Raw genomic sequence first — 54,888 nt, 5'->3', positions numbered from 1 at the left:
AGGACCAGCTGTTCTACCTGATGAGCCGCGGCCTCAACGAGGACGAGGCGATGGCGATGATCGTGCGCGGCTTCGTCGAGCCGATCGCCCGCGAGCTCCCCATGGAGTACGCGCTGGAGCTCAACCGGCTCATCGAGCTGCAGATGGAAGGAGCGGTCGGCTGATGGGGCTGGAACAGAAGCCTCTCTCGACCTTGCACGAGAAGGGCTCCTACGAGGTCGGCGACTTCGAGGTCCCCACGGGCCGCGAGGAGGAGTGGCGGTTCACCCCGCTGCGCCGGCTGCGCGGCCTGCACAACGGCACCGCCGAGGCGCACGGCAAGGTCCTGCTGGAGATCGAGGCCGCGCCCGAGGTGACGGTCGAGAGCGTCGGGCGCGACGACGCCCGGCTCGGCAGGGCGTACGTGCCGGCCGACCGGGTCAGCGCGCAGGCGTGGACCTCGTTCACCGAGGCCACCGTCGTCACCGTGCCGAAGGAGACCGTCGCCTCGCGGCCGACGATCCTGCGGCGGCGCGGCGAGGACGCCGGCGCCGCCGCCTACGGGCACACCACCGTGATCCTGGAGCCGTTCGCCGAGGCCACCGTGGTGCTGTCGCACCGCGGCTCGGCCACGTTCGCCGACAACGTCGAGTTCGTCGTCGGCGACGGCGCCCGGCTGTCGGTGATCAGCCTCCAGGACTGGGCCGACGACAGCGTGCACGTGTCGCACCAGCACGCGCGGCTGGGCCGCGACGCCCGCTTCGTGTCGCACAACGTGACGCTCGGCGGCGACCTGGTGCGGGTGTCCCCGTCGGTCGCGTACGCCCAGCCCGGCGGCGACGCCGAGCTGTACGGCGTGTACTTCGTGGACGGCGGCCAGCACCTGGAGCACCGGCTCCTGGTCGACCACAGCGTCCCGAACTGCCGCAGCCGGGTCGACTACCGCGGCGCCCTGCAGGACCGGGACGCGCACGCCGTCTGGATCGGCGACGTGATCATCCGGGCCGAGGCCGAGGGCACCGACACCTACGAGCTCAACCGCAACCTGGTGCTGACCGACGGCACCCGGGTCGACTCGGTGCCCAACCTGGAGATCCTCACCGGCGAGGTGGCCGGCGCGGGGCACGCGTCGGCGTCCGGCCGGCTGGACGACGAGCACCTGTTCTACCTCCAGGCCCGCGGCATCCCGTTCGACGACGCCCGGCGCATGGTGGTGCGGGGCTTCCTCGGCCAGCTGATCGAGCGCATCGAGGTGGACGAGGTGCGCGAGAAGGTGTCCGAGGCGATCGAGGCCGAGCTGGACCAGGGAGCCCGCGCGCGATGACTTTCGTGAAGGTCTGCTCGCTGCAGGAGATCCCGGCCGACGGCGCCCTGGGCGTCGAGGTCGACGACACGCCCGTCGCGCTGGTGCGCACCGGCGAGGGCGTGTTCGCGGTCAACGACATCTGCTCGCACGCCGAGGTGTCGCTGTCCGAGGGCGAGGTCTACGACGGCACGATCGAGTGCTGGCTGCACGGGTCCTGCTTCGACCTGCGCAGCGGCAAGCCCACCAACCCGCCGGCGACCCAGCCGGTCGCCACGTACAAGGTGAAGGTCGAGGACGGCGACGTGTACGTCTCGCTCGGCTCCCAAGACTGAGAGAACAAGGACTATGGCCACCCTAGAGATCCGCGACCTCCACGTCTCCGTCGCCGACGGCGCGGACGGGACCAAGGAGATCCTGCGCGGGGTCGACCTGACCGTGAAGGCCGGCGAGACCCACGCCATCATGGGCCCCAACGGCTCCGGCAAGTCGACGCTGGCGTACGCCATCGCGGGCCACCCCAAGTACGAGGTCACCTCCGGCACCGTCACCCTGGACGGCGAGGACGTCCTGGAGATGAGCGTCGACGAGCGCGCCCGCGCCGGGCTGTTCCTGGCGATGCAGTACCCCGTCGAGGTGCCGGGCGTGTCGGTGTCGAACTTCCTGCGCTCGGCGGTCACCGCCGTCCGCGGCGAGGCGCCGAAGCTGCGCGAGTTCACCAAGGAGACCAAGAAGGCGATGGACGCGCTGTCCATCGACCCGTCCTTCGCCCAGCGCTCGCTGAACGAGGGTTTCTCCGGCGGTGAGAAGAAGCGGCACGAGATCCTCCAGCTGGAGCTGCTCAAGCCGAAGGTGGCCGTGCTCGACGAGACCGACTCCGGCCTCGACGTGGACGCCCTCAAGGTCGTCTCCGAGGGCGTCAACCGGTTCGGCGAGGGCGGCGAGACCGGCGTCCTGCTGATCACCCACTACACCCGCATCCTGCGGTACGTGAAGCCCGACTTCGTGCACGTGTTCGCCGGCGGCCGCGTCGTCGCCGAGGGCGGGCCCGAGCTGGCCGACGAGCTGGAGAACGAGGGCTACGAGAAGTACGTGAAGGCGGGCGCGTCCTCATGAGCCTCCTGCCGGAGGAGCTCAAGAAGGACTTCCCGCTGCTGTCGCGGACGGTGCGGGGCGGCCGCGAGCTGGTCTACCTCGACTCGGGGGCGACCTCGCAGAAGCCGCTGCGCGTGCTGGACGCCGAGCGGGAGTTCTACGAGCGCCACAACGCCGCGCCGCACCGGGGCGCCCACCTGCTGGCCGAGGAGGCCACCGCCGAGTACGAGGACGCCCGCGCCAAGATCGCCTCGTTCATCGGCGGGGTCCCCGGCGAGATCGTGTTCACCAAGAACGCGACCGAGGGCATCAACCTGGTCGCCTACGCGATGAGCAACGCCGAGACCGCCGGCCCCGAGGCCGAGCGGTTCCGGGTGGGCCCCGGCGACGAGATCGTGGTCTCGGAGATGGAGCACCACGCCAACCTCGTCCCGTGGCAGCAGCTGTGCCGGCGGACCGGGGCGACGCTGCGCTGGTTCGGGCTGACCGACGAGGGCCGGCTCGACCTGGAGCACCTGGACTCGATCGTGAACGAGCGCACGAAGCTGGTGGCGCTGACCCACCAGTCGAACGTGCTCGGGACCGTTCCGCCGATCGACCTGATCACCGCCCGCGCCCGCGAGGTCGGCGCGCTCGTCCTGCTGGACGCGGCGCAGTCGGTCCCGCACCAGCCGGTGGACGTCTCCACGCTGGGCGCCGACTTCCTGGTCTTCTCCGGGCACAAGATGCTCGGCCCGACCGGGATCGGCGTGCTGTGGGGCCGCCGCGAGCTGCTGGAGGTGATGCCCCCGTTCATCACCGGCGGGTCGATGATCGAGGTGGTGCGGATGGAGGAGTCGACCTTCATGCCGCCGCCGCAGCGGTTCGAGGCCGGGGTGCCGATGACCGCGCAGGCGATCGGGCTCGGCGCGGCCTGCGACTACCTGTCCGAGCTGGGCATGGACCGGGTGCACGCGCACGAGGAGGCGCTGATCGCCTACTCGCTGGAGCGGCTCGGCGAGATCGCCGGCGTGCGGGTGATCGGCCCGCTGAGCACCGACGCGCGCGGCGGCGCGGTGTCGTTCACCGTGGACGACATCCACCCGCACGACGTCGGGCAGGTGCTGGACGAGCTGGGCGTGGCGATCCGGGTCGGGCACCACTGCGCGTGGCCGATCTGCCGCCGGTTCGGCATCCCGGCCACCACGCGGGCGACGTTCTACCTCTACAACACGCTGGCCGATGTGGACGCGCTGGCCGACGGGGTACGGCACGCGCAGAAGTTCTTCGGCACGCACTGAGCGGTGCGGAACAGCCCGCGCCGCGCGGGGGTTGTAGCCGGAAGAGCCGTAGTGGAAAGCGGGAAAAGGACGACATGCAGCTTGAGGCGATGTACCAGGAGGTCATCCTGGATCATTACCGCAACCCTCTCCACAAGGGGTTGCGGGAGCCGTACGAGGGCGAGGCGCACCACGTCAACCCCACCTGCGGCGACGAGGTGACGCTGCGCGTGCACCTCGACGGCGACGGGGAGGAAGCGACGGTCGCCGACGTTTCGTACGACGCCATGGGCTGCTCGATCAGCCAGGCGAGCGCGTCGGTGATGAGCGACCTCATCATCGGCAAGTCCGTCAAGGAGGCGATGGCGGTCGGCGACGAGTTCCTCGCCCTGATGCAGTCGCGCGGCCAGGGCGAGCCGGACGAGGACGTCCTGGAGGACGCCATCGCCTTCGCCGGGGTCTCCCAGTACCCCGCCAGGATCAAGTGCGCCCTGCTCGCCTGGATGGCGTGGAAGGACGCGACCGCCCGAGCACTCGGAGAGGCATCATGAGCGAGACCGACACCACGGAGACCACCGAAGAGGCGGCGGCCGCGGTCGCCGGCACCGAGGCCGAGGAGGAGATCCTCGAGGCGCTCCGCGACGTGGTCGACCCCGAGCTGGGGATCAACGTCGTGGACCTGGGCCTGGTCTACGGCGTCAACCTGGCCGACGAGGTCGCCACTCTGGACATGACGCTGACCAGCGCCGCCTGCCCGCTCACCGACGTGATCGAGGACCAGGCCAACAGCGCGCTGGAGGGCCTGGCCAAGGAAGTCAAGATCAACTGGGTCTGGCTCCCGCCGTGGGGCCCCGACAAGATCACCGAGGACGGCCGCGAGCAGCTCCGCGCCCTCGGCTTCAACGTCTGACCCGTACACCCGGAAGGGCCCGCCTTCGTGACGGAGGCGGGCCCTTCGCGCGCTCAGCGGCGGGCGGCGGATTCGGCCTCGGAGCCGATGATCTCCTGGCCGGGCTTGGGCTTGGCGGGCCAGAAGGTGTGGCTGATGGGCCAGATGGACCAGATCGCCAGGACCATGCCGAGGCGGGCGGTCCAGCCCAGGAGCGCCCGGGTGCGGTCCGGGTCGTCCACCACGGCGATCATCGTCAGCAGGACGCCGCAGCCGATGGCGGTGGCGAGGGCGGCCTTGCCGAACTCGCGCCACTCGTAGCGGACGCGGGCGGAGCCGTACTTCGGCTTGCCCTTCGGGGGCGGGCCGCCGGCGAAGCGGTGCGCGAAGCGCTCGTCGGCCCAGCGGACCATGCTGCGGCCGAACGCCACCGAGTAGCCGAGGTAGGCCGCCGACAGGCCGTGGGTGAAGTTCGCGGTGGCGCCGCCGCGCAGATCGATCACGGTCGCGGTCAGCAGCACCACGTCCAGCAGCGGCACGCACACCAGCAGGACGGTGCCCAGCCGGGGCCGGCGCAGCAGGTAGCGGGCCGAGAGCCCGGCCCCCAGCACCAGCCAGAAGCCGATCTCGCAGGCGGCGATCAGCGCGAGCAGCATCGGTGTCCCTCCGTCTCGGTCTCCCTTCGATGATCGGGGGCGAGGGCGGCCCGGCGCGTCGTCGGGCGTGCGGATAAGGGGGTCGTCCGAACGATGTACGGCGGGCCGTCGCGGAGGGGGAGACGGGCAGTGCGCCGGAGGTGCTGGAATAGAGGCGTGCCGCCCAACCTGCGCCGCCTCGTCACGCGGACCGACCTGCTGATCGCCGTGGCCGCGCTGGCCGGCGGGACCCTGATGATCACGGTCGGCGGGTACGCGACGTGGTCGAAGCACTGGGATCCGGGGGCCTGGTGGCGGATGGTGCCGCTGGTCGGGCAGTGCGCGGCGATCCCGTTCCGGCGGACGGCGCCGCGGACGGCGCTGCTGGCGGCCACGCCGTTCAACGCCGCGGACGTGATCATCGGACCCAACTTCGCGTCCATGATGATCTACGGGGACCTGCTGTACGCGGCGGCGCTCTACGGGCGGCGCCGGACCGCCGAGCGGCTGCTGGGCGTGACGTCCGTGGCCACGGCGCTGGTGCTCGGGAGCGTCGCGCTCTGGCTGCACTCCTACAGCGCGGCCGTGATCGCCGCGGCGGTGGCGGCGGTGACGTGGGCGTTCCCGGTGATGACGGCGATGGCCGTGCGGGAGCACCGGTTCACCGCGCAGGCGGAGCGGCAGCGCGCCGAGCAGCTCGCGCGGCTCGCCGAGCTGGACCGGCGCAGCGCGGTCCACGCCGAGCGGGCCCGGATGGCGCGCGAGCTGCACGACGTGGTCGCCAACCACCTGAGCGCGGTGGCGCTGCACTCCTCGGCCATCCTGCGGGTGCCGGACCTGGACCGGGCGGGCGTCGAGCGGGCGATGGAGGTCATCCGGGAGAACAGCGTGCAGGGGCTGGCCGAGATGCGCCGGATGATCGGCCTGCTGCGCGCGGAGGAGGCGGCCGACCCGCCGGACGCGCCCCGGCTGGACGAGCTGGAGCGGCTGGTCGGCCGGTCGGCGCGCACCGACCTGACCGCGGCGCTGGAGGTGGAGGGCGAGCGGCCGGAGCTGCCCGCGGCGGTCGAGCTGGCGGCGTACCGGATCGTCCAGGAGTCGCTCACCAACGCGCTCAAGCACGGCGGGCCGGGCCGGGCCCGGGTGCGGCTGCGCTACACGCGCGAGCGGGTCCTGATCGACGTGCGCAGCCCGCTGGGGGCCGGCGCCCCGCGGCTGCCGGGGTCGGGCGCCGGGCTGATCGGGATGCGCGAGCGCGCCGCGATGCTGGACGGGTCGTTCGACGCCGGGCCCGAGGACGGGAGCTGGCTGGTGCGGGCGGCGCTGCCCGTCGCGGTGGAGAGGGACGGCATGGACAGGGACGGCATGCACAGGGACGGCGTCAGCGGGGAACACGCGTGATCAGGGTGCTGGTGGCCGACGACCAGGCGGCGGTGCGGGCGGGGCTGGTGCTGATCCTGGGCGCCGCGCCCGGCATCGAGGTCGCCGGCGAGGCCGCCGACGGCGAGCGGGCGGTGGAGCTGGCCCGGGAGCTGCGCCCGGACGTGGTCCTGATGGACATCCGGATGCCGCGGCTGGACGGCGTGTCGGCGACCCGGGAGATCGCCGGGATCGCCGACGTGCTGGTGCTGACGACGTTCGACGTGGACGAGTACGTGTTCGGCGCGCTGCGGGCGGGCGCGGCCGGGTTCCTGCTGAAGGACGTCGACGCCGACCGGCTGGTGGACGCGGTCCGCACGGTGGCGGCGGGGGACGGCGTCATCGCCCCGCGGGTGACCCGGCGGCTGATCGGCGCGTTCGCGTCGCGGCCCGCGCCGGCTGCGGCCGCGCCCCGGCTGGACGAGCTCACGCCGCGCGAGCGGGAGGTGTTCGCCTGCCTGGGGGAGGGGCTCACGAACGGGCAGATCGCCGAGCGCCTGGACATGGCCGAGACCACGACCAAGACCCATGTCAGCCGGATCCTGGCGAAGCTGGATCTGCGCAGCCGCGTGCAGGCCGCGATCCTGGCCCAGGAGACGCTCGGGTCAGGGTGACAGCCCCCGGATCAGGTCGGCGACCCGGACGATGCCCAGGCAGCGCCCGACCTCGTCGGTGACGACCAGGTCGTCGTACACCCGGTCGTCCTCGCGGCCCGCGGCGCGCAGCGCGGCCACGGCCGGGACGGTGTGCGGCACCAGGCGGGGCGCGTCGGCGAGGTTGGCGGCGGGCTTGTGCGCGTACAGGGCGTGCCCGTACGCGCCCGACAGCCGCAGCAGGAAGCGGGTGCGGTCCACGGTCGCCCAGGGCCGCTGCCGGTCGTCGGTGAGCACCACGCTGGTGGTGCCGGTCTCGGCGTTGAGGACGTCGAGGACCTCGTCGGCGGTCGCGGTGTGCGGCATGGTGAGGGCGGGCAGCGTGAACTCCGCGACGCGCGGCCCCAGCGTGCTCTCCGGCCGCTCCCGGCGCGGCTCGTCGCGGGCGGCGACCGGGACGGTGACGCGCATGCCGGGGCGCCACTCGGGCGGTGCGAGCGCGGATCCCTGGACGAGCCGTACGCCCAGCTCCCGCTGGTGCAGGACCTGCTCCTCGGTGGCCAGGCCGGGCGCCAGCACGTGCGTGCCGAGCCGGTGCGCCAGCTCGACCAGCGCGGTGACCAGCGCGGCTCGGCGCGGGTCGGTCCCCGTCCGGCGGGCCAGCTCCGGGTCGATCTTGACGAGGTACGGGGATGCGTCCACGAGCAGGTCCAGCGGGACGTGCGCCGCGCCGACGCCGGCCAGCCCGATCAGGTAGCCGGTGCGGCGGAGCCGGGCGAGCGCGGCCTGCACGGCGGGCCGCTGGGCCGGCGGGAAGCCGCCGCCGACGCACAGGATGACCTCGTGCGGGCGGCGCCCGGCGGCGCCCAGGCCGCGGTGCAGCTCGGCCAGGAACTCCTCGCCCTGCGCGGCCAGCGTCTCGGCGCGCAGCCCGATCTGCAGCGGGAGCTGGGTGCCGAGGTCGGCGGTGGCGCGGGCGGCGGCGACGGCGCGGCGGACGTCCTCGGCGGCGGGGTCGGCCCGCATGGCGAAGTGGCCGGTCTCGGGGGCGTGGGCCGCGGCCCCGGGGAAGGGTTCGGCGCGGGCCACCGCGCTGGGCGCCGGCGGCCCCGCATGCGTCTCGACGGCGACGACATGGCCGGTGTCGAGATCGATCACCGGCTGGAACACCGCCCGGGCGGGAAGCAGGACATCAACGGCTGGCACAGCCGCATCATGCCGCTTGAAATCGGGATAAATCGGACTCTTCAGAAGATGTTTACGCAGTATTCTCCGGAGACGTCCCAGGTCACACGCGTCGCGGTGCGATGATCTTGACGCTCGCGCGCGGGCGGGGGCGCGGCCGGGGGAGCGAAGCGCTCAGCCGGCCGCACGGCGCACTGAGGCGGCCTCAGAGGGCCCGGGCCGCGGCCAGCGCCGACAGCACGTACGTGCCGCCCGCCAGCGCCGCCAGCCACGCGTACGGCATGATGTCGGCGCCGCGCAGCCCCTGCACCACCACCGCCGCCACCAGCGCGCCGGTCACGACGTCGCCGGTCATGGCGGCGGCCCGCAGATGCGCGCGGGCGCGGTGCCCGCTGCCGAACCCCTCGCTGATCGTCAGGGCCGGCTCGTTGCGCCGGTAGGCCAGGGCCGCCGCGTAGCCGGCCAGTACCGCCAGCGCGACGAGCCCCGTACCGCCCCGGCCGTCGGCGGCCAGCACGCCGGCGACCACCGCGCCGGCACAGAGCACGATCGCGGGCACGACCCAGCGGCCTGCGCCGCGGTTCTCGGGGGCGATCCACATGCCCGCCATCTTCCCCGATCCGGGGCGGCCAGACCTGGCAACGCGCCGGGCGGCGGCCGCGCCGATCTTCCGCGCGCGATCTCCGCGGCGAGGTCCGTGCCGGTATGTTGTGGCGGCGTGGCGCAATTTCGATTGAACGGCTCAAGGATGCTGGCCGTCGATCTGGCGGGGGAGTCGATCCGGGCCCTGAACGGGTCCATGGTCGCCTACGAGGGCCAGATGGCGTTCAAGCGGCAGGGCATGTCCGGCGGCGAGGGGCTGCGCGGCGCGCTCAAGCGCCGCATCGCCGGCGAGAGCATGACCCTCATGGAGATCAGCGGTCAGGGCACCGTGTACCTGGCCAGCGAGGCGACCGAGGTGACGCTGGTGCCGCTCGCCGGCGACACGCTGTACGTGGAGTCGGAGAGCCTGCTGGCACTGGAGGGCGGCCTCCAGACCGGCGTGCACTTCGTCGGGCTGCGCGGCATGGGCACCGGCCAGGGCCTGGCCACCACCAAGGTGGACGGGCACGGCACGGTCGCGATCCTGTCCGACGGGCCCGCGATCGCGCTGGAGGTGACGCCGCAGATGCCGCTGTGCGTCGACCCGCACGCCTACGTCGCCCACCACGGGCAGCTCCAGCAGGACGTCGTCACCGACGTCAACTGGCGCACCGTGCTCGGCCAGGGGTCGGGGGAGAGCGTGCAGTTCCGGTACCAGGGGCACGGGCTGGTGTACGTCCAGCCGGCCGAACGCGGCGGGATTCTGGAGATCTGATGCCGGGATACGAGTCGATCAACTCCAAGATGCTCCAGGTCGCCGTCGGGCCCGGCCGGGAGGTCTACAGCCGGCGCGGCGCGATGCTGGCGTACACGGGGCGCGTGAACTTCGCGCCCAGCGCCACCGGGGGGCAGGGCATCGGCGGCGCCCTCGGCCGCGCGGTCGCCGGCGAGCGGACCGTGATGATGCACGTGACCGGGCAGGGCACCGCGATGTTCGGCCACGCCGGGCTGCACGTCAACGTTGTGGAGCTGACCGGCGGCGACACCCTGGTGGTGGAGGCCGACCGGCTGCTGGTCCACGACGCGTCCCTCCAGGTCGGCACCATGTTCATGGGGGAGCAGGGCGGCATCGGCGGCGTCGTGCGGGGCGCGGTCAGCGGCCAGGGGCTCTTCACCACCACGCTCGCCGGCCAGGGCTCGTGCGCCCTGCTGTCGCACGGCGGCGTCATGGAGATGCCGATCACGCCGCAGCGGCCGGTGCACGTGGACCCGCAGGCGTACGTGGCGCACCGCGGCCAGGTGCAGAACAGGCTCACCACCGCGGTCGGGCTGCGCGACCTGATCGGCCGCGGCTCGGGCGAGGGCTTCCAGCTGGAGCTGAGCGGTTCCGGCGTCGTCTACGTCCAGGCCAGCGAGAGGAAGATCTGACCGTGGCGATCCCGACGTTCAACGCGATGACGCTGCCGTCCAACGACAACGTCAACCCCTATGCCTTCAGCGTGGACCTCAACGGCCAGTGGTTCGCGCAGAAGGGCAAGATGATCGCCTACTACGGGCAGGTCAGGTTCGAGGCGCTGTCGGCCGGCCCGCTGGACGCGCTGGTCGCGTCCTCGTTCCACTCGCCGCTCTACGCCCACGACTGGATCGTCGCGCAGGGCCAGGGCAAGCTCGTGCTCGCCGACCGGGGCTTCGACGTCAACTCCTTCGACCTGGACCAGGGCAACCTGACGATCCGGGCCGGCAACCTGCTGGCGTTCGAGCCCGGCCTGGAGCTCAAGCAGTCGATCATCCCGGGGTTCCTGACGCTGATCGGCACCGGCCGGTTCGTGGCCGCCTCGAACGGGCCCGTCCACTTCGTCGAGCCGCCGATCCGGGTCGACCCGCAGGCGCTGCTCGGCTGGGCCGACTGCCCCTCGCCCTGCCACCACTACGACCACTCGTACGTGCGCGGCGTTCTCGGCGCCGCCCGGAGCGTGTTCGGGATCGGCGGCACGTCCGGCGAGGAGCACCAGTTCGACTTCACCGGGCAGGGCACGGTGCTCATGCAGTCCTCGGAGGCCGTCGCCAACGAGGACACGCTGCTGCGCGACCTGGAGGGCCAGGTCGGCATGCTCGGCACCGGCGGCCTCCAGCGGCTGCACCACACCATCGGCCAGCGGCTGGCCGCCGAGCGCGACAACTGACGCGTTCCCGGCCCCGCGCGCGTGCGGGGCCGGGAACGGGCCGGGCTAGGCGGGAGCGGGACGCATCAGCCGGAACTCGGCCCCGAACGGGTCGCGGACGAACGCGATCCGGCCGTACGGGGTGTCCTCGGGCTCGGCGACGACCTCGCCGCCGCCCTCGCGGACGGCCCGGGCCGCCGCGTCGGGGTCCTCGACCTCGAAGTAGGTCGCCCAGCCGGAGGCGGAGTTCTCCGGGCCGTCCATGATCCCGGCGATGCCCTGGCCGTCGGCCCGGTTGAGGACGGTGTAGCCCATGTCGCCGGGCATCTCCTCGGGCGTGTGGTCGAACACCGCCGCGTAGAACTCCGACGCGAGCCGCCGGTCGGCGGTGGACAGCTCGTTCCAGACGAACGAGCCCGGCTCGTTCACGATCGCCGAGCCGATGTGCTCGCGCCCCTGCCACAGGCCGAACTGGGCGCCCACCGTGTCGGTGAGGATCGCCATGCGGCCCTTGTCCATCACGTCCATGGGCGGGTTCACCACGCTCCCGCCGGCGTCCGTCACGCGCTTGACGGTGCCGTCGATGTCGTCGGTGGCGAAATAGAGGCCCCACCAATATTCGCCGCCGGGATCGGGATTCTGCATCATTCCGGCGACGGGCTCGCCCCGCAACAGGCACCCGTGGTAATGCCCGGCCTCCGGGCCGTAGTCCACGAATTCCCAGCCGAATAGGCCCCGGTAGAACTCTTTGGCCCGTTCCATATCGGGGATTCCGAGATCCAGCCAATTGGGCGTGCCGGCCGGGGCGTTGCTCGTGAGACGGGTCATGGGACGCACTCCTTCGTGCTGGCCGATTTCGCGGTACGCGGGCGTGCCCGGATCCTCCGCCCGGCGGGCCGCCTCGCGCGCCCGTTCGAGCGGGACGGGCATGGCCGGGACCGGCCGCCCGCGTCACGTACACTGATCGGATGGTTTCGTTCCCGAGCTGACAGGCCCTCAAGCGCGTCGCGGTCACGGACCGTGACGCGCTGTTTCGCGTCCGCCTGGTCTCCGCCCCCCGCCCGCGCGAGGGCGCCGCCTGTCCGTCCGAGTCTCCGTCAGGGAAGCCCGTCACCGTGATCATTGCCAATGACATCGAGCTGCGCGCCGGATCCCGGCTGCTCATCGAGGCCGCCGCCTTCCGGGTCAACCCCGGCGACCGGGTGGGCCTCGTCGGGCGCAACGGCGCCGGCAAGACCACCCTCACCAAGGTCCTGGCCGGCGAGGCGCAGCCCGCGCAGGGCGGCGTCACCCGCTCCGGCACGGTCGGCTACCTGCCGCAGGACCCCCGCGGGGTCGACCTGGAGGAGCTGGCCCGCGACCGCATCCTGTCGGCCCGCGGCCTGGACGAGGTGATCCGGAAGCTGCGCGCCGCCGAGGAGGCGATGGCGACGACGACGGGCACCGAGCGTGACAAGGCCGTCCGCCGGTACGGCCGGCTGGAGGAGCGCCTGCACGTGCTCGGCGGCTACTCCGCCGAGGCCGAGGCGGCCTCCATCGCCTCCAGCCTGGGCCTGCCGGACCGGGTCATGACCCAGCCCCTCGGCACGCTGTCCGGCGGCCAGCGGCGCCGCGTGGAGCTGGCCAGGATCCTGTTCTCCGGCGCCGACACGCTGCTGCTGGACGAGCCCACCAACCACCTGGACGCCGACTCGATCGTCTGGCTGCGCGACTTCCTCAAGGGCCACCAGGGCGGCCTGGTGGTGATCAGCCACGATGTGGAGCTGCTGGACGCGGTGGTCAACCGGGTGTTCCACCTGGACGCCAACCGCAGCGTGATCGACATCTACAACGTCGGCTGGAAGAAGTACCTGGACCAGCGCGAGACCGACGAGCGGCGGCGCAAGCGCGAGTCGGCCAACGCCCACCGGCAGGCCGCCGCGCTGCTGTCGCAGGCCGACAAGATGCGGGCCAAGGCCACCAAGGCCAAGGCGGCCCAGCAGATGGACCGGCGCGCCCGGCAGCTGCTGGCCGGCGTCGAGGGTGAGCGGCAGGCCGACAAGGTCGCCAAGATCCGCTTCCCGGACCCGGCGCCGTGCGGCAAGACCCCGCTGACCGCCGAGGGGCTGTCCAAGTCGTACGGCTCGCTGGAGATCTTCACCGACGTCGACCTGGCGATCGACCGGGGCAGCCGGGTCGTGGTGCTGGGCCTCAACGGCGCCGGCAAGACGACCCTGCTGCGGATGCTGGCCGGGGTCGACAAGCCCGACACCGGCCAGGTGGTGGCCGGGCACGGCCTGCGCATCGGCTACTACGCCCAGGAGCACGAGCAGCTGGAGGTGGAGCGCTCGGTGCTGGAGAACATGCAGTCGGCGGCGCCCGGCCTCGCGCCGGTCGAGGTCCGCAAGATCCTCGGCTCGTTCCTGTTCTCCGGCGACGACGTCGAGAAGCCCGCGGGCGTGCTGTCCGGCGGCGAGAAGACCCGGCTGGCCCTGGCCATGCTGGTCGTCTCCAGCGCCAACGTGCTCCTCCTCGACGAGCCCACCAACAACCTCGACCCGGCCAGCCGGGCCGAGATCCTCGGCGCGCTCCGCACGTTCAAGGGGGCCATCGTGATGGTGACCCACGATGAGGGCGCGGTGGACGCGCTCAGCCCGGAAAGAGTGATTTTGCTGCCGGATGGTGTGGAAGACATCTGGAGTGATGAGTTTGCCGATCTGGTGGCACTTGCGTGACCTGCACCATGGCCCAGACAGATCTTTTCTGGCGGAGTGGGTAGCCGAACGAGCGGGAATGACTGATCATGGCGGGGGATAACGCAGCGGTCACCACATCACTACGGGAGGTACTCGTGGCCGAGACCCTCAAGAAGGGCACCCGCGTGACCGGTGCCGAGCGCGACAAGCTGGCGACGGAACTCAAGAAGAGGTACGACTCCGGCGAGAGCATCCGCGCCCTGGCAGCCGCCACCGGCCGCTCGTACGGTTTCATCCACCGGATTCTCACCGAATCCGGCGTCAACCTGCGCGGTCGCGGCGGCGCGACCCGCGGCAAGAAGTCCTGAACGGACGTCGACCCCCGGTAGAGCGCACCGCCTGACCCGCCGCCCGGCCGGCCGAGTAAGGTTCGGTCGCGGCGGCGGGCGGGCCGCGGGGAGGACCCCGTCCGCTCCGCCGCGCGGCCGGTGCGGGAACCGCACCGGCACGGAACGCGCGGAAGGGGAACGCGAATGGCGGACGTGAGGGCCGAGGAGCCGCGGCCGGAACCGGTCACGGCGCCGGGCTCGGGGCCGGCCGGGGAGGGGCCGGCCCTCGACCCGGCCGTGCCCGGCCTGGCGGAGGCGGGGCTGCGGCTGGACATCGACGGCGCGGTCGCGACCGTCACGCTGGACCGGCCGGAGCGCCGCAACGCCATGACGTTCGCGATGTGGCGGGGGCTGGCGGCCATCGGCCGGGGCCTGCCCGCGGACGTGCGCGTGGTCGTGCTGCGCGGGGCGGGCCCCTCGTTCTCGGCCGGCATCGACCTGAGCATGTTCTCCGGCGGCGCCGAGTCCTTCGGCGACGGCTCCGACGCCGCCGAGTCCGACCGCTTCATCGCCGAGCTGCAGGAGGGCTACACCTGGCTGCGCCGGCCCGACATCGTGACGGTCGCGGCCGTCCACGGGCACGCCATCGGCGGCGGGTTCCAGCTGGCGCTGGCCTGCGACATGCGGGTGATCGCCGACGACACGAAGTTCTGCATGAAGGAGCCCGCGCTGGGCCTGGTCCCGGACCTGACCGGCACCAAGCCGCTGGTCGAGGCCGTCGGCCTCCCGCGGGCCCTGGAGCTGTGCCTGACGGCCCGGACGGTCGGGGCCGAGGAGGCCGCCCGGCTCGGCCTGGCGGAGATCGTGGTGCCGCGCGAGGGCCTGGACGAGGCCGTCCGCGGCCTGGTCGAGGCCCTGCTGGCCGTCAACCCCGGCGCGGCCGCCGCGACCAAGCGGCTGCTGATGCAGGCCCCCGGCAACACGCTGGAGGAGCAGTGCGCGGCCGAGCGGCGGGAGCAGATCGGCCGGCTCCGCGAGATGTTCGCCGCGGGCTCCTGAGACAGCCTGTGACGGCCTGAGGTGAACGCAGAGCGCCCGCCGCCCTTGAGCGGGGCGGCGGGCGCCTGCGCGTCCGTACGGGATCAGCCGAGGGCCTCCCGGCCGTCCGCGCCCGCGAGCGGCAGCCACACCTTGCTGGTGCCGGGCTGGAGGGACAGCTTCGTCCCCGCCGGGTAGCGGAGCGTGTAGTCGTAGTCGGTGGACAGGACGATCACGCCGAGCCGGTGGCCGGGCTTGACGACGTAGTCGGTGGGCTCGAAGTCCCACCGGAAGTCGTACATCTTCCCGGCCTTGATCGGCTCGGTCCGGCTCGGGCTGTGCCGGTTGCGGGCGTCCAGCCAGCCGCGCGTGATGATCTTGTACGGGGCGGTCTCGGTCCGGTGCGCCTGCCGGGTCGTGCACCCGTCGTCGCCCGGCACGCCCTGGCCGTAGCAGACCCGCTCGCCGGTGTCGTAGCGGGCGCCGGTGGGCCGGGTGTCGGTGCCGTAGTCGACCAGCAGCGCGGTCAGGTACGGCGAGCGCCCGTCAAGCGAGGCGCGGACCGCGGCCTTCGGGATCCCGTTCACCCGGACGGCCTTCTTCAGCGCCGGGGTCAGGTAGGCCAGCCGGCCCGGATCGGCCTGGTCCTCGTTCACCAGGAGCTGCTCGGCGGTCCGGGTGCGCCCGGCGTCGGTCAGCGACTGGACGGGGCCGCGGCGGGGGAGGAGCGACAGCGAGCCGGGCTGGCTCCCGCCCGCTCCGGCGTTCAGGCTCAGCGGCACGTGCCGCGTCGCGGGAACCGGCCAGTCGCGCGCGGTCTCCCACCGCCCCGGTGCGCGCTCGACGTCGACCCGCGGCTCCTTGGTGATGCCGTTGTCGATGCCGTACAGCCAGTGGTCGAACCAGTGGTGGGTCTGCCGCAGCCACTCCTCCAGCCGCCAGCGGAACGGCGTCGCGTGGCTGGCCTGGTGCAGCCACAGCTTGCGCGGCACGCCCGCCTTCTTCAGGGCGTTCCACCACTGGACGGAGTTCTTGACCTTGACGTTCCAGTCGTTGAGGCCGTGCACGACCATCACCGCGGCCCTGACCTTGCGGGCGTCCCCGACGTAGTCGCGCTCGGCCCAGATCCTGCTGTAGTCGCCGGTCACGCGGTCCTGGACGGCCGTGATGTCGTCGATCACCTGCTTGCAGACCTCGGGGTTCTGCCGGGTCAGGACGACCTTGGCCAGGATGTCGAGGTCCTCGCCCTGGAAGCCGCCGGGCGCCACGACGCCGCCGTTGGCGCGGTAGTAGTCGTACCAGCTGGAGATCGCCGCGACCGGCACGATCGCCTTGAGGCCCTCGACGCCGCTGGCGGCCGCCATGTTGGGCAGCGTGCCGTTGTACGACTGCCCGATCATGCCGACGTTCCCGGTGGACCAGTCCGCCCTGACCGGCGTGCCGTCGGGCGCCCAGCCGCGGGCGCGGCCGTTCAGCCAGTCGACGGCGGCCTTCGTCCCGGCCTGCTCGTCGCGGTCGCCGGACGTCGGGCAGCCGGTGGAGCCGCCGGTGCCGATGCTGTCGAGGTTGGCGATGGCGTACCCGCGGGGCAGGAAGTAGTTGTCGTAGTAGCCGGGGAAGATGTCGGCCAGGTTCCGCTGGACGGCGCCCTGCCCGCGGGTCTGGGCGCCGTCGACGTCGACGGGGTAGAGCGGGATGTCGTGCGTTCCCGCCCAGTACGGGCTGGGCTCCAGGATGGTGGGCACCTTGAGGCCCCGGTCCGTCTCCTTCGGCCGCATGATCCGCATCTGGACGCGGTCGCGGACCCCGTCGCGGTCGCTGTCGGCCGTAGTCTCGATCATGACGGTCTGGGTGACGGCGTCCGCGCGGGAGAAGACCGGCTGGGTCTCGCCGTTCTCGACCCTGATCCCGGCGGGGGACGGGGCGGCGGGCGGGGCGTGCGGTGCCGCGCCGGCCGGGAGTGCGGTGGTGGCGAGCAGCGCGGCGGCGAGGGTGATCGCGCCGGCGCCGCCTCGGGTGAGTCTTCGGATCACGAGGGGCTCCCGATGGTGACGAGCCTGACGATGTTGATCACTTGTACCCCCGTACCGCGGGGCCGTCCAGGCGATCGCCCGGAACCGGCCTCGGGCCGGGCGGTTACGCCGTGAGCGGACCGGGGAAGCGGGCGGCGGCCGGGAGCGTTCCAGCGGGCGGACACTGAGATGCTTACTTGATTACGGGTGAGACGGGACGACACGGAGGCCGCAGTGGGGATGCCGGGAACGCCGGGCAACGGCTGGCAGGTGATGGCCTCGTTCCGCCGGGACGGGTCGGTCACGCAGCAGAAGCTCAAGCCGGGAACGGTGCGGCGGATCGCGGGCTACGCCCGCCCCTACGTGCGCGAGCTGGTGCTGTTCCTGGCGCTGAACTCGCTCGCCGCGGTGATCGTCGTGGCCAACCCGCTGCTGCTGAAGGCGATCATCGACCGCGGCATCGTGCCGGAGCGGCACGACCTGGTGGTCTGGCTGGCCGTCGCGGTGGCGGGGCTGGCGCTGGTGGAGGCCGTCCTCGGCCTGGCCCAGCGGTGGTACTCGGCCCGGGTCGGCGAGGGGCTGATCTACGACCTGCGGACGCAGGTGTTCGGGCACGTGCAGCGCCAGCCGGTCGCGTTCTTCATGCGGGCGCAGACGGGCTCGCTGGTGAGCCGCCTCAACAACGACGTGATCGGGGCGCAGCGCGCGCTGACCACCACGCTGTCCTCGGTGGTCTCCAACGTGATCAGCCTGGTGCTGGTGCTGGTCACGATGATGGTCCTGTCGTGGCAGGTGACGCTGATCGCGCTGCTGCTCCTGCCGGTGTTCATCCTCCCGGCCAAGTGGGTCGGCAAGCGGCTGTCGCGGATCAGCCGCGAGCAGATGCAGCTGGACGCCGAGATGAGCTCGCTGATGACCGAGCGCTTCAACGTCGCCGGCGCGATGCTCGCCAAGCTGTACGGGCGGCCCGCCGAGGAGGAGGAGAACTTCTCCCAGCGCGCCGCCCGCGTCCGCGACATCGGCGTCATCGCGGCGATGTACGGCCGGATCTTCTTCACCGCGCTGACCCTGGTCGCGGCGCTGGCCACGGCCATGGTGTACGGCGTGGGCGGCTTCCTGGTCGTCGACGGCAACTTCCAGCTCGGCACCCTGGTCGCGCTGGCGACGCTGCTCACCCGGATGTACGGGCCGCTGACCGCGCTGTCCAACGTCCACGTGGACGTCATGACCGCGCTGGTGAGCTTCGACCGGGTCTTCGAGGTGCTGGACCTCAAGCCCCTCATCGACGACAAGGACGGTGCCGAGCGCCTCGGCACGGCCGCGGCCGCGGGCGCGGGCGTCGCGCTGGAGAAGAAGAGCGCCCCGGCTGTGGAGTTCGACGACGTCCACTTCGCCTACCCGTCGGCGGAGGAGGTCTCGCTGGCCTCGCTGGAGTCGATCGCCCGCCCCGACACCGCGCCCGGCCGCGAGGTGCTGCACGGGATCTCGTTCACCGCGGCGCCCGGCTCGCTGGTCGCGCTGGTGGGGCCGTCCGGGGCGGGCAAGTCCACGATCACCCACCTGGTCTCGCGGCTGTACGACGTGTCCGGCGGTGCCGTCCGGATCGGCGGGCAGGACGTCCGGGACGTCACGCTGGAGTCGCTGCGCGACCAGGTCGGCGTGGTGAGCCAGGACGCCCACCTGTTCCACGACACGATCCGCGTCAACATGCGCTACGCCCGCCCGGACGCCACCGACGAGGAGATCCAGGCCGCGCTGGAGGCCGCGCAGATCGGCGGGCTGGTGGAGGACATGCCCGAGGGCCTGGACACGGTCGTGGGCGACCGCGGCTACCGGCTGTCGGGCGGCGAGAAGCAGCGGCTGGCGATCGCCCGGCTGCTGCTCAAGGCCCCCTCGGTGGTGGTCCTGGACGAGGCGACCGCGCATCTGGACTCCGAGTCCGAGGCGGCCGTCCAGCGGGCGCTGCGCACGGCGCTGGCGGGCCGCACCTCGCTGGTGATCGCGCACCGGCTGTCGACGATCCGGGAGGCCGACCAGATCCTGGTGATCGAGGACGGCCGGGTGGCCGAGCGCGGCCGCCACGAGGAGCTGCTGCTCCAGGGCGGGCTGTACGCCGAGCTCTACCGGACCCAGTTCGCCCGGCAGGACGGCGACCCGGTCGCCGAGCGCCAGCTGAACTGATCGCCGGTTTCCGCCGGAATCGGCCGTCCTCCGGGGGCCGGATGCGGTTTCCTTGTCCTTTCTCCGCGCGCGGGGGGCCGGCCACCCGCCCGCCACCCCCCCGCGTCACAGTGAGTGGAGGGCGTCATCGGAGGAGAGGGAGCCAGGGTGCGTGCGACGATCACCCCCGTGCCCCAGGCGGCACGGGCGGCACGGGTGGCAAGGGACGGCGTGGCGAGGACCGGGGCGGGCGCCGGCGCCGTCCGGCGCGGGATCGTGAGCAGCGGGCCGGCCCGCTACACGGTGCTGCTGGTGGGGCTCGGCGCCGCCGGGCTGGCCATCGGCTGGCTCGGGCCGGAGGTCGCGGCGTCGTCGGCGGCGGTCATCCGGCGCCGCTGAGCCGGTAGCCGAGCCGCTCCAGCTCGGTGCCGGCGATCCGCTCGACCTGCTCCAGCTGGCGCGTCGTGAGGCGCCCGCCGGGCCGCGGCGCGTCGCCGTCCCGCTCGTTCCGGCGGGAGTCGCCCTTGCGCAGGTCGGGCAGCCGCAGGTCGGGGATCAGCCGCTCGGGGAGCCGCAGCTCCGGCCGGCGCGGCTCCCCGCGCGGCTCGCCGGCGGCCTCGCGGACCAGGCTGGCCAGCGCCAGCTTGGAGATCTGCGAGCCGAGGTACTCCGACACCTCGTCGGCGATCGGGCCCGGCCGCCGGACCAGGTCCTCGTACCGGACGGTCATCAGCTGCTCCTCGGGCGTCTGCGCGCGCAGCCGGGCGCTGAGCCGGACCGACCCGCGCCAGCGCAGCGCGCACTTGACCGCGGCCGCCGCGCGCGGCCAGCGGGCCCGCTCGACGACCTCCTCGACGCCGAGGAACGGGTTGGGGAACACCTCGTCCAGGTTGGTGAGGCCGGGCTTGAACCAGGCCAGGCAGCGCTCGTCGTCCAGCATGTCGGCGACCACGTCCCGGCCGTCCCTGATCACCTGCAGCAGCTGGGCGTCGGGGAAGGCGTCCAGCAGCACGTCGGCGCTGTAGATCAGGTCGGGGGAGGCGTCGCCGAAGCGGTCGACGCCGCGCGGCTCCACGCAGCTGGCGTCCCCGGCCTCCGGCGGCCGGAGCCCGGCCGCCTCCCAGCACTCGGCGCGGCATCCGGCGCAGCCGGCGCCGGACATCTGCCAGGCTTCGGCGTAGGCGTCGCGGAGCACCCGGGCGGCGCCGCGGCCGCGCTCGGTGGCGATCGAGGGCCGCTGGGCGAACGCGTAGACCATCTGGAGCACCCCCGGCCGCCCGATGGTCAGGTGGAACCCGGCGGAGCGCTTCACGGCGCGGGCGAGCAGGTCCGCGCCGGAGTGCGGGGAGCCCAGGACGAAGACCGGCCTGCGGACCTTCGTCCCGTTGATCACCAGGATGTGCGGCGTTGCCTTCATACCAGCGCCCAGTCTCTCACTTCAGTGCCGGTGAGCGTTCCCTGTCACCGCCCACTCCCACCAGGTTAATCGGAGCAGACTAGGGCGTTCCGGTCTTAGCCTGGGACCATGACCGCGACGACACTGGCCGCGCTGCTTCCCGAAGTGGGGACGTTCACCGTGCTGACCGGCGCCGGGATCAGCACCGACAGCGGGATCCCCGACTTCCGCGGCCCGCAGGGCGTGTGGACCAAGGACCCCGCCGCCGAGGCGATGTCCACGATCGGGTCATATCTCGCCGATCCCGAGGTCAGGCGGCGCGCCTGGCGGTCCCGCCTCGACCACGCCGCCTGGGACGCCGAGCCGAACGCCGCGCACGCCGCGCTGGTGGAGCTGGAGCGGGCCGGCCGGCTGCGCGGCCTGATCACCCAGAACATCGACGGGCTGCACCAGAAGGCCGGTTCCGGCGCCGGGCTGGTGATCGAGATCCACGGCACCATGCGCGACGCCGAGTGCCTGGCCTGCGGCCTGATCACCCCGATGCCCGAGGTGCTGGCCCGGGTGGACGCCGGCGAGGAGGACCCGCCGTGCGCCGAGTGCGGCGGCCTGCAGAAGTCGGCGACGATCTCGTTCGGGCAGGCGCTCAAGGAGGACGTCCTGGACGCGGCGGTGGACGCCGCCCGGTCCTGCGACCTGTTCCTGGCCGTGGGCACCTCGCTGACCGTCCAGCCCGCCGCCGGGCTCTGCCTGGAGGCGGTCGAGGCCGGCGCCCGGCTGGTGATCATCAATGCCCAGCCGACCCCGTACGATGAGCTGGCCGACGCGGTGCTGCGCACGCCCATCGGGGAGGCGCTGCCCCGGCTGGTCGGGCTGGCGCTCGGCACCCGGCGGTGAGCCCGCCGGGGTCGCCCGGGAGTGGCGGAGGCCACGGTCCGTCCTCGGGTCGTGACCGGCGCCCCCTTCCGTTGCGGCCGCAATCCTGACAAGCTCTATCCGTTGCGGTGCGAGGAGGGATCGGGTTGGTGAGCGGGGTCGCCCGCGCGGGGGCAGAGGACGACCGCCGGAGCGTGTCCGACCGGCCACTTGACCGTACGCCCGGAAGCCTGTCCGAGGCCCGGCCGGACCCGGTCGCGGGCCCGGACGCGGCGCCGCGCCGGTTCGCCCGGCTGCGCCCGGGGGACCGGGTGGCGGTGATCGCGCCCAGCGGGCCGGTGGATCCGGTCCGCCTCAAGGCCGGCTGCGATGTCCTGCGCGACCTGGGGCTGGAGGTGACCGTCGGCGAGCACGCGCTCGACCGCGTCCCGCTGGGCCCGCCAGGGGTCACTGAGGGCAGCGAGGGCACTGAGGGCGCGGGCTGGCAGCGGCTCGCGGGCGAGGACGCCGACCGGGCCGCCGACCTGGTGGCCGCCTGGTGCGATCCGGAGGTCCGCGCGGTGCTGTGCGCGCGCGGCGGGTACGGCGCCACCCGGCTGCTCGGGCTGATCGACTGGGACAAGATCATCGAAGCCGGGCGCGGGACCGCTCCAAAGATCCTGCACGGATCCAGCGACGTCACGGCCCTGCACGCGGCCTTCGCGAGGCGGCTCGGGATCACCACCTCGTTCGGCCCGATGACGGTCGGCGAGCTGCTCGCCGAGGGCGCGGGTGAGCGGGAGCAGGCGCTCCGGCACCTCCGCGCGGTCCTGTTCGGCCCGGAGGCGGGCGAGGACGGGACCGGCGCCACCGACTTGACGGGCGACCGCGTCCTGCGCGCCGGGCGCGCCGAGGGCCTCCTGACGGGCGGCACGCTCGCCCTGCTGGCGGCGCTGCTCGGCACCCCGGACGCGCCGCCGCCCGCCGCGGGCCGCATCGTCTTCCTGGAGGACGTCGGCGAGGCCCCGTACCGCATCGACCGCATGCTCACCCAGCTGCTGCGGGCGGGCTGGTTCGACGGGGCGGCCGGGATCGTCCTCGGGCCCTGGCACGACTGCGGCGACCCCGCCGAGCTGGACGCCGTCGTCGCCGGGCGGCTCGGGCCGCTCGGCGTGCCGATCCTGGCCGGCGTCCCGGCCGGGCACGGGCCCCGCCAGCTCACGCTGGAACTGGGCGCCCCGTACCGGCTCGACACCGGGACGCTGACGCTGGCCGGGCCGCCACCGCCCGGGTCCGACAGGGCGGACGGGCCCAGGGGAGGTCTGCGATGAGCGGGCGGCACGCGCGCCGGGACGACGTCGACGACGGCAGCCTCGACTCGCTGCTGGTGCTGGTGGCCGAGAGCCTCGGCTACGCCTCGCGGCGGGTCCCCGGCGACGTCATGCTGCTGGAGGGCGCCAACCGGCTGCACGTGAGCATGCGCAACCTGCGCCAGCTGGCCCGGCTGGTGCCGCGCGACGACTGGCCCGCGCTGGTCTCCGACCACGTCACCACGATCGTCACCGCGATCGAGGAGCCCCTCGACCTCAGCGACTTCGACCTCGCCCAGCACCTGCTGCGCACCCGCATCTACCCGGCCGAGGCCGACAACGGCATCCTCGCCGCGCGCCCGTTCGCGCCCGGCCTGATCGAGGTCGTGGTGGTCGACACGCCCACCACCGTGCGGACCGTCACCACCGACGAGATGGAGGGCTGGCCGGTCTCCGGCGACGCCCTGTTCATGCTCGGCCGCGCCAACGTCCGCGCCGACGGGCCGCTCCAGCTCGACGAGCAGGACCTGGGCGGCGTGCGGATGGCCGTGCTGCACGGCTGGACGTTCTACGCCGTCACCCACCTGGCCTGGCTGGACGAGTACCTGCCGATCGGGCCGTACGGCGCGCTGGTGATCGCGCCCAACCGCAGCCTGATCGTGGCGCACCCGATCCAGCCGGTGGAGGGCGGCCCGCGGGCCCGCTACCGCGCCGCGGCCGCCGCCGCGCGGGAGCTCCAGGGGCAGGCCCACCACGCCTACGAGGACGGCCCCGGCTCGCTGAGCCCGTACCTGTACTGGTGGCGCGCGGGCGAGCTGTCCCTGTTGGAGACGCGGTACGAGGGCGACACGCTCGTCCTGCCGCCGGAACTGACCTCGGTCCTGACCACGCTCACCGCCGAGCCCTGACATGGAGCCGGTCCGGACGACCCGCCTCGTCGTCGCGCCCGACTCGTTCAAGGGCTGCCTCGGCGCCGTCGAGGTGTGCGCCGCCGTGGAGGAGGGCGCGCTGCGGGCCCTGCCGGGGGCCGATGTCGTCGCGGTGCCGCTGGGCGACGGCGGCGAGGGGACGCTCGACTGCTTTTTGGCCGCGCTCGGCGGCCAGGAGATGGTGCTGACGGCCGCCGACCCGCTGGGCCGCCCGGTGCGGGCCCGCTACGGCCTGTCCGCGGACGCCCGCTCGGCGGTGGTGGAGCTGGCGTCGGCGTCCGGCCTGCCGCTGGTCGCCGACGTCGAGGACACCGTTGACGCCGCGGGCACCGCGTCCGCCGCCTCCGCCTCTTCCTCCACGCCGCTGCGTGCGAGCACGGGCGGCACCGGGGAGCTGATCGCCGACGCGGTCGGCCGCGGCGCCCGCGAGGTCCTGGTCTGCGTCGGCGGCAGCGCCGCCACCGACGGCGGCACCGGCCTGCTGCGCGCCCTGGGCGTGCGCTTCCTGGACGCCGCCGGCAAGGAGCTGCCGCCCGGCGGCGGCGCGCTGGCGGCGCTGGCCGCGATCGACGACTCGGACGTCCCGGCGGCCGTCCGGGAGACCCGCTTCCGGGTCGCCTGCGACGTGACCGCGCCCCTGGTGGGCCCGGCGGGCGCGGCCGCGGTCCTCGGGCCGCAGGCGGGCGCCTCCCCCGGCCAGGTCGCCGAGCTGGACGCCGCCCTGGGCCGGTACGCCGACGTCCTGGCCGCGCACACCGGGGTCCGGGTGCACGACCTGCCGGGCGCCGGCGCGGCCGGGGGCGCCTGCGGCGGCCTGGTGGCGCTGCTCGGCGCCGAGCCGGCGAGCGGCGCCGAGCTGGTCGCCGGCACCGTCGGGCTGGCGGCCGCGCTGGAGGGCGCCGCGCTCGTCCTCACCGGCGAGGGCCGGCTGGACGGCCGGAGCGCCGGCGGCAGGGTCGTCTCGGTCGTGGCCGCGCTGGCCCGCGAGCGCGGCGTCCCGGCGGTCGCGCTGGCCGGCGGGATCGCCGGCCCTCCGGACACCCTGCACGCCCTGCACGCTTCGGGCCTGACCGCCGCCTTCAGCATCGCCGACGGCGCCCGCACCCTGGACGAGCTGACCGGGTCGGCCGCGCCGATGCTGGCGGACCTGGCCGAGCAGGTCGTCCGCCTCCGCTTCGGCTGACGTCAGGTCGCGGCGGGCTCCGGCTCGGGTGCCGGGGACGCCTCGGGCGCGGCCTCGGGCTCGGGCTCGGGCTTCTTGATCTCCAGCATCGGCAGGAAGACGTGGGCGAGCGGGCCGATCGCCAGCGCGTACAGCACGGTGCCGACGCCGACCGTGCCGCCCAGCAGCCAGCCGACCGCGAGGACGGCCAGCTCGATCCCGGTCCGCACGACGCGGATCGAGTGGCCGCGCGCCGCCAGCCCGGTCATCAGCCCGTCGCGGGGGCCGGGCCCCAGCCCGGCGCCGATGTAGCAGCCGGTGGCGATGCCGCCCGCGAGGACGGCCGTCACGAGGTAGGCCCAGCGGACGCCGGTGGAGCCGGGATCGGGCAGCAGCCACAGGAACAGGTCGGCGAACGCGCCGACGAGCAGCACGTTGCTGATCGTCCCGAGGCCGGGACGCTGCCGCAGCGGGATCCAGGCCAGCATGACCACGGCCCCGGCGATGATGATCCACAACCCGATGGAGAGGCCGAAGCGCCGCGCCAGCCCCTCGTGGAACACGTCCCAGGGGTCGTTGCCGAGCGTCGAGGACACCTGCAGTGCGATGCCGAGACCGTAGAGGGCCAATCCCGCGTACAGCTGGAAAAGCCTGCGAGCCATCAGGGCCATTTATGTTCTTCCTTCAGCGTCATCTGGCAAGACGTGACCAGTCTGGCTCGCGGTGGTCTGGTCGTTGTAGGGCCAATTATGAGAAAGTGGCCTTTATGAGTACGCGTTACGTGAGCGGCGCGCAGCTGGCCCGGCTGCTCGGCGACGTCCCGCAGGAGCGCCCGTACAACGCCGCCCTCGCGCGGGCGGTGCGCTCGCTCGTCCTGGACGGCCGGCTGGCGCTGCGCACGCGGCTGCCCGCCGAACGCGATCTGGCGGCCGCCCTCGGGGTCAGCCGCACGACGGTGACCGCCGCCTACGACCGGCTCCGCGACGAGGGCTACATCGCCAGCCGGCGGGGCGCCGGGAGCTGGACGGCTCTGCCGCGGACCAGCATGTCGCGCCCCCCGGCCGCGCCCCGCGCCGGGACGGCCGGGGCCCGGTTCGGGATGGCGCACGCGCCCGGCGACGCGCGGTTCATCGACCTGGGCTGCGCGACCCCGGGCGCGCCCTCGATGTTCGAGCAGGCGGTGGCCGCGGCGGTCGCCGAGCTGCCGCGGCACAGCGCAGGGCCGGGGTACGAGCCCGCCGGGGTGGCCGAGCTGCGGGAGACGATCGCCGACCGGTACGCCGAGCGCGGCGTGCCGACCCGGCCCGACCAGATCGTCGTGACGACCGGCGCGCAGCAGGCGTTCACGCTGCTGACCCAGACCATGGTGGAGCCGGGCGCGCCGGTGCTGGTCGAGCGGCCCACCTACCCGCACGCGCTCGGCGCGCTGCGCCGCACCGGCGCGCGGCTCGTCCCCGCCGGGGTGAACGAGGGGTGGGACGTCGAGCTGATCGCCGGGAGCATGCGGCAGACCGCGGTACGGCTCGCCTACACCGTCGCCGACTTCCACAACCCGACGGGCGCGCTGATGGGCGAGGACGACCGCGCGGCGCTGGTGGACGCGGCCCGCCGCGCCGACGCGCTGCTGGTGGCCGACGAGACGTTCGCCGAGCTGGCGCACGACCCGGCCGCGCCGCTTCCCGCGCCGATGGCCGCGTTCGACACCGGCGGCCGGGTGATCAGCATCGGCTCGGCGTCGAAGCTGCTGTGGGGCGGCCTGCGGATCGGCTGGATCCGCGCCACGGCCCCGCTGGCCCGCCGCCTGATCGTGGCGCGCGAGCCGCTGGACATGGCGAGCCCGGTGCTGGACCAGCTGATCGTGCGGGAGCTGCTGCTGCGCGTGGAGGAGGTGCGCGCGGAACGGGCCGCCGCCCTGCTGCGCGGCCGGGACGCGCTCGCCGCGGCGCTGCGGGAGCTGCTCCCCGGCTGGGACTTCACGCTGCCCGAGGGCGGCATGTCCCTGTGGGTGCGGCTGGGCGCCCCGGTGGCGACGCTGCTGACCGAGGCGGCCGAGCGGCACGGCGTGCGCGTGGTGCCCGGGCCGGTGTTCGGCGCCGACGGCGTGCTGGAGGACTACGTGCGGCTGCCGTACGTGCTGCCGCCCGAGACGCTGCGCGACGCCGTCGCCAGGCTGGCCCTGGCCTACCGGGAGGTGGAGTCGGCCCCGCTCTCCCGGCCGCTGCCCGCGTACGTGTAGGGGAGGTCAGGGGGCGCGCTGGATGTAGTCGACGAGGTACTCGCGCTCGCTCTCCAGCTCGTCGATGGTGCTCTTGACGACGTCGCCGATGCTCACGATGCCGGCCAGCCGGCCGGCCTCGACGACGGGCAGGTGCCGGATGCGGTGCTCGGTCATGGTGCGGCGCAGGTCGTCGACGTCGGCGCCCGGCTCGCAGGTGCGGACCTCGGCGGTCATGATCTCCGCGACGGGCCGGCCGAGGAGCCCGGCGCCGTGCTCGTGCAGCTTGCGGACCACGTCGCGCTCGGACGCGATCCCGGCGATGGCCGCGCCGTCGGGGGAGACGACGACGGCGCCGACGTTGTGCTCGGACAGGGTGGCCAGCAGGTCCCGTACGGTCGAGTCGGGACGCACGGTGGCCACCGCCGTCCCTTTCCTACGCAGGATGTCGCGGATCCTCATGTGCTCACGCTCCCGGTGCCGGTTCGGAGGCCGCCCGGGAAGGGCCGCGGTGGGCCGTGCGCCGGGCTCTTGCTGCCAAGGTCGCATGTTCCGGCGGGCGGGGGAAGCCCCGGAGGCGAACGTCCCGCCGTTCAGCCGATGTCGAGGCGCGCGAGCAGCCGCATCAGCCGGGGGGACAGCCGCGAGCCCGCGTAGCCGAGGGCGGCCTCCGGCGTGACGGGGACCAGCGCCCGGTCCCTGCGGACGGCGGTCACGATCCGCTCGGCGACGCCCTCGGGTTCGAACCCGCGCAGCGCGTACGCCCGCGCCGCCCGCCGCCGGCTATCCTCCTGCCCCTCCGCGCCCGTGCCGACGAACGTCGACGCGCGCGTGATGCCGGTGTTCACCACGCCCGGGCAGATCGCGCTGACGCCGATGCCCTTGCCGGCCAGGTCGGCGCGCAGGCACTCGGTGAGCATCAGCACGGCCGCCTTGCTGGTGGCGTACGCGGGCAGGGCGCGCGAGGGCGTGAACGCGGCGGCCGAGGCGGTGTTGACGATGTGGCCGCCCTGGCCGTGCTCGGCCATCTGCGCCGCGAACAGCCGGGAGCCGTGGATGACGCCCCAGAGGTTGACGTCCAGGGCGCGCTTCCAGTCCTCGGCCGAGTGCTCCAGGAACGGCCCGGCCATGCCGATGCCGGCGTTGTTGACGACGATCTCGGGGACGCCGTGCTCGTGCAGGACGGACTTGGCGAAGTCCTCCATCGCGTCCGCGTCGGCGACGTCCACCCGGAACGCGTGCCCGGCGGGGCCGACCAGCCCGGCCAGGTCCGCGGTGCGCTGCGCGGCCGCCGGGTCGATGTCGGCGGCGACGACCTCCGCGCCGCGCTCGGCGAACGCCAGCGCCGTCGCGCGGCCGATGCCGCCGCCCGCGCCGGTGACCACGACGAGCGAGCCCTCGAACGGGCGCCGGTCCCGGGCGGCGCGGGCGCGGCGCAGCGCGCGGGACTCGGCCGCGGTGAGGGTGCCGCCGTCGGCGGCGGTGGCGTGCTCGGCGATCCAGCGGGCGACCACGTCCGGGTGGCTGCGCGGCACCCAGTGCCCGGCCCTGATCGGCCGCAGCGACAGGTTCGGGACCCGGTCCGCCAGCCCGCCGACCAGGTGCGGCGAGACGAACGGGTCCCGGGTCGGGACGATCACCTGGGTCGGGACGTCCGTGCGCCGGTCGCGCGGCCGCCGCAGCCGTTCCAGCATGTTGGCGCGGTACAGGCCGACCCCGGCCGCGCCGTCGCGGCCCAGCGTGCGCGCGGGGTGGCCGGGGCGGGGCCGCACGCCCTCGCCGAGCTCCAGGGCGCGGGCGAACGGCCGGGCCAGCCCGGCCCGCCACAGCGTCTCCGGCAGCAGCGGCGTCTGGAAGAAGTAGATGTACCAGGAGCGCGCGCCCTGCCCGGCCGCGCGCCTGAGGTTGCGGGGCGTCGGCCGGGTCAGGCCGCGCCGGGTCCACCGCGCCACGTGGTCCAGGCAGGGGCCCGAGATCGAGGTGAACGAGGCGAACCGCTCCGGCATCGTGCAAGCCGCCTCCCACGCCTGGATGGAGCCCCAGTCGTGCCCGACGAGATGCACCCGGCGGCCGGGCGCGGTGGCGTCGAGGACGGCCCGCATGTCGGCCATCAGCCGGTCGAAGCCGTACTCCCGGCGCCCGTACGGCCTTGAGGAGGCCCCCGCGCCCCTCACGTCGTACCGCACCACGTGGAAGCGCGCCTCCAGCCGCTCGGCGACCTCGTCCCACACCGCGTGGGTGTCGGGATAGCCGTGGACGAGCAGCACCGTGGGGCGTGCCGTGCCCGTTCCCGCCTCGTCCCGCCCCGGGGCCCCCTGCTCGTAGACGGCCAGGTCCACGCCGTCGCCCCTGACCCGCCGCGCCGCGCCGCTCATGCCCGGTGCTCCCCTCGCTCGTGTGCCGCCCGTGCCCGTCCCGCCCGGGCCTTCACTTCCGCCCGCTCCAGCGCCGCACGTGGGGCAGGTCGTCGTCGAGCCAGTACGCGTCGTCCTCGGTCACCACGAGGATCTCCTCGAACTTCACGCCCACGCCGCGGAAGGCGATGTGCGGCTCGACGGCCCACAGCCCCGGCGTCGGGGGATGGGCGGACTGCTTCGCGCCGTTCCACAGCGGGGAGCGGCCCTCGAGCCGCTCCTTCACCAGCTCGCGGCCTATCGTCTGCAGGAACCGGACGCCGAACGGGAAGCCGACGCCCTTGGGCAGCGGCCCGCCGATGATCCCGACCTGGTGGCCGATGACGCGGCCCGGGTACTTGCGGTGCCGGTTGTCGTACCCCTGCCGCTCGATGAGCGCGTCCACCTCGGCGTAGATCGCGGCGAACGTCCGCCGCTCGCGCACCAGGTCCAGGATGAGCGTCCGGTACGCGGCGAGATCGGCGTCGACCCGGTCCCAGACGCGGTTCTCGCCCAGGACGCCGCCGTACCCGATGTCGGCGGAGTGGCCGCGCTTCACGGGCGCCATGTCGAGGATGTACGGCATGCCCTCTTCCAGTCGCCGGTGGCTCGGCAGGAACTGGGTGGGCACCCGGAAGCCGCGGAAGGCGGTACGGTCGCCGAACCAGGCGAACGGCGTGTGCAGCCAGTCGTCCACGCCCCGGCCGCGCAGCCACCGGCGCATGCGGCGGCACGCCTCGCGCTCGGTCACCCCGGGTTCGAGCCCGGCGGCGACGTCGGCGGCGCACTCGTAGCTCAGGCGCTGGACCTCGCGGAACCGGTCGAGTTCGGCGGGATCGCCGGTCCGGGCGAGCGTGACGTTATTGGACACGGTGTTAATTAAGCGCCTGCGGCCCGTCCTGGTCAAGTCGCGCCGAAGGTGACGCTCACCACGCGCACACGGTCCGACCGTACTCGGACGGCGTGCGCCTCTAGTACGGGTCGTACCCGGCGGCCCGCGCGGCGGGAGAGCGCGTCAGGTACTCCAGGGCGCGCGCCGTCGAGCAGATCTGCGAGGGGTGGTGCGAGGGGCGCAGGTACACCGGGGCCTCGCCGAGCAGCAGCCGGAAGATCCCCGGGACGTGGCCCTCGCGCACCGAGCGGCGGTACGCGCGCACGACGCGGTACAGCGTGATCCGCTTCCCGATCGACGGGTCCTGCTTGAGCAGGAAGAGCGAGCCGCCGATCAGCGCCCAGTACAGGAAGAACAGCGAGACGACCCAGGCCAGCACGCGGGTGGGGTAGCGGCCGCCCATCGCGCGGTAGACGTCGAAGACGACCGACCGGTGCTCGACCTCCTCGGCGCCGTGCCAGCGCAGCAGGTCGAGCATGGTGGGGTCGGCGCCGGCCGCGTCCAGCCGGTCGTTGTCCATGATCCACTGGCCGAGCACGGCGGTGTAGTGCTCGATGGCGGCCACCGCCGCCAGCTCGAAGCGCAGCCGCCGGCGCCACCTGCGCGGCGAGCGCTCCTTGAGCGCGGCCATCCGCGCCGGCCGCTCGGCGTTGCCCCGCCCGGCCGGGCCGGTGATCGCGGTGACGTCGATGCCCGCGGCCTCCAGCAGCCGGTCCAGGACGCCCTGGTGGGAGCGGGCGTGCACCATCTCCTGGCCGATGAAGCCCTTGATCTCCCGCAGCAGCCGGGCGTCCCGGATGTGGGGGCGGGCGTCCTTGACGCACTGGATGAACCACTTCTCGCCCTCGGGCAGGACGATGTGGAAGCTGTTGATGATGTGGGTGGCGACGGGGTCGCCCGGGATCCAGTGCAGCGGCGTCTGCGCCCAGTCGAAGGAGACCCGGCGCGTCCTGATCGGCGGATGCCGCTCGTCCACGTCCGGGCCGGTCCGGTGCTGAGCGGCGGGGGGCCTCGCCATTCCGATCCTCTCGTCCGTCCGAAGCCGGGGCGTCCCGATCCGGGCGGAGAGTGATCATGTCCGCGCGGCCGGTGTCCGGGACAGTGAACCCGCGCGCGTGCGGCTTTTCTTGAGAGGCGGCCGACAAGGGGGCCGCGCCGTTTTCGTCACGAGGTGAGCATCCGCCCCGATCGCGCCGGTCAGGAGGGGGTCACGATCCGGTGGGCGCCGGTGTAGACGTTCATCGTCTCCCCGCGCAGGAAGCCGACCAGCGTCATCCCGGCGTCCTCGGCCAGCTCGGCGGCCAGCGAGGACGGCGCCGAGACCGCGGCGAGCACCGGTATCCCCGCCTGCATCGCCTTCTGGGTCAGCTCGAACGACGCGCGCCCGCTGACCATGAGGACATGGCCGGCCAGCGGCGGCAGCCCCTTGTTCAGCGCCCATCCGACGACCTTGTCGACGGCGTTGTGGCGGCCGACGTCCTCGCGCAGCACCAGCAGCTCGCCGTTCCCGTCGAAGAGCCCGGCCGCGTGCAGGCCGCCGGTCCGGTCGAAGACGCGCTGCGCCGCGCGCAGCCGCTCCGGGAGCGCGGCGAGCGTCGCGGCGCTCAGCCGCAGGCCGTCCGCGGCGATGTCGTACGGGCGGCTCACCCGGAGCGCTTCGATGCTGGACTTGCCGCACACGCCGCACGCGCTGGTGGTGGTGAACGCGCGCGCCATCAGGTCGCCGGGGAGCTCGACGCCCTCGGCCAGCGCCACGTCCAGCGTGTTCTGCTCGGCGGTGTCGGCGCAGTAGCGCATGGCGACCACGTCGTCGGAGCGGCCGATGATCCCCTCGGCGGCCAGGAACCCGGCGACCAGGTCGAAGTCGTCGCCCGGGGTGCGCATGGTGATCGTCAGCGGCCGGCCGGCGACCCGGATCTCCAGCGGCTCCTCGACGGCGAGGGTGTCGGGCCTGCGTCCCCGCACGCCGGTCGTGCTCAGCCGCAGGACCGGCCTGCGCACGGTGACTCGCCCCATGCCATGACCGTACCCCGTTTCGCGCGGGACCGGCTCACCCGTCGGCGGGCGAGGCGCCGTGCCGCTCGTCGCGGCGGCGCGGGGTCCGCCAGCCGTACCGCATCGCCAGCGCCCGCAGCCCGAACGCCAGCACCGCCCCGGCCACCACGACCGGGCCGTGCGGCCAGTACGGGTACGCGACCGCGACCACCGCCGCGCCGAGCAGCGCGGGCAGCGCGTACAGCTGCCGGTCCGACAGCACGGCCGGGATCTCGCCGCTCAGGACGTCGCGCACGATGCCGCCGCCGATCGCGGTCACGACGCCCAGCACCGCCGAGTGCAGCGGCGACAGGCCGTGGTCCAGCGCCTTGACCGTCCCGGTCGCGCAGAACAGCCCGAGGCCGGCCGCGTCGAACAGCATCACCCCGGGCAGCAGCCGCGCCACCTGCGGATGCCAGAAGAACACCAGCATGGCCGCGATGAGCGGGGTCAGCACGTACCCCAGGCTGGTGAACGCGGCCGGCGGGCCGTCGTCGATGACCAGGTCGCGCAGGATCCCCCCGCCCAGCCCGGTGATCTCGGCCAGCACCACCATGCCGACCACGTCCAGCCGCTTGCGCGCCGCCGCCAGCGCGCCCGAGATCGCGAACACGAAGATCCCCGCCAGGTCCAGCAGCCCGGCGACCTCCATGCCGCTCATGATCCAAGCGTACGCGCGGCGCCCGGACCGGCGGCGGAGCGGGGCGGGGAGGCGCGTGGCGGAGGCGTGCGGGAATCGAACCCGCCGTCCCGAGATGCTCGGGACCCTCGGTGTTGAAGACCGGGAAGGCCACCAGGCGCTCTCCCGCCTCCGCCGCGAGCCTAGGGCATGGAGATCATGCGCTGTAGAGGGTGTCGATCGCGTCGTTGTACTTGGTGTGGACGATCCGGCGCTTCAGCTTGAGCGTGGGGGTCAGCTCCTCGCTCTCGGCGGTCCACTCGGCGGGCAGCAGCCGCCACTTCTTGACCTGCTGGACGCGGGCGAGGCGGGCGTTGGCGTCCTCGACGGCCTTGCCGACCTCCTCCAGGACCAGCGGGTGCTCGGCCAGTGCCGCCAGGTCGGTGGTGTCGATCCCGTGCGCGGCGGCCCAGACCGGCGCGACCTCGCCGTCCAGGGTGATCAGCGCGACCACGTAGGGGCGGCGGTCGCCGTAGGCCAGCGCCTGGCCGATCAGCGGGTGCTCCTTGAGGTGGTTCTCGATCAGCGACGGGGCGATGTTCTCGCCGCCGGCGGTGATGATCAGCTCCTTCTTGCGGTCGACGACGCGCAGGAAGCCGTCCTCGTCGAGCACGCCGATGTCGCCGGTGCGCACCCAGCCGTCGGAGTCGATCAGGTCGGCGGTCGCGTCCGGCCGGTTGAGGTAGCCGGGCGTGCAGGTGGCGCCGCGCACCATGATCTCGCCGTCCTCGCCCAGCTTCAGCTCGACGCCGGGGAACGCCCGGCCGACGGTGCCGAGCTTGAACGAGTCGGCGAGGTTGGCGGTGATCGCGCCGGTGGTCTCGGTCATCCCGTACGCGTCGAAGATCTTCAGGCCGAGCCCTGCGAAGAAGCGGGCCACCTCCTCCGGCAGCGGCGCGGCGGCGCTGGACGCCTGCTGCACGCGGTCGAGGCCGAGCAGCGCCCGCATCGGCGTCAGCACGGCCGCGTCCATCCGCGCGAACTCCTCGGCCAGCTCGGGCGGGGTGGCGTTGCCGTACTCCTGGCTGGTCACGTACCGGCGGCCGACGTCCAGCGCGTGCGCGACCGCGGCCTTCTTCGCCTCGTCCTGCTCGCCGGCCAGCACCGCCTGGATGCCCGCCATGATCTTCTCCCAGACCCGCGGCACGCCGAAGAACGAGTGCGGCCGCACGGCGGCGAGCGCGGCGGTCAGCTGCGCGGGGTCGGGGCAGAAGTGGACGTGCGAGGCCAGCCGGATGGGCAGGTAGTAGCTCAGCACGCGGTCGGCGATGTGCGCGAACGGCAGGTAGGACACGCCGCTGGGGTGGTCGGGGAGGACCGAGCTGCGCTTCACCAGCGCGGCCTCGTGCAGCACCATCGAGTGGGTGATCCGCACGCCCTTGGGGTTGCCGGTCGTCCCCGAGGTGTAGAGCAGCGTGACGGTGTCGTCGGGGGAGATCGCCTCGGTGCGGCGGTCGATCTCGGCGGCGCCGGCCGCGTCGGCCAGCCGCTCGCGGCCGAGCTCGGTGAACGCGTCCCAGCTCAGGAAGCGGTCGTCGCCGGCGGGGACGGCCGCGGCGTCCACCACGATGATCTTGCGCAGCTCGGGCAGCCGGTCCAGCGCGGGCAGCCAGCGGTCGAGCTGGTCGCGGCCGTCCAGCACCGCGTACCGGGCGGCGCAGTCGGCGGCGACGAAAGCGATCTGGTCGGCGGCCAGCGTGGCGTACACCGTGGTCGGGACGCCGCCGGCGTGCACGGCGCCGAGGTCGGCCAGCACGTGCTCGGAGCGGTTGGGCATCATCAGCGCCACGAAGTCGCCGGGGGCCAGCCCCAGCGCCGCGAACCCGGCGGCCGTCTCGCGCGCCCGCCGGCGCACGTCCGCCCAGGTCAGCGTGTTCCACTCGGTGCCCGCCCGGTCGGAGTAGGCCGGCCGGCCGCCGTGCTCCGCCACGGTGGCGGCCAGCGCGCCGGGGATCGTCAGTCCCGCCAGCTCGCGCGCCAGCTCCGCCCGGACCTGCTGAATCTCCGCCTCGCCCATTCGCGCCCCTATCCGTTCCGGTTCCGGTACGTCGCGCACCCATGAGAAGTAAGTGCGCACTTGCGTGAGGGGTATCGCACCATGTCCGGGCGCGGCCCGGCAAGCCCCCGGCGTGGATCACCGAAGGTTTCCGCCGCGGGTGCGAGCATCGGGGGCATGATGTGGCCACGGGGTAATCGGATCGTCGCGGACGGCGCATTGATCGCCGGGGGGCGATCTGGGATAGATTTTCCAAGGTGACCCGCTTGCCCGGTTTGTCCTCTCAGTCGGCCAAGTCGGCCGCGCCTTCCATGTCCTCCGCGGCTTCCGCGCCGTCCGGGGTGCGGCTCACCCAGTACGCGCACGGCGGCGGCTGCGCCTGCAAGATCCCGCCGGGCGAGCTGGAGCGCGTGGTGGCCGGGCTGGCCGGCCCCGCCGGCACCGGGGACCTGGTCGTCGGCGGCGAGGACGGCGACGACGCGGCGGTGCTGCGCATCGGCGACGGCCGCGCGATCGTGTCGACCGCCGACTTCTTCACCCCGGTCGTCGACGACCCGTACGACTGGGGCCGGATCGCCGCGGCCAACGCGCTCTCCGACGTCTACGCGGTCGGCGGCGAGCCGGTGATGGCCCTGAACCTGCTGGGCTGGCCGCGCGACGCGCTGCCCGCCGAGCTGGCCCGCGAGGTGCTGCGCGGCGGCCGCGACGTGGCCGCCGCCGCGGGCTGCCCGATCGCCGGCGGGCACAGCATCGACGACCCCGAGCCCAAGTACGGGCTGGCGGTCACCGGCACCGCCGACCCGGACCGGCTGCTGCGGCTGGACGCCGCCGAGCCCGGCCTGCCGCTGTCGCTGACCAAGCCGCTGGGGATCGGCGTCCTCAACGCCCGGCACAAGGCCACCGGCGAGGTGTTCGGCGAGGCGGTCGCGACGATGACCGAGCTGAACGCCGCCGCCGCCCGGCGCGCCCTGGACTGCGGCGTCCGCTGCGCCACCGACGTGACCGGCTTCGGGCTGCTCGGCCACCTGTACAAGCTGGCCCGCGCGGGCGGCGTCACCGCGGCCGTCGACGCCGCCGCCGTCCCGTACCTGGACGGCGCCCGGCAGGCCGTCCGGGACGGCTTCGTGCCCGGCGGGACGCGCCGCAACCTGTCCTGGGTCGCACCGCACACCGGCTTCGGCCGGATCGCCGAGGAGGAGCGGCTGCTGCTGGCCGACGCGCAGACGTCCGGCGGGCTGCTGATCGCGGGCGAGATCCCCGGCGGGACGGTCATCGGCGAGCTGCTGCCGCGCGGCCGGCACGCCCTCGTCGTACGCTGACATTCCCGGTACATCACCGCACGTCGTGTCATTGATCCCCACGCTGGGTATTGCCACCGTGACGGAACCGCGGGGAGCGCGGGACCGCCATCCTCATGACCGAAGGAGCGGACATGACCATCGGGGGAATCATCACCGCGATCATCTTCGGCGCGATCATCGGTGCGCTGGGGCGGCTGATCGTGCCCGGCAAGCAGAACATGTCGATCTGGCTCACCGTGCTGGTCGGCATCGTCGCCGCCTTCGCCGGGACCGGACTGGCCCACCTGTTCGGGCTGAAGACCGAAGGCTGGAACTTCTGGGAGACGATCTTCCAGGTCGCGGCGGCGGTGATCGGGGTGTGGCTGGTCGCCGCGCTGTGGCCGAAGAAGACCGGAACCCACTAGGCGCCTAGGGCGCGGGTGCGCGCAGGATCGGGCGCAGCTCCTCCAGGACGGCCGGATCCTCGATCGTCGACGGCACCGGGACCTCCCGGCCGTCGGCGATGCCGCGCATCGCGCCGCGCAGGATCTTCCCGGACCGCGTCTTCGGCAGGCCCGGCACCACCGCGACCTCCTTGATCGCGGCGACCGGGCCGATCTGCTCGCGGACCATGCGCACCAGCTCCTCGCGCAGCTCGGCCGGATCGATCTCGGCGCCGCTCTTCAGCACCACGAAGCCGCGCGGCACCTGGCCCTTCAGCGGGTCGGCGACGCCGATCACCGCGCACTCGGCCACCGCCGGATGCGCCGCGATCACCTCCTCCATCGCGCCGGTCGACAGCCGGTGCCCGGCCACGTTGATCACGTCGTCGGTACGGCCCATCACCCACACGTAGCCGTCCTCGTCGACATGGCCGCCGTCGCCGGTCAGGTAGTGGCCCGGATGGCGGGACAGGTACGACTCCACGAAGCGCTCGTCGTCCTGCCACAGCGTCGCGAGGTTGCCGGGCGGCAGCGGCAGCCGCACCACGATGTCGCCGTCGGTCCCGGGGGCGGCCGGGGCGCCGCCCGGATCGAGCACGCGGACGTCGTACCCGGGGACCGGCACCGACGGCGAGCCCGGCTTGACCGGCAGCGGCTCCAGCCCGCGCGGGTTCGCCACCATCGGCCAGCCGCTCTCGGTCTGCCACCAGTGGTCGATCACCGGCCGGTCCAGGATCCGCGACGCCCACCGGTAGGTCTCCGGGTCCAGCCGCTCGCCGGCCAGGAACAGCGTGTCGAGCGCCGACAGGTCGTGCCCGGCGAGCAGCTCCCCGTCCGGGTCCATCTTCTTGATCGCGCGGATGGCCGTGGGCGCGGTGAACAGCGCCTTCACCCGGTGCTGCGCCGCCACCCGCCAGAACGCGCCGGCGTCCGGGGTGCCGACCGGCTTGCCCTCGTACAGGACGGTCGTGCAGCCGGTGAGCAGCGGCGCGTACACGATGTAGGAGTGGCCGACCACCCAGCCGACGTCGGAGGCGGCCCAGAAGACGTCGCCGGGGCCGACGCCGTACACGTTCTCCAAGGACCAGCGCAGCGCCACCGCGTGCCCGCCGTTGTCGCGCACGACGCCCTTGGGGCGGCCCGTGGTGCCGGAGGTGTACAGGATGTAGAGCGGGTCGGTCGCGGCCACCGGCACGCACCCGGCGGCCGGCGCGCCCGCCACGGCCTCGTCCCACTCGACGTCGCGCGCCGGGTCCAGGTCGGCGTGCAGCTGCGGGCGCTGCCGGATCACGCACCGGTCGACCTTGTGCGAGGCCAGCTCCAGCGCCTGGTCGAGCAGCGGCTTGTACGGGACGACCCGGTCGCCCTCGATGCCGCAGGACGCCGACACCACCGCCTTCGGCCGGGCGTCGTCGATGCGGACCGCCAGCTCCTTGGCCGCGAAGCCGCCGAAGACCACCGAGTGGACCGCGCCGAGCCGCGCGCAGGCCAGCATCGCGATCACCGCCTCCGGCACCATCGGCAGGTAGATCACCACCCGGTCGCCGCGCTCGACGCCCTGCGCCCGCAGCGCCCCGGCGAACCGCGCCACCAGCCCGGTCAGCTCCCGGTAGGTGTAGGTGCGGACGGTGCCGGTGACCGGGCTGTCGTAGATCAGCGCGGCCTGCTCGCCGCGCCCCTCCTCCACATGCCGGTCCAGGGCGTTGTCGCAGGTGTTGAGCTCACCGCCGGTGAACCAGCGGTAGAACGGCGGCGCGCCGTCGTCCAGCACCCGGTCGGGCGGGACGAGCCAGCGGACGTCCCGGGCCGCCAGCCCCCAGAAACGGGTCGGGTCGGCGATGCTGCGTTCGTACGCGGCGGCGTAGGCGCCCATCTGCTTCCTCCGGAGCGGCGGTCCACTGGCCCCGGATACCGGTACGGGGCGCATCCCTATAGGGCCCGCCGGAGGCACCGTTCGTCAAGGCCCCGCGCCGGATCCGCGCGCGTGCCGGCCGTGGCCGCGGCGCCGCGCGGACGCTCAGGCGGCCGGCGCGCGGTGCCGCACGCCGTGCACCACGGCCACGACGGCGGCCAGCGCCGCGCCCGCCGCGGTGATCCAGAAGCACAGCTCGTAGGCCGCCAGCGTGGGCGTGTCGGTGCCCGCGACCGTGTACGCGGTGAGCACCGCCGCGACGGCCGCGCCGGAGATGCTGCCGCCGGTGGTGCGGACGAGCGCGTTGATGCCGCTGGCGATGCCGCTCTGGTGCATCGGCACGTGCTCCACCGCCAGCGTCCCCAGCGCCGCGTACGCGATCCCGAAGCCCACGCCCTGGATGGCGTTGAACGCGAGCATGTCGTAGACGTGCGCGTTGGAGAACGCCAGCCACATCCAGGACAGGCCCGCGAACACCGACCCGACCGCCAGCGTGAACGCCGGGCCGATCCGCCCCGCCAGCCGCCCGGCCAGCACCGAGCAGCCCAGCATGGTGACGGTGCTCGGCAGCGTGTAGAGGCCCACGTCCAGCACCGAGCCGCTCAGGCCGTACCCGAGCTCGTCGCGGGGCGCCTGGATGAACCCGGCGATGAGGGTGAACATGGCGTACATCGAGAAGCCGAGCAGCGCCGAGGCGAGGTTGGCCGACAGCGACCGCGACCCCACCAGCAGGCTCAGCCGGACGAGCGGCTCCCGGATCCGCGTCTCCAGCACGACCCAGACCGCGCACAGCACGGCGGCGGCGACGAAGAGGCCGAGGACGCCGGGGGAGGTCCAGCCCCACGCGTTGCCCTGGCTGATGGCCAGCAGCATGCAGATCAGCCAGGCCGCCAGCAGCACCGCGCCGGCGTAGTCCGGGCGGCCGCCGGGCCGCTCGCCGACGTCGGGCGCGCAGACGGCGATCAGCGCCATGCCGACCAGCGCGAGCCCGGCGGCGACCAGGAACACCGGCGCGTGGCTGGTGGTGCGGTCGGCGATCAGGCCGGTCACGATCATGCCGATGGTGCCGCCCACGCCCATCGTCGCGCTGATCACGCCGATCGCGGTGGTCACCCGGTGGGCCGGGAACGCGTCGCGGATCGTTCCAATGGCCAGCGGGATCAGCGCCACCGACACGCCCTGGAGGGCGCGGCCGGCGATGAGGACGCCCAGCGAGCCCGACAGCGCGCACACCACCGAGCCGGCCGCCAGCGTGCCGATGGCCAGCAGGATCATCCGCTTCTTGCCGTACATGTCGCCGAACCGCGACAGCAGCGGGGTGGCGACCGCGCCGGCCAGCAGCGAGGCGGTGAACACCCACGTCACGGCCGTGACCGAGACGTGGAAGGTCTCCATCAGGCGGGGCAGCAGCGGGATCACGAGGGTCTGCTGGACGGACACGACGAGCCCGGCGGTGGCGAGCGCCACCAGGATCATCGCCGTGCGCGGGGCGCCCGCGGGCGGCGCGAGCCGTCCGGGCGCGGTCGTGCTCGCGCCGGTCACGAGACCTCCTGGGCCGGGGGGGAACGCCGGGGAAACACCGTAAGGAGCCGGTCGCCCGGATTCTACTTACTTAACGAAACGAAAGAGGTGTCCGGGGCCCCTCCCCGGCGGGGAGAGATCCATATCTCGCCGGTTGCGCGCGATCTGCTTTCGCGACGGGGCCGCACGTCCATAGGGTTGTCCGGCGTGGACCTCCGCCGACTCGTGCCCCGTACCGACGCCGTCCTGGCCGACCCCCGGCTGGCGGCCGCGCGCCGCCGGCTCGGCCCGGCGATCGTGAAATCGGCGGTGGCCGGCGCCCGGCAGCGCGCCCGCGACGGGGAGATCCCGCCCGAGGGCGTCGCCGACGCCGCGGTGGCCGCGCTGCCCGAGCGCGCGGCGAGCCTGCGCCCGGTCGTGAACGCCACCGGCGTGCTGCTGCACACCAACCTGGGCCGGGCGCCCCTGTCGGACGCCGCCCGCGAGGCCGTGGCCGCCGCCTCCGGCTGCGCCGACGTCGAGTACGACCTGGACACCGGGCGCCGCGGCCCGCGCGGGAGCGGCGCGCTGGCCGCGCTGCGCGCCGCCTGCCCGGCCGCCGAGGACGCCCAGGTCGTCAACAACAACGCCGCCGCCCTCGCGCTGGCCGCCACCGCGCTGGCCGCCGGCCGCGAGATCGTCATCGGCCGGGGCGAGCTGGTCGAGATCGGTGACGGGTTCCGGCTGCCGGAGCTGCTGGCCGCGACCGGCGCCCGGCTCCGCGAGGTCGGCACCACCAACCGCACCACCGCCGCCGACTACGCCGCCGCGATCGGGCCGGAGACCGGGTTCGTGCTCAAGGTGCACCCGTCCAACTTCCGCATCGAGGGTTTCACGGCCGCCGCCGGCATCGCCGAACTCGCCGGGCTCGGCGTGCCGGTCGTCGCCGACATCGGGTCCGGCCTGCTCGCCCCCGACCCCGTGCTGCCGGACGAGCCCGACGCGGCCTCCGCGCTCGCCGCCGGCGCCGCGCTCGTCACCGCCAGCGGCGACAAGCTGCTCGGCGGCCCCCAGGCCGGGCTGATCCTCGGCGACCGCGGGCTGGTGGCGCGGCTGCGCCGGCACCCCCTCTACCGCGCGCTGCGCGTCGACAAGATGACGCTGGCCGCCCTGGAGGCGACGCTGCGCGGCCCGGTGCCGCCGGTGGCGCGCATGCTGCACGCCGACCCCGGCGAGCTGCGGCGCCGCGCCGAGACCCTGGCCGAACGGCTGAGCGCCGCCGGCGTCGACGCGCGCGCGGCCGACTCGACCGCGGCCGTCGGCGGCGGCGGCGCGCCCGGCGTCGGGCTGCCCAGCGCGGCGGTGTCGCTGCCGTCCTCGTACGAGCGGCCGCTGCGCGCGCGCCGCGTCATCGGGCGGGTGGAGAACGGCCGTCTCCTCCTCGACCTGCGCTCCATCGACCCGGCCGCCGACCACGAGCTCCGCGCCGCCGTCCTGGCGTCCCGGGAAGGGCACTGATGCAGGTCGTCGCGACCGCCGGGCACGTCGACCACGGCAAGTCCACCCTCGTGCGCGCCCTCACCGGCACCGACCCCGACCGGCTGGCCGAGGAGAAGCGCCGCGGCCTCACCCTCGACCTCGGGTTCGCCTGGACGGACCTGCCGTCGGGGGAGCAAGTGGCGTTCGTGGACGTCCCCGGCCACGAGCGGTTCGTCGGCACGATGCTGGCCGGGGTCGGGCCGGTGCCCGCCGTCCTGCTGGCCGTGGCCGCCGACGAGGGCTGGATGCCGCAGACCGAGGAGCACCTGGCCGCCATCGACGCGCTCGGCGTCCGGCACGGCGTCCTGGCGATCACCCGCTCCGATCTGGCCGACCCCACCCACGCGCTGCGCCAGGCCCGCGAGCGGCTCGCCAAGACCGGCCTGCGCGGCGCCGAGGCCGTCGCCGTCAGCGCCGAGAGCGGCACCGGCCTGGACGGCCTGCGCGCCGCCCTCGACCGGCTCGCGGCCCGGCTGCCCGTCCCCTCCCCGGAGGCGCCGGTGCGGCTCTGGATCGACCGGGCGTTCACGATCGCCGGCAGCGGCACGGTCGTCACCGGGACGCTCGCCGCCGGCACCGTCGCGGTCGGCGACGAGCTGGTCCTCACGCCCGCCGGGGAACGCGTCCGCGTCCGCGGGATCGAGTCGGCCAAGGTCCCCGCCGAACGCGTCGGCGGCGTCGCGCGCGTCGCGCTCAACCTGCGCGGCGTCCCCCGCGAGCGGGTCTCGCGCGGCATGGCCCTGGTCACCCCGGACGCCTGGACGCACACCACGTCGGTCGACGTCCGCACCCGCTTCGGGGAGGCGTCCGGGCGGCTGCCCCGGCAGATGACCCTGCACCTGGGGTCGGCGGCCGTCCCGGTGCGGCTGCGGCCCCTCGGCCCCGACACCGCGCGGCTGACCCTGAACGCGCGGCTGCCGCTGCACATCGGCGACACCGCGCTGCTGCGCGACGCGGGCCGCCGGGCCGTGGCGGGCGTGAGCGTCCTGGACGTCCGGCCGCCCACGCTCGTCCGCCGCGGCGCCGGCGCCGCCCGCGCCCGCGAGCTGGCCACCTGGCCCGACCGCCCGGACGGCGCGCTGGTGCTGCGGCGGCACGGCGTGCTGCGCCGCGCCGACCTCGCCGTCATGGGCTGCGCCGCGCCGCCGGACGCGCTCGCGCTCGACGGCGGCTGGCTCGCCGACCCGGACCACTGGGAGGGGCTGCACCGCCGCCTCGCCGCCGAGCTCGCCCGGCACGCCGCGGAGACGCCGCTGGCGCCCGGGCTGCCGCTGGAGACGGCCCGGCTCCGCCTCGGCCTGCCCGCCCGCGGCCTGGTCACCGCCCTCGTCCGGGAGCCGCTGCGGATCCGGGACGGCCGCGTGTACGGGCCGGGCCCCGACCTGCCGCCGCGGGTCGCCGAGGCGGTGCGGCGGCTGCGGTCGGAGCTGCCCGGCCCGTTCCAGGCGCCCGGCGCCGACCGGCTCAGCGAGCTCGGCCTGACCGCCAAGGAGATCGCCGCCGCCGCGCGCGCCGGCGCCGTCCTGCGGCTGCCCGACGGGATCGTGCTGCCGCCCGGCGCCGACCGGGAGGCGCTGCGGGTCCTGGACGCGCTGCCGCAGCCGTTCACGGTCGGGCAGGCCCGCCAGGCGCTCGGCACCAGCCGCCGGGTCGCCGTCGCGCTCCTGGAGCACCTCGACCACCAGGGCCTCACCCGCCGCCTGGGCGACCGGCACGCGCTCGCCGGAGAATGAGAAAAGAAATTGCAACGGAACCCCCTTCTCTGGCGTCATAGAGCACGGTTCGGAGCACTTCCATAAAGGAGAGGAGCTGGTGGTGCCGTACCAGACGCTGAAGGGCGGCCGCGTTCCGATCCGGATGTGGACCGACCCCGCCACCGTCGAGGACGTGGCGCTGGAGCAGCTGCGCAACGTCTCCGCCCTCCCGTGGGTGGAGGGCCTCGCGGTGATGCCCGACGTCCACTACGGGAAGGGCGCCACCGTCGGGTCGGTCATCGCGATGCGCGACGCGGTGTCCCCGGCCGCGGTCGGCGTCGACATCGGCTGCGGCATGACCGCGGTGAAGTCGACGCTCACCGTCGAGGACATGCCCGACGACCTGGGCCTCCTGCGGAGCCGCCTGGAGAAGGCGATCCCGGTCGGCCGGCACGCGCACAAGGAGCCGGTGGACCCGTCGGCGCTGCCCGGCCTGAAGGAGCGCGGCTGGTACGCGTTCTGGAAGGAGTTCGACGACCTGCACCCGGCCGTCCGCGGCCGCCTCGGCCGCGCCCGCGGCCAGCTCGGCACGCTCGGCTCGGGCAACCACTTCATCGAGGTGTGCGCCGACGACGAGGGCGCGGTCTGGATCGTGCTGCATTCCGGTTCCCGCAACATCGGCAAGGAACTCGCCGAGCACCATGTCGAGGCGGCCCGGAAACTGCCGCACAACCAGGACCTGCCCGACAAGGACCTGGCGGTGTTCCTGGCCGGCACGGCGAAGATGGACGAATACCGCCGCGACCTTTTCTGGGCGCAGGAATACGCGCGCCGCAACCGCGCCGTCATGCTCGCGCTCGCGCAGAACGTGCTGACGAAGTACTTCGGCGCCAAGCGCTGCAAGTGGGACGAGCTCATCTCCTGCCACCACAACTACGTGGCCGAGGAGACCTACGGCGGCGTGGACCTGCTGGTCACCCGCAAGGGCGCGATCCGGGCGGGCGAGGGGGACCTGGGCATCATCCCCGGATCGATGGCCACCGGCACGTACATCGTCCGCGGCCTGGGCAACCCGTCCGCGTTCAACTCCGCCTCGCACGGCGCGGGCCGCAGGATGAGCCGCAACAAGGCCCGCAAGTCGTTCACGGTCGAGGACCTGGAGGAGCAGACCCGCGGCGTGGAGTGCCGCAAGGACGGCGGCGTCCTGGACGAGATCCCGGGCGCCTACAAGGACCTGGAGTCGGTGATGGCGGCCCAGTCCGACCTGGTCGAGGTCGTCGCGCACCTGCGCCAGCTCATCTGCGTCAAGGGCTGACCGGAGCCTTCACCCACCGCCCGTGCAGCCGGACCTCGGCGTAGCCGTTCCCGGCCGCCAGGACGGCGCTGGCGCGATAGGAGTCGCGGTCGCGGAAGTGGTCGGCGGTGGTGGGCGGTCCGGGCCGCGCCCGGTCGGTGCCGGCCTCCACCATCGCGACATTGATCGCGGAACGTCGCGGCGGTCGAGCCCGTCTCGCCGGCGGTGCTCCCGGGCGGGGGGACGGTACGGTCGACCGTGACCGTTCTCTGCTGCGCGGCGTGCGGGACCGCCCTGACCGGGCCGGTCCGCCACGTGCCCATGCCCGAGGAGTCCCGGCTCAGCCCGCCCCACTTCAGCGTTCCCGTCGCGGCGCCTCTGATGGCGCCCGGCGCGTACGCCGTGGACCCCGAGCCGTACGGCGACGCGCGGGTCCGGGGCACGTACGTGCTGGCGCCGGGCGAGGTGCGGGGGCGCCTCATCCTGGAACGCTGCGAGATCGGCTGCCTGGGGATCCACGGCTACAGGGCGCCGAACGTGGCCTGCGCCGAGTGCGGCGCGGAGGTCGGCTCGCGGACCGACGACTGCGCGGCGTGGCAGGAGACGCGGCTGTACCCCGGCATGGTGCGCGCGGAACGGGTGGACGAGCACGTGCCCGAGCGGGACGTCGACGAGGTGCTGGGGAGCGCGCCGTTCCAGGACGGCGGCGGCGCCGACTGGCTGTGGTTCGCGCGGCTGGCGATCGGCGCGGCGGCCGTCCTGGCCCGGTCGGGCGGCCGCCCGCTCCGCTTCGGAGAGCGGGCCGCGCCGGTGCGGGATTTCCTCGCGGGAGCGCTGCAGGGTACGGCCGCCGAGGGGCTGGTGGACGGCCGCGCGCCCGGCGGGTTCGCCTTCTGCGACCTGGCGGCCGGGGAGCCGGAGCGGCCGGACGGTGCCGCGCGGCTGCTCGCGCTCGTACCGCGGAGAACGGGGGAGAGGGACGCGCCGGACGGCTTCGAGCCGGTGCCCGTGGACCGGCGCGTGTGGGCCTACCTGGCCGGCGACCCCGGCCGCACGGCGCGCACGCGCTGGCGCCCCGGGCTGGCGGCGCTCGCCCACCGCGACGAGCCCGACCACCGCGCCTCCGCCGCCGAGATCCGCGCCGAGGGCCGGTTCCACGGCCGGCTGGACCTCGGCCGCGTGCTGGCCCGCCGCCCGGAGCGCGCGGAACCGTGGCTCGCCGCGCTCCGGGAGGAGCTCGCCCCTGGCCGCGGCTAGCGCAGGACGCGGTCGATGAACGCGGTCACGTCGGCGAGGACCTCGTCGCGGTTGGTCTCGTTGAAGACCTCGTGCCGCGCCTCGGGGTAGATCCGCTCGGTGAGGTCGTCGCCGCGGACCGCGGCGATGCCCGCGCGGGTGCCCTCCAGCGGCACGAGCCGGTCGTCGGACCCGTGCACCCAGAACGTCGGCAGCGCGCCCAGCGAGCCGTGCGCGTTGATCCGGTCGAGGGACGTCTGGAGCGCCTTGAGCGTGGCGCGCTTGAACGGCCCGTGCCAGATCAGCGGGTCCGCTTCGTACGCCTCGCCGACGCCGGGGTCGCGGGACAGCGTCTCGGTGTCGATGGGCGTGTCGGGGATCTCGTCCAGCGCCAGCAGCCCGGTCAGCACGTCCCAGCGGCCGAGCACCGGCCCCGACAGCACCAGCGCGGTGAGCTCGTCGGCGTGGACCTGGGCGTACCGGGTGGCGATGAGGCCGCCCATCGAGTGCCCGATGAGGACGACCGGCAGGTCCGGGTGGTCGGCGCGGGCGGAGCGCACGACGGCGTCGAGGTCGGCGACGACGTCGTCGACGTCCTCGATGAGGACGCGCTCGCCGCCCGATCTGCCGTGGCCGAGGTGGTCGGGGCCGCAGACGACGGCGCCGTGCCGCAGCAGCGCCGCGGCGACGTGCTCGTACCGGCCGAGGTGCTCGCCGTACCCGTGGGCCAGGACGGCGATGTAGCGGGGGTCGGGCCGCGTCCAGAGGCGGGCGGTGACGGCCCCGCGCGTTCCTGCGAACTCCCAGTCGCGTGCCGTGGCCACGCGCGCCTCCCAGATGGGTTCCGGTGATCGTCCTGGCAGGTACCGTCTCCTGTGATGAGGCGAACCGTCAACCACGCAATAGGGTGGGTCGTTCGAGGAACCGCCTTCAGGAAGGGGCGCCCGTGCTGGTCGACACCTTCGGCCGTACCGCCACTGATCTACGGGTCTCCCTGACGGACCGCTGCAACCTGCGCTGCACGTACTGCATGCCGCCCGAGGGGCTGGACTGGCTGCCCAAGCCCGAGCTGCTCACCGACGACGAGGTGGCCCGGCTCGTCCGCCTGGGCGTGGAGCGGCTGGGCATCACCGAGGTCCGCTACACCGGCGGCGAGCCGCTGCTGCGGCGGGGGATCGCGGACATCGTGCGCCGCACGGCGGCGCTGGAGCCGCGCCCGCAGGTGTCGCTGACCACCAACGGGATCGGCCTGGAGCGGCTGGCGGGCCCGCTGGCCGACGCGGGCCTGGACCGGGTGAACGTCTCGCTCGACTCCCTCGACCGCGCCGTCTTCAAGCGGCTGGCGCACCGGGACCGGCTGCCGGACGTGCTCGCCGGGCTGGCCGCCGCCCGCGCCGCCGGGCTGGTGCCGGTCAAGGTGAACGCGGTGCTGATGCGCGGGATCAACGAGCGCGAGGCCGTGCCGCTGCTGCGCTTCTGCCTGGACAACGGCTACCAGCTGCGCTTCATCGAGCAGATGCCGCTGGACGCCCAGCACGGCTGGACCCGCGACGGCATGCTCACCGCCGACGAGATCCTGGCGATGCTCGGCGCCGAGTTCGCCCTGGAGCCGGACGGGCCGGCCGAGCGGGGCAGCGCGCCCGCCGAGACGTTCCTGGTGGACGGCGGCCCGGCGCGGGTCGGGGTTATCGGGTCGGTGACCCGGCCGTTCTGCGGCGCCTGCGACCGGGTCCGGCTGACCGCCGACGGGCAGGTCCGCAACTGCCTGTTCGCGACCGAGGAGTCCAACCTGCGGGACGCGATGCGCGCCGGCGCGACCGACGACGAGCTGGCCGAGCGGTGGCGCGCCGCCGTCCGGTCCAAGCGCGCCGGGCACGGCATCGACGACCCGTCCTTCCTGCAGCCGGCCCGGCCGATGTCGGCGATCGGCGGCTGAGCCGTGCCGGGCACGTACGACGCGGTCCTGCTGGCGGGCGGCCGGGCGCGGCGGCTCGGCGGCGCCGACAAGCCGGGCGCCGCGGTGGGCGGCCGCCCGCTGCTCGCCTGGGTCGCCGCCGCCGTCGCGGGCGCCGCGCGGCTGGTCGTGGTCGGCCCGCCGCGCGCCGCGGACCCGCCGGGCGCGATCGTCGTCCGCGAGGACCCGCCCGGCTCGGGGCCGGTCCCCGCGCTGCGCGCCGGCCTGGCCGAGGTGCGGGCGCCGCGGACGGTGCTGCTGGCCGCCGACCTGCCGTTCCTGCGTCCCGCGCACGTGGCGGCCCTGCTGGACGCGGCCGGCGCGGCCGGCTCGGGCGGCGCGGTGCTGGTCGACGAGGACGGCCGGGAGCAGTGGCTGGCGGGCTGCTGGCCCACGGCGGACCTCCGCGCCGCCCTCGCCTCCTACGAGGGCGGCTCGCTGCGCGGCCTGCTCGGCCCGCTGGGACCCGCGCGGGTGGCGCTCCCGGCGGGGGAGCGGCCGCCCTGGTACGACTGCGACACCCCCGGCGCCCTCCTCCACGCGGACCGGCTGGCCGTTCCGTACGATCGCTGAGGACCGGAGGGAGGACTGGTGCTGGAGGAGTGGATCGAGGCGGTCTGCCTGGAGCTGGGGCTGGACCGCGCGGAGATCGACCGGGACCTGGTGCTCGACCTGGCCCGCGACGTCGCCCACGGGGTGGCCCGGCCGGGCGCGCCGCTGACGGCGTACCTGCTGGGCCTGGCGGTGGGCCGGGGCACGCCCGCGCGGGACGCCGCCGCGCGGATCACCGAGATGGCCGAGGGCTGGGCCGCCCGCGACGGCGGCTCCTGAGGCGTCTCAGGGCGCGTCGCGGTCGGCGACCGGGACGACGTCGCGCAGGAAGTCGCGGCGGCCGAGGAAGGCCGACAGGCTCTCCCGGTGGTCGGCGCAGGCCAGCCAGATCTTCCGCCGGTCCGGGGTGTGGATCTTGGGGTTGTTCCAGCGGAGCGCCCAGACCGCGTCGGCCCGGCAGCCCTTGGCCGAGCACTGGAGCTCCTCGCCCGTGATGTCGTCACTCACCCGCACAGCCTGGCACACCGGGTTTGGCGGCCGCCCGGCGGGACATGATCGTCTTCATGGACACGGGGGCCCCGTCCGGCCGCCGTCGCTGGCAGGCGCTGGGCGTCTGCCTGGTCGCGGCGTTCATGACGCTGCTGGACGTCAGCATCGTCAACGTCGCGCTGCCCTCCATCAAGGAGGGGCTCGACTCCTCCGAGGCGCAGCTCCAGTGGATCCTGTCGGGGTACGCGCTGACGTTCGGGCTGGTGCTCGTCCCGGCGGGGCGGCTGGGGGACGCGCGCAGCCGCCGCGCGGTGTTCATGAGCGGGCTGGCGCTGTTCATCGCCTCCAGCGCGCTGGCGGGGCTGGCGCCCGCGATGGGCTGGCTCATCTTCGCGCGGCTGCTCCAGGGGGCCGCGGGCGGGGTGCTCAACCCGCAGATCGCGGGGCTCATCCAGCAGCTGTTCCGAGGCGCCGAACGGGGCCGCGCGTTCGGCGCGCTGGGCTCGGTCATCGGGATCGCGACGGCCGCGGGGCCGCTGCTGGGCGGCGTGCTGATCGCGGTGTTCGGGCCCGACGACGGCTGGCGCTGGATCTTCCTGGTGAACGTCCCGGTGGGCCTGGTCGCGCTGGTCCTGGCGTGGCGGCTGCTGCCCGCGCCGGTGCGCGGGAGGCGGGAGGGGCTGGACCCGTTCGGCGTCGTCCTGCTCGGCATCGGCGTGCTCGCGATCATGCTGCCGTTCCTGCAGGAGCGCGAGTGGCACGGCCCGGCCAAATGGCTGCTGCTCCCGGCGGGGGCGCTCGTCCTCGCGGCGTTCGTGGCGTGGGAGCGGCGCCGCCGCGAGCCGATCGCCGACCTCGGCCTCTACCGGATGCGCTCGTACGCGCTCGGCGCCGGGATCGCGTTCCTCTACTTCGCCGGGTTCACCGCCATCTTCTTCATCTTCACCCTCTACCTCCAGAACGGCCTGGGCTACAGCGCGCTGGCCGCCGGGCTGGCGATCACGCCGTTCGCGCTCGGCTCGGGCGCGGCGGCGAGCGTGGGCGGCCGGATCGTCGCGCGGTACGGGCGCCCGCTGGTGGCCGCCGGCCTCGCCCTGGTGCTGCTGGGGCTGGTCGCCGCGTGGATCGCGGTGGAGGTGCATCCCGGGCGCGGGGTCGTCTGGTGGACGGCGCTCCCGCTGCTGGCCGCCGGGATCGGCAGCGGGCTGGTCATCTCGCCCAACCAGACGATCACGCTGTCGGAGGTGCCGCCCGCGCAGGGCGGCAGCGCGGCCGGGATGCTGCAGACCGGCCAGCGGGTCGGCACCGCCGCCGGGATCGCGGCGGTCGGCGCGATGTTCTTCGCCACGATCGCCGGGACGGGCGGCGACTGGGCGGCGGGCTTCCGGCACGGGCTGCTGGTGATCCTCGGGCTGGTCGCCGCCGCCCTCGTCACCGCGCTGGCCGACCTCGCCCTCGGGCGGCGCGGCGGGAGCGGCGGGACGCGCGCAGCGCCGTCCCGGCCGCCAGCGCGGCGGCGCTCGCCGCAGCGCCGAGAATGAGGTTCTGCCGCCGGATCCGCGCGGGGATCTCCGCGTACGGGACGGTCGTGAACGACACCAGCTCGTACCGCGACATGTAGCGCCCGGCCAGCCGCCGCTCCAGGGCGTGCTGCGCGGCCTGCCGCGCGCGGAACAGCGGCGAGGAGACCCGGTCGCGCATCTCGACGAAGTTGTCCAGCGCCATGTCGGCGATCACGTCGGTGTTGGGGCGGCGCCGCTCCTGGTAGAGCGCCAGCGCCCGGTCCCACCGGCCGCCGGTCTCGTCCAGGCACCGGTCGATCTCGATGCAGTCCTCGAACGCGCAGTTGGCGCCCTGCCCGAAGAACGGCACGATGGCGTGCGCCGCGTCCCCGACGAGGGCGACGAGCGCGCCGCCCGCGTCCCGCACCCAGGGGCGGGCGCGCACGGTGACGAGCGAGCCGACCGGGTTGCGCGCGAAGTCGTCCTCCAGGCCGGGCATCAGCCCGGCCACGTCGGGATAGTGCGCCTCGAAGTGCGCGCGGACCTTCCGCGGGGCGTCGAGGGCCGTGAAGTCGCCCTTCGGCCAGAACAGCGTGCAGGTGAACGAGCGGTCCAGGTTGGGCAGCGCGATCATCATCAGCGTGCCGCGCGGCCAGATGTGCAGCGCGTCCGGGTCGAGCGCGAAGCCGCCGTCGGCGCGCGGCGGGACGGTCAGCTCCTTGTAGCCGTGCTCCAGGAAGTCCTGGTCGCAGCCGATCCCCTCCAGGGAGGCGCGCACGGCGCTGTACGCCCCGTCGCAGGCCAGCACGACGCCGGCGCGCTCGCCGGGCTCGCCGTCCAGGAGGACCCGGCCGTCCTCGACGCCGGTGACGCGGCGGGAGAACCGCAGCGTCACGCCGGGCGTGGCCTCGGCCGCGTCCAGCAGCGCCGCGTTCAGCTCGGCCCGGCCGATGGAGTTGATGGCACGTTCCCGGTCGGCGCTGTACGGCTGGAAGTTGGGCGTCCCGCCGGCCGGGTGGACCATCCGGCCGTGCATCGGCAGCGCCCGCTCCAGGGCCTGCTTCCTGAGGCCGACCTGCTCCAGGGCCGCCAGCCCGCGCGCGGACACGGCCAGGTTGATGGACCGGCCCCGCTCGGCGCCCGCGACGCGCGGGTCGGGGCGCCGCTCGTACACGGTGACCTCGACGCCGCGCCGCCCCAGCAGCGTGGCCAGCAGGCAGCCGGCCAGCCCGGCGCCGGCGATCACGACCCGTTCAGTCATGGACGACCGTCTCCTCGATCTGCGAGCGGACCTCCCACAGGTCCGGGAAGGCGGGCGCGAACAGCGTGCTGCGCAGGTAGTCGGCGCCGGCCGAGCCGCCGGTGCCCAGCTTGGCGCCGATCGTCCGCTCGACCATCTTCAGGTGCCGGTACCGCCACTCCTGGACGCCCTCGTCGACGTCCACGAGCATCTCGCACACCTCCGCGGCGGGCCTGCTCTCGTCGGAGTACACCTCGCGCAGCACCCGCTGCACGCCGGGATCGGGCCGCCAGGGCGCCGCCGGGTCGCGCTCCAGGGCCGCGGCCGGGATCGCGTGGCCCTGGCGGTCCAGGTAGCGCAGCAGCGAGTCGAACAGCGACCGGCGGCCGATCGCGGCGCGCAGCCGCGGGTCGTCGCGCAGGTCCGAGGCGGGGTACGCGCGGCGCCCCAGCACCGCCTCCAGCTCCCGGAACTGCGCCGACTGGAAGCCGCTGGAGGTGCCGAGCGCGTCCCGGAACGTGGCGAACTGCCGGGGCGTCATCGTCTCCAGGATGTCCAGCTGCCCCACCACGGTCTTGAGGATCTTGGCGATCCGCCGCCCGGTGTGCAGCGCCCCGGCGCTGCCGCCCTCCTCCAGCCGCCGCTGCAGCAGCGCGGCCTCGTGCAGGATCTGCTTGAACCACAGCTCGTACACCTGATGGATGATCACGAACAGCAGCTCGTCGTGCGCCCCGGTACGCGGCTCCTGGCAGTCCAGCAGCCGGTCCAGCCGCAGGTAGCCGCCGTAGGTGAGGGTCCCGTCGTCGCTCATCACGCTCCCAGCCCCGGCCGGGCCCGCCGCCACCACGCTGTGCCGGAGATCCGCTCCCGGCCGGTGACCCACGTATATACCCGGCGAGCCCGGAGGATCTAGGGCGTCGTTCCCGCGGGACGGCGGGTCATCCTGCCGGAAGGTCGTCCACCAGCAGTGTTTGCAGCCCGCGGCCGACCGCGCCGGCGGTGTCGGCGAGCGTGGCCTGGGCCAGCGCGCTCCCGTTCGGGTCCACGTTGACGCTGGAGCGCATGAACAGCCACTCGCCCGCCGGGTCGCGGTGCAGCGCGACCGTCATGTCGGTGTTGATGACCAGCCATTTGGTGAGGTCGAGCTGGCTGCCGATGCCGGACATGCTGTCGGCGAGCGTCAGCGTCCGGACCAGCGGCGTGTCCTCCTCCCCGGCGACCAGCGGGACGCGCGACCGCGCCCACGTGCCGCCGGGGCCCGGCTCGCCGAACGTCCCCTCGGACAGGCGCCACTCCATCGCCGCCAGGTAGCCGTCCCGGTACGCGCTCTCCCAGCCGTCCAGCGCGGAGGCCGCGGCCGGGAGCGGGGGAGCGGCGGGCGTGTGGTCGGCCCGCTCGACGCCGGCGGGCGCGGCGGCGATCCGCCACGCGGTCGCGCGCACGACCGGCCGGCCCTCGTGCGTCAGCTCGCCTTCGAGCAGGGAGATCCGCCGCCCGGGCCGCACGGTGCGGACGGCCGCCTCCAGCCGCGCGACCGGGACCGGCTGCAGGATCTCGACGGTGACCCGCGCGATGCGCGTGCCGGGGGCGGGGTCGTGCCGTTCGAGGGCCCGGCCGATGAGGGCCGACACCGGCCCGCCGTGCTGGAGCCCGGGCGACCACGGCCCGGCCGTCGCGGGCGTGCTGGCGAAGCGGCCGCCGCCGAGCGGCTCGTAGAAGGCGCCGGCGGGCGGCGCGGCATCGGTCATGATGATCTCCTCGGGTGGGACGGACCAGGATAGCCTTCACCGAATCTCGTTCGGCCAGGAGGGCGGGAAGGGCGGAGATGACCGGGATCGCCAGGGAGTTCGTCGGGCTGCCGTCGCCGCTGGCCGGCCGCGCCGGCGCGGGCGGGCACCCCTGCCAGGGCGTGTACCACCGGCCGGCGGGCGCGCCGCCGCCCAAGACCGCGTTCATCGCGGCGCACTACGACGTCGACTTCTCCGAGCACTACCTGGCGCCGCACCTCGCCGGGCGCGGGTACGGCTTCCTCGGCTGGAACACCCGCTTCCGGGGGAACGGGGCGTACTTCCTTCTCGACCACGCGCTCGCCGAGATCGGCGTGGGCGTGCGCTGGCTGCGCGAGGAGGCCGGGGCCGAACGGGTGGTCCTGCTGGGCAACTCCGGTGGCGGCTCGCTCATGGCGGCGTACCAGTCGCAGGCCGTGGAGCCCGGCGTCGCGCCGGTGGCCGGGATGCGCCCGGTGGAGGCGATCGGGGACCTGCCCGCCGGCGACCTGTTCGTCGCGCTGGCCGCGCACTCCGGCCGCCCCGAGGTCATCACCGCCTGGATGGACCCCTCGGTGACCGACGAGTCCGACCCGCTGGCGGCGGACCCCGCGCTCGACCCGTTCGACGCGGGGAACGGGCCGCCGTACGGCGCCGCGTTCCAGGAGCGGTACCGCGCCGCGCAGCGGGCCCGCAACGAGCGGATCACGGACTGGGCGCTCGCGGAGCTGGACCGGCTGCGGGGCACCCGGGCGCGGGACCGGCTGTTCACGGTGCACCGGACGTGGGCGGACCTGCGGATGATCGACCCGTCGATCGAGCCGTCCGGCCGCCGCCCGAACCGCTGCTACCAGGGCGAGCCCGCGAAGGCCAACTACGGCGTGTTCGGGCTCGCGTCGCAGTGCACGCTGCGGACCTGGCTGTCGATGTGGAGCCTGCGCACCTCGCAGTGCGCCGCCGCGCCGCATCTGGCGCGCGTCACGGTGCCGTCGCTGGTCGTGCACGCGACCGCCGACGAAGGCGTCTTCGGCAGCGACGCCCGCGCGGTGCACGAGGCGCTGGGGGCGCGCGACAAGCGGCTGGAGTTCATCGACGACGAGCATTACCTGCGGAACTCGCGGCCGGAGGCGGCCGACCTCATCGACGGCTGGGTGCGCGGGCACGGGCGCTAGGACGGGACGTCGCCCGCCGACACGCGCACGGCGCGCAGCGCGGCGGTGATCGCGGCGGCCTCGTCCGGGGCCAGCCCGGGCAGCCCGAAGTCGGCGTCGTGCAGCGCGGCCGTCGCCTCCTCGGCCAGCTCCCGGCCGGCCG

General features: G+C 74.4%; 56 protein-coding genes and 1 tRNA gene (2 of these 57 cut by a window edge). 33 read left to right on the top strand and 24 right to left on the bottom strand.

Annotation, left to right across the window (positions count from 1 at the left end; translation table 11 throughout):
• From sufB to ACA361_RS31600, 7 genes are all read left to right on the top strand, one after another.
• Positions 1–164: the final stretch of a Fe-S cluster assembly protein SufB gene (gene sufB, locus ACA361_RS31630; RefSeq protein WP_375018087.1), read on the top strand. Its footprint begins 1,249 nt before the window's first position; 164 of the gene's 1,413 nt are visible here — the last part of the coding sequence; its start codon lies beyond the left edge, outside the window; its stop codon occupies positions 162–164.
• On the top strand, positions 164–1,303 hold the full coding sequence (sufD, locus tag ACA361_RS31625; protein ID WP_375018085.1) for a Fe-S cluster assembly protein SufD: 1,140 nt from the start codon (positions 164–166) through the stop codon (positions 1,301–1,303). Before sufB ends, sufD begins: the two co-directional genes overlap by 1 nt.
• Positions 1,300–1,617 carry a non-heme iron oxygenase ferredoxin subunit gene (locus ACA361_RS31620; protein WP_375018083.1) on the top strand — a complete coding sequence of 106 codons (318 nt, stop codon included), beginning with the start codon at positions 1,300–1,302 and terminating at the stop codon, positions 1,615–1,617. The genes sufD and ACA361_RS31620 overlap by 4 nt, the downstream gene beginning before the upstream one ends.
• Positions 1,618–1,630: 13 nt before the next feature.
• Complete coding sequence (sufC, locus tag ACA361_RS31615; protein ID WP_375018081.1) at positions 1,631–2,398, top strand: Fe-S cluster assembly ATPase SufC; 768 nt, start codon at positions 1,631–1,633, stop codon at positions 2,396–2,398.
• Complete coding sequence (locus ACA361_RS31610) at positions 2,395–3,657, top strand: cysteine desulfurase (RefSeq protein WP_375018079.1); 1,263 nt, start codon at positions 2,395–2,397, stop codon at positions 3,655–3,657. The genes sufC and ACA361_RS31610 overlap by 4 nt, the downstream gene beginning before the upstream one ends.
• 74 nt (positions 3,658–3,731) lie before the next feature.
• Positions 3,732–4,187, top strand: a complete 456-nt coding sequence (sufU, locus tag ACA361_RS31605; protein ID WP_375018077.1) for a Fe-S cluster assembly sulfur transfer protein SufU — start codon at positions 3,732–3,734, stop codon at positions 4,185–4,187.
• Entirely contained in the window at positions 4,184–4,546 is a 363-nt protein-coding gene (locus ACA361_RS31600; RefSeq protein ID WP_375018075.1) for a metal-sulfur cluster assembly factor, read from the top strand. The genes sufU and ACA361_RS31600 overlap by 4 nt, the downstream gene beginning before the upstream one ends.
• 53 nt (positions 4,547–4,599) lie before the next feature.
• Here ACA361_RS31600 and ACA361_RS31595 read toward each other — a convergent pair whose 3' ends face one another.
• Positions 4,600–5,181 carry a hypothetical protein gene (locus ACA361_RS31595; RefSeq protein ID WP_375018073.1) on the bottom strand — a complete coding sequence of 194 codons (582 nt, stop codon included), beginning with the start codon at positions 5,179–5,181 and terminating at the stop codon, positions 4,600–4,602.
• Between the two features lie 156 nt (positions 5,182–5,337).
• On the opposite strand from ACA361_RS31595, the gene ACA361_RS31590 reads away from it, so the two are divergent.
• Together ACA361_RS31590 and ACA361_RS31585 are read left to right on the top strand one after the other, a co-directional pair.
• Positions 5,338–6,561 (top strand): sensor histidine kinase, encoded by a 1,224-nt coding sequence (locus tag ACA361_RS31590; protein ID WP_375018071.1) that lies wholly within the window; start codon positions 5,338–5,340, stop codon positions 6,559–6,561.
• Positions 6,558–7,193: a response regulator gene (locus ACA361_RS31585; protein WP_375018069.1), complete on the top strand. Its 636-nt coding sequence runs from the start codon at positions 6,558–6,560 to the stop codon at positions 7,191–7,193. Before ACA361_RS31590 ends, ACA361_RS31585 begins: the two co-directional genes overlap by 4 nt.
• Here ACA361_RS31585 and ACA361_RS31580 read toward each other — a convergent pair.
• Both ACA361_RS31580 and ACA361_RS31575 read right to left on the bottom strand, forming a co-directional pair.
• Entirely contained in the window at positions 7,185–8,378 is a 1,194-nt protein-coding gene (locus ACA361_RS31580; protein ID WP_375018067.1) for an EAL domain-containing protein, read from the bottom strand. The genes ACA361_RS31585 and ACA361_RS31580 overlap by 9 nt on opposite strands.
• 184 nt (positions 8,379–8,562) lie before the next feature.
• Complete coding sequence (locus ACA361_RS31575; RefSeq protein WP_375018065.1) at positions 8,563–8,958, bottom strand: ABC transporter permease; 396 nt, start codon at positions 8,956–8,958, stop codon at positions 8,563–8,565.
• Positions 8,959–9,054: 96 nt separating this feature from the next.
• Between ACA361_RS31575 and ACA361_RS31570 the strand changes: the two genes are divergently transcribed.
• Genes ACA361_RS31570 through ACA361_RS31560 form a run of 3 tightly spaced genes read left to right on the top strand, consistent with a single transcriptional unit; the run spans position 9,055 to position 11,122 of the window.
• A complete protein-coding gene (locus ACA361_RS31570) occupies positions 9,055–9,714 on the top strand; it encodes an AIM24 family protein (RefSeq protein WP_375018063.1) in 660 nt (219 codons plus the stop codon).
• On the top strand, positions 9,714–10,367 hold the full coding sequence (locus ACA361_RS31565; RefSeq protein WP_375018061.1) for an AIM24 family protein: 654 nt from the start codon (positions 9,714–9,716) through the stop codon (positions 10,365–10,367). The genes ACA361_RS31570 and ACA361_RS31565 overlap by 1 nt, the downstream gene beginning before the upstream one ends.
• A 2-nt stretch (positions 10,368–10,369) precedes the next feature.
• Complete coding sequence (locus ACA361_RS31560; protein WP_375018060.1) at positions 10,370–11,122, top strand: AIM24 family protein; 753 nt, start codon at positions 10,370–10,372, stop codon at positions 11,120–11,122.
• Positions 11,123–11,167: 45 nt separating this feature from the next.
• Here the strand turns inward: ACA361_RS31560 and ACA361_RS31555 are convergent, their stop codons facing one another.
• Positions 11,168–11,929 (bottom strand): VOC family protein, encoded by a 762-nt coding sequence (locus tag ACA361_RS31555; protein ID WP_375018058.1) that lies wholly within the window; start codon positions 11,927–11,929, stop codon positions 11,168–11,170.
• Between the two features lie 287 nt (positions 11,930–12,216).
• Between ACA361_RS31555 and ACA361_RS31550 the strand changes: the two genes are divergently transcribed.
• From ACA361_RS31550 to ACA361_RS31540, 3 genes are all read left to right on the top strand, one after another.
• A complete protein-coding gene (locus ACA361_RS31550; RefSeq protein WP_375018056.1) occupies positions 12,217–13,815 on the top strand; it encodes an ABC-F family ATP-binding cassette domain-containing protein in 1,599 nt (532 codons plus the stop codon).
• A 116-nt stretch (positions 13,816–13,931) separates the two neighbouring features.
• The gene (locus tag ACA361_RS31545; protein ID WP_018656527.1) at positions 13,932–14,144 is read left to right on the top strand and encodes a helix-turn-helix domain-containing protein; all 213 of its coding nucleotides are present in this window, start codon (positions 13,932–13,934) and stop codon (positions 14,142–14,144) included.
• Between the two features lie 165 nt (positions 14,145–14,309).
• Positions 14,310–15,164 carry an enoyl-CoA hydratase/isomerase family protein gene (locus ACA361_RS31540; protein WP_375018054.1) on the top strand — a complete coding sequence of 285 codons (855 nt, stop codon included), beginning with the start codon at positions 14,310–14,312 and terminating at the stop codon, positions 15,162–15,164.
• Positions 15,165–15,247: 83 nt separating this feature from the next.
• On the opposite strand, the gene ACA361_RS31535 is transcribed toward ACA361_RS31540, so the two are convergent.
• Positions 15,248–17,176, bottom strand: coding sequence for a Xaa-Pro dipeptidyl-peptidase (locus tag ACA361_RS31535; RefSeq protein ID WP_375018052.1), 1,929 nt, complete (start codon positions 17,174–17,176; stop codon positions 15,248–15,250).
• A gap of 219 nt (positions 17,177–17,395) precedes the next feature.
• Here ACA361_RS31535 and ACA361_RS31530 point away from each other — a divergent pair, with 219 nt between their 5' ends.
• On the top strand, positions 17,396–19,336 hold the full coding sequence (locus ACA361_RS31530; protein ID WP_375018267.1) for an ABC transporter ATP-binding protein: 1,941 nt from the start codon (positions 17,396–17,398) through the stop codon (positions 19,334–19,336).
• Positions 19,337–19,483: 147 nt separating this feature from the next.
• The gene (locus ACA361_RS31525; protein WP_375018051.1) at positions 19,484–19,714 is read left to right on the top strand and encodes a hypothetical protein; all 231 of its coding nucleotides are present in this window, start codon (positions 19,484–19,486) and stop codon (positions 19,712–19,714) included.
• On the opposite strand, the gene ACA361_RS31520 is transcribed toward ACA361_RS31525, so the two are convergent.
• Complete coding sequence (locus ACA361_RS31520; RefSeq protein ID WP_375018049.1) at positions 19,698–20,732, bottom strand: sulfotransferase; 1,035 nt, start codon at positions 20,730–20,732, stop codon at positions 19,698–19,700. The two genes, ACA361_RS31525 and ACA361_RS31520, sit on opposite strands and share 17 nt — an antisense overlap.
• A gap of 108 nt (positions 20,733–20,840) precedes the next feature.
• Between ACA361_RS31520 and ACA361_RS31515 the strand changes: the two genes are divergently transcribed.
• The 4 genes from ACA361_RS31515 to ACA361_RS31500 all read left to right on the top strand — a co-directional run bounded on the left by ACA361_RS31515 (position 20,841) and on the right by ACA361_RS31500 (position 24,985).
• Positions 20,841–21,605 carry an NAD-dependent deacetylase gene (locus ACA361_RS31515; RefSeq protein WP_375018047.1) on the top strand — a complete coding sequence of 255 codons (765 nt, stop codon included), beginning with the start codon at positions 20,841–20,843 and terminating at the stop codon, positions 21,603–21,605.
• 128 nt (positions 21,606–21,733) lie between these two features.
• Positions 21,734–22,894, top strand: coding sequence for an LD-carboxypeptidase (locus ACA361_RS31510; RefSeq protein ID WP_375018045.1), 1,161 nt, complete (start codon positions 21,734–21,736; stop codon positions 22,892–22,894).
• Positions 22,891–23,781 (top strand): hypothetical protein, encoded by an 891-nt coding sequence (locus ACA361_RS31505; RefSeq protein WP_375018043.1) that lies wholly within the window; start codon positions 22,891–22,893, stop codon positions 23,779–23,781. The genes ACA361_RS31510 and ACA361_RS31505 overlap by 4 nt, the downstream gene beginning before the upstream one ends.
• 1 nt (position 23,782) lies before the next feature.
• Complete coding sequence (locus ACA361_RS31500; RefSeq protein ID WP_375018041.1) at positions 23,783–24,985, top strand: glycerate kinase; 1,203 nt, start codon at positions 23,783–23,785, stop codon at positions 24,983–24,985.
• A gap of 2 nt (positions 24,986–24,987) precedes the next feature.
• Here the strand turns inward: ACA361_RS31500 and ACA361_RS31495 are convergent, their stop codons facing one another.
• Complete coding sequence (locus ACA361_RS31495; protein WP_375018039.1) at positions 24,988–25,635, bottom strand: YitT family protein; 648 nt, start codon at positions 25,633–25,635, stop codon at positions 24,988–24,990.
• Positions 25,636–25,730: 95 nt separating this feature from the next.
• Here ACA361_RS31495 and ACA361_RS31490 point away from each other — a divergent pair, with 95 nt between their 5' ends.
• A complete protein-coding gene (locus ACA361_RS31490) occupies positions 25,731–27,200 on the top strand; it encodes a PLP-dependent aminotransferase family protein (protein ID WP_375018037.1) in 1,470 nt (489 codons plus the stop codon).
• 6 nt (positions 27,201–27,206) lie between these two features.
• Here ACA361_RS31490 and ACA361_RS31485 read toward each other — a convergent pair whose 3' ends face one another.
• The 8 genes from ACA361_RS31485 to ACA361_RS31450 all read right to left on the bottom strand — a co-directional run bounded on the left by ACA361_RS31485 (position 27,207) and on the right by ACA361_RS31450 (position 35,194).
• Positions 27,207–27,641, bottom strand: a complete 435-nt coding sequence (locus ACA361_RS31485) for a CBS domain-containing protein (RefSeq protein WP_375018035.1) — start codon at positions 27,639–27,641, stop codon at positions 27,207–27,209.
• 131 nt (positions 27,642–27,772) lie between these two features.
• Entirely contained in the window at positions 27,773–29,554 is a 1,782-nt protein-coding gene (locus ACA361_RS31480) for an SDR family oxidoreductase (RefSeq protein ID WP_375018033.1), read from the bottom strand.
• 52 nt (positions 29,555–29,606) lie between these two features.
• The gene (locus tag ACA361_RS31475) at positions 29,607–30,443 is read right to left on the bottom strand and encodes a M24 family metallopeptidase (protein ID WP_375018031.1); all 837 of its coding nucleotides are present in this window, start codon (positions 30,441–30,443) and stop codon (positions 29,607–29,609) included.
• A gap of 100 nt (positions 30,444–30,543) precedes the next feature.
• Positions 30,544–31,482 carry a metal-dependent hydrolase gene (locus ACA361_RS31470; RefSeq protein WP_375018030.1) on the bottom strand — a complete coding sequence of 313 codons (939 nt, stop codon included), beginning with the start codon at positions 31,480–31,482 and terminating at the stop codon, positions 30,544–30,546.
• Positions 31,483–31,661: 179 nt separating this feature from the next.
• Positions 31,662–32,480: a formate dehydrogenase accessory sulfurtransferase FdhD gene (gene fdhD, locus ACA361_RS31465; protein WP_375018028.1), complete on the bottom strand. Its 819-nt coding sequence runs from the start codon at positions 32,478–32,480 to the stop codon at positions 31,662–31,664.
• Positions 32,481–32,514: 34 nt separating this feature from the next.
• Entirely contained in the window at positions 32,515–33,159 is a 645-nt protein-coding gene (locus ACA361_RS31460; protein ID WP_375018027.1) for a trimeric intracellular cation channel family protein, read from the bottom strand.
• Between the two features lie 56 nt (positions 33,160–33,215).
• A tRNA-Sec gene (locus ACA361_RS31455) sits at positions 33,216–33,311 on the bottom strand.
• Between the two features lie 23 nt (positions 33,312–33,334).
• Positions 33,335–35,194: an AMP-dependent synthetase/ligase gene (locus ACA361_RS31450; RefSeq protein ID WP_375018025.1), complete on the bottom strand. Its 1,860-nt coding sequence runs from the start codon at positions 35,192–35,194 to the stop codon at positions 33,335–33,337.
• Positions 35,195–35,484: 290 nt separating this feature from the next.
• Between ACA361_RS31450 and selD the strand changes: the two genes are divergently transcribed.
• On the top strand, positions 35,485–36,492 hold the full coding sequence (gene selD / locus ACA361_RS31445) for a selenide, water dikinase SelD (RefSeq protein ID WP_375018023.1): 1,008 nt from the start codon (positions 35,485–35,487) through the stop codon (positions 36,490–36,492).
• Positions 36,493–36,605: 113 nt separating this feature from the next.
• Positions 36,606–36,878, top strand: a complete 273-nt coding sequence (locus ACA361_RS31440; RefSeq protein WP_375018021.1) for a GlsB/YeaQ/YmgE family stress response membrane protein — start codon at positions 36,606–36,608, stop codon at positions 36,876–36,878.
• Positions 36,879–36,882: 4 nt separating this feature from the next.
• On the opposite strand, the gene ACA361_RS31435 is transcribed toward ACA361_RS31440, so the two are convergent.
• Together ACA361_RS31435 and ACA361_RS31430 are read right to left on the bottom strand one after the other, a co-directional pair.
• Entirely contained in the window at positions 36,883–38,769 is a 1,887-nt protein-coding gene (locus tag ACA361_RS31435; protein WP_375018019.1) for a propionyl-CoA synthetase, read from the bottom strand.
• Positions 38,770–38,913: 144 nt separating this feature from the next.
• Positions 38,914–40,350 carry an MFS transporter gene (locus tag ACA361_RS31430; RefSeq protein ID WP_375018017.1) on the bottom strand — a complete coding sequence of 479 codons (1,437 nt, stop codon included), beginning with the start codon at positions 40,348–40,350 and terminating at the stop codon, positions 38,914–38,916.
• Between the two features lie 186 nt (positions 40,351–40,536).
• Between ACA361_RS31430 and selA the strand changes: the two genes are divergently transcribed.
• The 3 genes from selA (at position 40,537) to ACA361_RS31415 (ending at position 44,856) form a co-directional block, all read left to right on the top strand.
• Entirely contained in the window at positions 40,537–41,826 is a 1,290-nt protein-coding gene (gene selA / locus ACA361_RS31425; protein ID WP_375018015.1) for an L-seryl-tRNA(Sec) selenium transferase, read from the top strand.
• Entirely contained in the window at positions 41,826–43,580 is a 1,755-nt protein-coding gene (gene selB / locus ACA361_RS31420; RefSeq protein WP_375018013.1) for a selenocysteine-specific translation elongation factor, read from the top strand. Before selA ends, selB begins: the two co-directional genes overlap by 1 nt.
• Before the next feature lie 82 nt (positions 43,581–43,662).
• On the top strand, positions 43,663–44,856 hold the full coding sequence (locus tag ACA361_RS31415; protein ID WP_375018265.1) for an RtcB family protein: 1,194 nt from the start codon (positions 43,663–43,665) through the stop codon (positions 44,854–44,856).
• Here the strand turns inward: ACA361_RS31415 and ACA361_RS31410 are convergent.
• On the bottom strand, positions 44,846–45,010 hold the full coding sequence (locus ACA361_RS31410) for a hypothetical protein (protein WP_375018011.1): 165 nt from the start codon (positions 45,008–45,010) through the stop codon (positions 44,846–44,848). The genes ACA361_RS31415 and ACA361_RS31410 overlap by 11 nt on opposite strands.
• Before the next feature lie 83 nt (positions 45,011–45,093).
• Between ACA361_RS31410 and ACA361_RS31405 the strand changes: the two genes are divergently transcribed.
• Positions 45,094–46,092 carry a hypothetical protein gene (locus ACA361_RS31405; RefSeq protein WP_375018009.1) on the top strand — a complete coding sequence of 333 codons (999 nt, stop codon included), beginning with the start codon at positions 45,094–45,096 and terminating at the stop codon, positions 46,090–46,092.
• On the opposite strand, the gene ACA361_RS31400 is transcribed toward ACA361_RS31405, so the two are convergent.
• Positions 46,089–46,895 carry an alpha/beta fold hydrolase gene (locus ACA361_RS31400; protein WP_375018007.1) on the bottom strand — a complete coding sequence of 269 codons (807 nt, stop codon included), beginning with the start codon at positions 46,893–46,895 and terminating at the stop codon, positions 46,089–46,091. The genes ACA361_RS31405 and ACA361_RS31400 overlap by 4 nt on opposite strands.
• A 122-nt stretch (positions 46,896–47,017) precedes the next feature.
• Here ACA361_RS31400 and moaA point away from each other — a divergent pair, with 122 nt between their 5' ends.
• The 3 genes from moaA to ACA361_RS31385 are packed head-to-tail and all read left to right on the top strand — an operon-like array spanning position 47,018 to position 48,856.
• Positions 47,018–48,007, top strand: coding sequence for a GTP 3',8-cyclase MoaA (moaA, locus tag ACA361_RS31395; RefSeq protein ID WP_375018005.1), 990 nt, complete (start codon positions 47,018–47,020; stop codon positions 48,005–48,007).
• Positions 48,008–48,010: 3 nt separating this feature from the next.
• Positions 48,011–48,598 carry a molybdenum cofactor guanylyltransferase gene (locus tag ACA361_RS31390; protein ID WP_375018003.1) on the top strand — a complete coding sequence of 196 codons (588 nt, stop codon included), beginning with the start codon at positions 48,011–48,013 and terminating at the stop codon, positions 48,596–48,598.
• An 18-nt stretch (positions 48,599–48,616) separates the two neighbouring features.
• The gene (locus ACA361_RS31385) at positions 48,617–48,856 is read left to right on the top strand and encodes a DUF6457 domain-containing protein (protein WP_366625233.1); all 240 of its coding nucleotides are present in this window, start codon (positions 48,617–48,619) and stop codon (positions 48,854–48,856) included.
• A gap of 6 nt (positions 48,857–48,862) precedes the next feature.
• Here ACA361_RS31385 and ACA361_RS31380 read toward each other — a convergent pair whose 3' ends face one another.
• Positions 48,863–49,084: a hypothetical protein gene (locus ACA361_RS31380; RefSeq protein ID WP_375018000.1), complete on the bottom strand. Its 222-nt coding sequence runs from the start codon at positions 49,082–49,084 to the stop codon at positions 48,863–48,865.
• A gap of 56 nt (positions 49,085–49,140) precedes the next feature.
• Here ACA361_RS31380 and ACA361_RS31375 point away from each other — a divergent pair, with 56 nt between their 5' ends.
• Positions 49,141–50,607, top strand: a complete 1,467-nt coding sequence (locus ACA361_RS31375; protein WP_375017998.1) for an MFS transporter — start codon at positions 49,141–49,143, stop codon at positions 50,605–50,607.
• Here the strand turns inward: ACA361_RS31375 and ACA361_RS31370 are convergent.
• From ACA361_RS31370 to ACA361_RS31360, 3 genes are all read right to left on the bottom strand, one after another.
• Complete coding sequence (locus ACA361_RS31370) at positions 50,498–51,829, bottom strand: FAD-dependent oxidoreductase (RefSeq protein ID WP_375017996.1); 1,332 nt, start codon at positions 51,827–51,829, stop codon at positions 50,498–50,500. The two genes, ACA361_RS31375 and ACA361_RS31370, sit on opposite strands and share 110 nt — an antisense overlap.
• Complete coding sequence (locus ACA361_RS31365; RefSeq protein ID WP_375017994.1) at positions 51,822–52,619, bottom strand: tryptophan 2,3-dioxygenase; 798 nt, start codon at positions 52,617–52,619, stop codon at positions 51,822–51,824. The genes ACA361_RS31370 and ACA361_RS31365 overlap by 8 nt, the downstream gene beginning before the upstream one ends.
• A 127-nt stretch (positions 52,620–52,746) precedes the next feature.
• A complete protein-coding gene (locus ACA361_RS31360) occupies positions 52,747–53,556 on the bottom strand; it encodes a thioesterase family protein (protein ID WP_375017992.1) in 810 nt (269 codons plus the stop codon).
• A 77-nt stretch (positions 53,557–53,633) separates the two neighbouring features.
• Between ACA361_RS31360 and ACA361_RS31355 the strand changes: the two genes are divergently transcribed.
• Entirely contained in the window at positions 53,634–54,746 is a 1,113-nt protein-coding gene (locus ACA361_RS31355) for an alpha/beta hydrolase (RefSeq protein WP_375017990.1), read from the top strand.
• On the opposite strand, the gene ACA361_RS31350 is transcribed toward ACA361_RS31355, so the two are convergent.
• Positions 54,743–54,888, bottom strand: partial view of a MarR family winged helix-turn-helix transcriptional regulator gene (locus ACA361_RS31350; RefSeq protein WP_375017988.1) — the final stretch only. 367 nt of this gene lie beyond the right edge of the window; only the last 146 of its 513 coding nucleotides appear in the window; its start codon lies off the right edge, out of view; its stop codon occupies positions 54,743–54,745. The genes ACA361_RS31355 and ACA361_RS31350 overlap by 4 nt on opposite strands.

This window comes from Actinomadura sp. 21ATH (assembly GCF_041951345.1).
Classification (GTDB): Bacteria; Actinomycetota; Actinomycetes; order Streptosporangiales; family Streptosporangiaceae; genus Spirillospora.
Note: the sequence above shows the minus strand (reverse complement) of the source record. Positions and strands in the feature narration are given on the sequence as shown.

What these genes read in the sequence shown, in the direction of transcription:
- sufD (WP_375018085.1), top strand. Translation starts at nt 164, where the DNA reads ATGGGGCTGGAACAGAAGCCTCTCTCGACCTTGCACGAGAAGGGCTCC.
- ACA361_RS31620 (WP_375018083.1), top strand. Translation starts at nt 1,300, where the DNA reads ATGACTTTCGTGAAGGTCTGCTCGCTGCAGGAGATCCCGGCCGACGGC.
- sufC (WP_375018081.1), top strand. Translation starts at nt 1,631, where the DNA reads ATGGCCACCCTAGAGATCCGCGACCTCCACGTCTCCGTCGCCGACGGC.
- ACA361_RS31610 (WP_375018079.1), top strand. Translation starts at nt 2,395, where the DNA reads ATGAGCCTCCTGCCGGAGGAGCTCAAGAAGGACTTCCCGCTGCTGTCG.
- sufU (WP_375018077.1), top strand. Translation starts at nt 3,732, where the DNA reads ATGCAGCTTGAGGCGATGTACCAGGAGGTCATCCTGGATCATTACCGC.
- ACA361_RS31600 (WP_375018075.1), top strand. Translation starts at nt 4,184, where the DNA reads ATGAGCGAGACCGACACCACGGAGACCACCGAAGAGGCGGCGGCCGCG.
- ACA361_RS31595 (WP_375018073.1), bottom strand. Translation starts at nt 5,181, where the DNA reads ATGCTGCTCGCGCTGATCGCCGCCTGCGAGATCGGCTTCTGGCTGGTG.
- ACA361_RS31575 (WP_375018065.1), bottom strand. Translation starts at nt 8,958, where the DNA reads ATGTGGATCGCCCCCGAGAACCGCGGCGCAGGCCGCTGGGTCGTGCCC.
- ACA361_RS31565 (WP_375018061.1), top strand. Translation starts at nt 9,714, where the DNA reads ATGCCGGGATACGAGTCGATCAACTCCAAGATGCTCCAGGTCGCCGTC.
- ACA361_RS31555 (WP_375018058.1), bottom strand. Translation starts at nt 11,929, where the DNA reads ATGACCCGTCTCACGAGCAACGCCCCGGCCGGCACGCCCAATTGGCTG.
- ACA361_RS31540 (WP_375018054.1), top strand. Translation starts at nt 14,310, where the DNA reads ATGGCGGACGTGAGGGCCGAGGAGCCGCGGCCGGAACCGGTCACGGCG.
- ACA361_RS31530 (WP_375018267.1), top strand. Translation starts at nt 17,396, where the DNA reads ATGCCGGGAACGCCGGGCAACGGCTGGCAGGTGATGGCCTCGTTCCGC.
- ACA361_RS31520 (WP_375018049.1), bottom strand. Translation starts at nt 20,732, where the DNA reads ATGAAGGCAACGCCGCACATCCTGGTGATCAACGGGACGAAGGTCCGC.
- ACA361_RS31515 (WP_375018047.1), top strand. Translation starts at nt 20,841, where the DNA reads ATGACCGCGACGACACTGGCCGCGCTGCTTCCCGAAGTGGGGACGTTC.
- ACA361_RS31505 (WP_375018043.1), top strand. Translation starts at nt 22,891, where the DNA reads ATGAGCGGGCGGCACGCGCGCCGGGACGACGTCGACGACGGCAGCCTC.
- ACA361_RS31500 (WP_375018041.1), top strand. Translation starts at nt 23,783, where the DNA reads ATGGAGCCGGTCCGGACGACCCGCCTCGTCGTCGCGCCCGACTCGTTC.
- ACA361_RS31495 (WP_375018039.1), bottom strand. Translation starts at nt 25,635, where the DNA reads ATGGCCCTGATGGCTCGCAGGCTTTTCCAGCTGTACGCGGGATTGGCC.
- ACA361_RS31490 (WP_375018037.1), top strand. Translation starts at nt 25,731, where the DNA reads ATGAGTACGCGTTACGTGAGCGGCGCGCAGCTGGCCCGGCTGCTCGGC.
- ACA361_RS31485 (WP_375018035.1), bottom strand. Translation starts at nt 27,641, where the DNA reads ATGAGGATCCGCGACATCCTGCGTAGGAAAGGGACGGCGGTGGCCACC.
- ACA361_RS31480 (WP_375018033.1), bottom strand. Translation starts at nt 29,554, where the DNA reads ATGAGCGGCGCGGCGCGGCGGGTCAGGGGCGACGGCGTGGACCTGGCC.
- ACA361_RS31470 (WP_375018030.1), bottom strand. Translation starts at nt 31,482, where the DNA reads ATGGCGAGGCCCCCCGCCGCTCAGCACCGGACCGGCCCGGACGTGGAC.
- fdhD (WP_375018028.1), bottom strand. Translation starts at nt 32,480, where the DNA reads ATGGGGCGAGTCACCGTGCGCAGGCCGGTCCTGCGGCTGAGCACGACC.
- ACA361_RS31460 (WP_375018027.1), bottom strand. Translation starts at nt 33,159, where the DNA reads ATGAGCGGCATGGAGGTCGCCGGGCTGCTGGACCTGGCGGGGATCTTC.
- ACA361_RS31450 (WP_375018025.1), bottom strand. Translation starts at nt 35,194, where the DNA reads ATGGGCGAGGCGGAGATTCAGCAGGTCCGGGCGGAGCTGGCGCGCGAG.
- selD (WP_375018023.1), top strand. Translation starts at nt 35,485, where the DNA reads ATGTCCTCCGCGGCTTCCGCGCCGTCCGGGGTGCGGCTCACCCAGTAC.
- ACA361_RS31440 (WP_375018021.1), top strand. Translation starts at nt 36,606, where the DNA reads ATGACCATCGGGGGAATCATCACCGCGATCATCTTCGGCGCGATCATC.
- ACA361_RS31435 (WP_375018019.1), bottom strand. Translation starts at nt 38,769, where the DNA reads ATGGGCGCCTACGCCGCCGCGTACGAACGCAGCATCGCCGACCCGACC.
- selB (WP_375018013.1), top strand. Translation starts at nt 41,826, where the DNA reads ATGCAGGTCGTCGCGACCGCCGGGCACGTCGACCACGGCAAGTCCACC.
- ACA361_RS31410 (WP_375018011.1), bottom strand. Translation starts at nt 45,010, where the DNA reads ATGGTGGAGGCCGGCACCGACCGGGCGCGGCCCGGACCGCCCACCACC.
- ACA361_RS31375 (WP_375017998.1), top strand. Translation starts at nt 49,141, where the DNA reads ATGGACACGGGGGCCCCGTCCGGCCGCCGTCGCTGGCAGGCGCTGGGC.
- ACA361_RS31370 (WP_375017996.1), bottom strand. Translation starts at nt 51,829, where the DNA reads ATGACTGAACGGGTCGTGATCGCCGGCGCCGGGCTGGCCGGCTGCCTG.
- ACA361_RS31365 (WP_375017994.1), bottom strand. Translation starts at nt 52,619, where the DNA reads ATGAGCGACGACGGGACCCTCACCTACGGCGGCTACCTGCGGCTGGAC.
- ACA361_RS31360 (WP_375017992.1), bottom strand. Translation starts at nt 53,556, where the DNA reads ATGACCGATGCCGCGCCGCCCGCCGGCGCCTTCTACGAGCCGCTCGGC.
- ACA361_RS31355 (WP_375017990.1), top strand. Translation starts at nt 53,634, where the DNA reads ATGACCGGGATCGCCAGGGAGTTCGTCGGGCTGCCGTCGCCGCTGGCC.